General features: G+C 45.6%; 58 protein-coding genes and 1 tRNA gene (1 of these 59 running past the window's edge). 23 read left to right on the top strand and 36 right to left on the bottom strand.

Annotated elements, in window-relative coordinates:
• From tmpB to folK, 17 genes are all read right to left on the bottom strand, one after another.
• Nucleotides 1-156, bottom strand: the beginning of a protein-coding gene (gene tmpB, locus V7723_RS09905; protein WP_335684303.1) for a (R)-1-hydroxy-2-trimethylaminoethylphosphonate oxygenase. The gene continues 426 nt to the left of window position 1, outside the view; 156 of the gene's 582 nt are visible here — the first part of the coding sequence; it begins with the start codon at nucleotides 154-156; the stop codon falls past the left edge of the window.
• A complete protein-coding gene (tmpA, locus tag V7723_RS09900; RefSeq protein ID WP_335684302.1) occupies nucleotides 153-1,310 on the bottom strand; it encodes a 2-trimethylaminoethylphosphonate dioxygenase in 1,158 nt (385 codons plus the stop codon). Before tmpA ends, tmpB begins: the two co-directional genes overlap by 4 nt.
• Before the next feature lie 36 nt (nucleotides 1,311-1,346).
• On the bottom strand, nucleotides 1,347-3,800 hold the full coding sequence (locus V7723_RS09895; protein ID WP_335684301.1) for a GcvT family protein: 2,454 nt from the start codon (nucleotides 3,798-3,800) through the stop codon (nucleotides 1,347-1,349).
• Nucleotides 3,800-4,675, bottom strand: a complete 876-nt coding sequence (locus V7723_RS09890; RefSeq protein ID WP_443024210.1) for a phosphotransferase — start codon at nucleotides 4,673-4,675, stop codon at nucleotides 3,800-3,802. Before V7723_RS09890 ends, V7723_RS09895 begins: the two co-directional genes overlap by 1 nt.
• A gap of 331 nt (nucleotides 4,676-5,006) precedes the next feature.
• The gene (locus tag V7723_RS09885) at nucleotides 5,007-6,374 is read right to left on the bottom strand and encodes a patatin-like phospholipase family protein (RefSeq protein ID WP_335684300.1); all 1,368 of its coding nucleotides are present in this window, start codon (nucleotides 6,372-6,374) and stop codon (nucleotides 5,007-5,009) included.
• A 430-nt stretch (nucleotides 6,375-6,804) separates the two neighbouring features.
• Nucleotides 6,805-6,894: transfer RNA gene (locus tag V7723_RS09880), tRNA-Ser, on the bottom strand.
• Between the two features lie 140 nt (nucleotides 6,895-7,034).
• The gene (locus tag V7723_RS09875) at nucleotides 7,035-7,304 is read right to left on the bottom strand and encodes a hypothetical protein (RefSeq protein ID WP_335684299.1); all 270 of its coding nucleotides are present in this window, start codon (nucleotides 7,302-7,304) and stop codon (nucleotides 7,035-7,037) included.
• A gap of 355 nt (nucleotides 7,305-7,659) precedes the next feature.
• A complete protein-coding gene (gene era, locus V7723_RS09870; protein WP_335684298.1) occupies nucleotides 7,660-8,580 on the bottom strand; it encodes a GTPase Era in 921 nt (306 codons plus the stop codon).
• Nucleotides 8,573-9,328 (bottom strand): ribonuclease III, encoded by a 756-nt coding sequence (gene rnc / locus V7723_RS09865; protein WP_335684297.1) that lies wholly within the window; start codon nucleotides 9,326-9,328, stop codon nucleotides 8,573-8,575. Before rnc ends, era begins: the two co-directional genes overlap by 8 nt.
• Complete coding sequence (gene lepB, locus V7723_RS09860) at nucleotides 9,274-10,023, bottom strand: signal peptidase I (protein WP_335684296.1); 750 nt, start codon at nucleotides 10,021-10,023, stop codon at nucleotides 9,274-9,276. Before lepB ends, rnc begins: the two co-directional genes overlap by 55 nt.
• 97 nt (nucleotides 10,024-10,120) lie before the next feature.
• Nucleotides 10,121-10,522 (bottom strand): holo-ACP synthase, encoded by a 402-nt coding sequence (gene acpS, locus V7723_RS09855; protein ID WP_335684295.1) that lies wholly within the window; start codon nucleotides 10,520-10,522, stop codon nucleotides 10,121-10,123.
• Between the two features lie 30 nt (nucleotides 10,523-10,552).
• Nucleotides 10,553-11,290 carry a pyridoxine 5'-phosphate synthase gene (locus V7723_RS09850; protein WP_335684294.1) on the bottom strand — a complete coding sequence of 246 codons (738 nt, stop codon included), beginning with the start codon at nucleotides 11,288-11,290 and terminating at the stop codon, nucleotides 10,553-10,555.
• A complete protein-coding gene (locus tag V7723_RS09845; RefSeq protein ID WP_335684293.1) occupies nucleotides 11,287-11,907 on the bottom strand; it encodes a DUF2062 domain-containing protein in 621 nt (206 codons plus the stop codon). Before V7723_RS09845 ends, V7723_RS09850 begins: the two co-directional genes overlap by 4 nt.
• 21 nt (nucleotides 11,908-11,928) lie before the next feature.
• Entirely contained in the window at nucleotides 11,929-12,516 is a 588-nt protein-coding gene (gene pyrE, locus V7723_RS09840) for an orotate phosphoribosyltransferase (RefSeq protein WP_335684292.1), read from the bottom strand.
• A gap of 12 nt (nucleotides 12,517-12,528) precedes the next feature.
• Nucleotides 12,529-14,685: a RelA/SpoT family protein gene (locus V7723_RS09835; RefSeq protein ID WP_335684291.1), complete on the bottom strand. Its 2,157-nt coding sequence runs from the start codon at nucleotides 14,683-14,685 to the stop codon at nucleotides 12,529-12,531.
• Nucleotides 14,686-14,836: 151 nt separating this feature from the next.
• Nucleotides 14,837-15,253, bottom strand: coding sequence for a DNA-directed RNA polymerase subunit omega (rpoZ, locus tag V7723_RS09830; protein ID WP_335684290.1), 417 nt, complete (start codon nucleotides 15,251-15,253; stop codon nucleotides 14,837-14,839).
• Nucleotides 15,254-15,443: 190 nt separating this feature from the next.
• A complete protein-coding gene (gene folK / locus V7723_RS09825; RefSeq protein ID WP_335684289.1) occupies nucleotides 15,444-15,950 on the bottom strand; it encodes a 2-amino-4-hydroxy-6-hydroxymethyldihydropteridine diphosphokinase in 507 nt (168 codons plus the stop codon).
• 179 nt (nucleotides 15,951-16,129) lie between these two features.
• Between folK and V7723_RS09820 the strand changes: the two genes are divergently transcribed.
• Entirely contained in the window at nucleotides 16,130-16,735 is a 606-nt protein-coding gene (locus V7723_RS09820) for a LabA-like NYN domain-containing protein (RefSeq protein ID WP_335684288.1), read from the top strand.
• Between the two features lie 222 nt (nucleotides 16,736-16,957).
• The gene (locus V7723_RS09815) at nucleotides 16,958-18,316 is read left to right on the top strand and encodes a DUF2235 domain-containing protein (protein WP_335684287.1); all 1,359 of its coding nucleotides are present in this window, start codon (nucleotides 16,958-16,960) and stop codon (nucleotides 18,314-18,316) included.
• A gap of 2 nt (nucleotides 18,317-18,318) precedes the next feature.
• Here the strand turns inward: V7723_RS09815 and smpB are convergent, their stop codons facing one another.
• Both smpB and dapA read right to left on the bottom strand, forming a co-directional pair.
• The gene (gene smpB, locus V7723_RS09810; protein WP_335684286.1) at nucleotides 18,319-18,774 is read right to left on the bottom strand and encodes an SsrA-binding protein SmpB; all 456 of its coding nucleotides are present in this window, start codon (nucleotides 18,772-18,774) and stop codon (nucleotides 18,319-18,321) included.
• 24 nt (nucleotides 18,775-18,798) lie between these two features.
• Nucleotides 18,799-19,674 carry a 4-hydroxy-tetrahydrodipicolinate synthase gene (gene dapA / locus V7723_RS09805; protein ID WP_335684285.1) on the bottom strand — a complete coding sequence of 292 codons (876 nt, stop codon included), beginning with the start codon at nucleotides 19,672-19,674 and terminating at the stop codon, nucleotides 18,799-18,801.
• Between the two features lie 269 nt (nucleotides 19,675-19,943).
• Between dapA and pepN the strand changes: the two genes are divergently transcribed.
• The 5 genes from pepN to V7723_RS09780 all read left to right on the top strand — a co-directional run bounded on the left by pepN (nucleotide 19,944) and on the right by V7723_RS09780 (nucleotide 27,480).
• Entirely contained in the window at nucleotides 19,944-22,571 is a 2,628-nt protein-coding gene (gene pepN / locus V7723_RS09800) for an aminopeptidase N (protein ID WP_335684284.1), read from the top strand.
• An 88-nt stretch (nucleotides 22,572-22,659) separates the two neighbouring features.
• Nucleotides 22,660-24,843 carry a lytic transglycosylase domain-containing protein gene (locus V7723_RS09795; protein ID WP_335684283.1) on the top strand — a complete coding sequence of 728 codons (2,184 nt, stop codon included), beginning with the start codon at nucleotides 22,660-22,662 and terminating at the stop codon, nucleotides 24,841-24,843.
• A gap of 94 nt (nucleotides 24,844-24,937) precedes the next feature.
• Complete coding sequence (locus V7723_RS09790) at nucleotides 24,938-25,624, top strand: haloacid dehalogenase type II (protein ID WP_335684282.1); 687 nt, start codon at nucleotides 24,938-24,940, stop codon at nucleotides 25,622-25,624.
• A 25-nt stretch (nucleotides 25,625-25,649) separates the two neighbouring features.
• Nucleotides 25,650-26,510, top strand: coding sequence for an alpha/beta fold hydrolase (locus tag V7723_RS09785; protein WP_335684281.1), 861 nt, complete (start codon nucleotides 25,650-25,652; stop codon nucleotides 26,508-26,510).
• Entirely contained in the window at nucleotides 26,494-27,480 is a 987-nt protein-coding gene (locus V7723_RS09780; protein WP_335684280.1) for a threonine ammonia-lyase, read from the top strand. Before V7723_RS09785 ends, V7723_RS09780 begins: the two co-directional genes overlap by 17 nt.
• Here the strand turns inward: V7723_RS09780 and V7723_RS09775 are convergent.
• The 7 genes from V7723_RS09775 to V7723_RS09745 all read right to left on the bottom strand — a co-directional run bounded on the left by V7723_RS09775 (nucleotide 27,477) and on the right by V7723_RS09745 (nucleotide 35,175).
• Entirely contained in the window at nucleotides 27,477-30,746 is a 3,270-nt protein-coding gene (locus V7723_RS09775) for a tetratricopeptide repeat protein (RefSeq protein WP_335684279.1), read from the bottom strand. The genes V7723_RS09780 and V7723_RS09775 overlap by 4 nt on opposite strands.
• A gap of 1 nt (nucleotide 30,747) precedes the next feature.
• Complete coding sequence (locus V7723_RS09770; RefSeq protein WP_335684278.1) at nucleotides 30,748-31,470, bottom strand: OmpA/MotB family protein; 723 nt, start codon at nucleotides 31,468-31,470, stop codon at nucleotides 30,748-30,750.
• Nucleotides 31,467-32,201 carry a hypothetical protein gene (locus V7723_RS09765; protein ID WP_335684277.1) on the bottom strand — a complete coding sequence of 245 codons (735 nt, stop codon included), beginning with the start codon at nucleotides 32,199-32,201 and terminating at the stop codon, nucleotides 31,467-31,469. Before V7723_RS09765 ends, V7723_RS09770 begins: the two co-directional genes overlap by 4 nt.
• Before the next feature lie 113 nt (nucleotides 32,202-32,314).
• Complete coding sequence (locus V7723_RS09760) at nucleotides 32,315-32,998, bottom strand: MotE family protein (RefSeq protein WP_335684276.1); 684 nt, start codon at nucleotides 32,996-32,998, stop codon at nucleotides 32,315-32,317.
• Between the two features lie 14 nt (nucleotides 32,999-33,012).
• Entirely contained in the window at nucleotides 33,013-33,495 is a 483-nt protein-coding gene (locus tag V7723_RS09755; RefSeq protein ID WP_335684275.1) for a DUF6468 domain-containing protein, read from the bottom strand.
• A 4-nt stretch (nucleotides 33,496-33,499) separates the two neighbouring features.
• Nucleotides 33,500-34,630 carry a flagellar motor switch protein FliM gene (gene fliM, locus V7723_RS09750; RefSeq protein ID WP_335684274.1) on the bottom strand — a complete coding sequence of 377 codons (1,131 nt, stop codon included), beginning with the start codon at nucleotides 34,628-34,630 and terminating at the stop codon, nucleotides 33,500-33,502.
• Nucleotides 34,631-34,638: 8 nt separating this feature from the next.
• Nucleotides 34,639-35,175: a flagellar basal body-associated FliL family protein gene (locus V7723_RS09745; protein WP_335684273.1), complete on the bottom strand. Its 537-nt coding sequence runs from the start codon at nucleotides 35,173-35,175 to the stop codon at nucleotides 34,639-34,641.
• A 313-nt stretch (nucleotides 35,176-35,488) separates the two neighbouring features.
• Here V7723_RS09745 and flgF point away from each other — a divergent pair, with 313 nt between their 5' ends.
• From flgF to flgH, 4 genes are read left to right on the top strand one after another with little or no spacing between them, the layout of a single operon-like run.
• Complete coding sequence (gene flgF / locus V7723_RS09740) at nucleotides 35,489-36,211, top strand: flagellar basal-body rod protein FlgF (protein WP_335684272.1); 723 nt, start codon at nucleotides 35,489-35,491, stop codon at nucleotides 36,209-36,211.
• Between the two features lie 15 nt (nucleotides 36,212-36,226).
• Nucleotides 36,227-37,015 (top strand): flagellar basal-body rod protein FlgG, encoded by a 789-nt coding sequence (gene flgG, locus V7723_RS09735; protein ID WP_335684271.1) that lies wholly within the window; start codon nucleotides 36,227-36,229, stop codon nucleotides 37,013-37,015.
• A gap of 26 nt (nucleotides 37,016-37,041) precedes the next feature.
• Complete coding sequence (gene flgA / locus V7723_RS09730; protein ID WP_335684270.1) at nucleotides 37,042-37,998, top strand: flagellar basal body P-ring formation chaperone FlgA; 957 nt, start codon at nucleotides 37,042-37,044, stop codon at nucleotides 37,996-37,998.
• A 22-nt stretch (nucleotides 37,999-38,020) separates the two neighbouring features.
• Complete coding sequence (flgH, locus tag V7723_RS09725) at nucleotides 38,021-38,779, top strand: flagellar basal body L-ring protein FlgH (protein WP_335684269.1); 759 nt, start codon at nucleotides 38,021-38,023, stop codon at nucleotides 38,777-38,779.
• A gap of 54 nt (nucleotides 38,780-38,833) precedes the next feature.
• On the opposite strand, the gene dksA is transcribed toward flgH, so the two are convergent.
• A complete protein-coding gene (gene dksA, locus V7723_RS09720) occupies nucleotides 38,834-39,250 on the bottom strand; it encodes an RNA polymerase-binding protein DksA (protein ID WP_335684268.1) in 417 nt (138 codons plus the stop codon).
• 154 nt (nucleotides 39,251-39,404) lie between these two features.
• Nucleotides 39,405-39,821: a flagellar assembly protein FliX gene (locus V7723_RS09715; protein ID WP_335684267.1), complete on the bottom strand. Its 417-nt coding sequence runs from the start codon at nucleotides 39,819-39,821 to the stop codon at nucleotides 39,405-39,407.
• A gap of 242 nt (nucleotides 39,822-40,063) precedes the next feature.
• Between V7723_RS09715 and V7723_RS09710 the strand changes: the two genes are divergently transcribed.
• From V7723_RS09710 to V7723_RS09700, 3 genes are read left to right on the top strand one after another with little or no spacing between them, the layout of a single operon-like run.
• A complete protein-coding gene (locus V7723_RS09710; protein WP_335684266.1) occupies nucleotides 40,064-41,224 on the top strand; it encodes a flagellar basal body P-ring protein FlgI in 1,161 nt (386 codons plus the stop codon).
• The gene (locus V7723_RS09705; RefSeq protein ID WP_335684265.1) at nucleotides 41,224-41,532 is read left to right on the top strand and encodes a rod-binding protein; all 309 of its coding nucleotides are present in this window, start codon (nucleotides 41,224-41,226) and stop codon (nucleotides 41,530-41,532) included. Before V7723_RS09710 ends, V7723_RS09705 begins: the two co-directional genes overlap by 1 nt.
• A gap of 3 nt (nucleotides 41,533-41,535) precedes the next feature.
• On the top strand, nucleotides 41,536-42,006 hold the full coding sequence (locus V7723_RS09700; RefSeq protein WP_335684264.1) for a hypothetical protein: 471 nt from the start codon (nucleotides 41,536-41,538) through the stop codon (nucleotides 42,004-42,006).
• A 27-nt stretch (nucleotides 42,007-42,033) separates the two neighbouring features.
• Here the strand turns inward: V7723_RS09700 and V7723_RS09695 are convergent, their stop codons facing one another.
• Both V7723_RS09695 and V7723_RS09690 read right to left on the bottom strand, forming a co-directional pair.
• Complete coding sequence (locus V7723_RS09695; protein WP_335684263.1) at nucleotides 42,034-42,399, bottom strand: flagellar protein FlaG; 366 nt, start codon at nucleotides 42,397-42,399, stop codon at nucleotides 42,034-42,036.
• A gap of 192 nt (nucleotides 42,400-42,591) precedes the next feature.
• Nucleotides 42,592-43,083, bottom strand: coding sequence for a MarR family winged helix-turn-helix transcriptional regulator (locus V7723_RS09690; protein WP_335684262.1), 492 nt, complete (start codon nucleotides 43,081-43,083; stop codon nucleotides 42,592-42,594).
• Between the two features lie 446 nt (nucleotides 43,084-43,529).
• On the opposite strand from V7723_RS09690, the gene V7723_RS09685 reads away from it, so the two are divergent.
• From V7723_RS09685 to V7723_RS09645, 9 genes are all read left to right on the top strand, one after another.
• Nucleotides 43,530-44,681: a DUF2336 domain-containing protein gene (locus tag V7723_RS09685; protein ID WP_335684261.1), complete on the top strand. Its 1,152-nt coding sequence runs from the start codon at nucleotides 43,530-43,532 to the stop codon at nucleotides 44,679-44,681.
• Nucleotides 44,682-44,742: 61 nt separating this feature from the next.
• On the top strand, nucleotides 44,743-46,371 hold the full coding sequence (locus V7723_RS09680) for a PAS domain-containing sensor histidine kinase (protein ID WP_335684260.1): 1,629 nt from the start codon (nucleotides 44,743-44,745) through the stop codon (nucleotides 46,369-46,371).
• An 80-nt stretch (nucleotides 46,372-46,451) separates the two neighbouring features.
• Nucleotides 46,452-47,567, top strand: coding sequence for a DUF2336 domain-containing protein (locus V7723_RS09675; RefSeq protein ID WP_335684259.1), 1,116 nt, complete (start codon nucleotides 46,452-46,454; stop codon nucleotides 47,565-47,567).
• Between the two features lie 82 nt (nucleotides 47,568-47,649).
• Entirely contained in the window at nucleotides 47,650-48,648 is a 999-nt protein-coding gene (moaA, locus tag V7723_RS09670; RefSeq protein ID WP_335684258.1) for a GTP 3',8-cyclase MoaA, read from the top strand.
• Between the two features lie 6 nt (nucleotides 48,649-48,654).
• Nucleotides 48,655-49,413, top strand: a complete 759-nt coding sequence (locus V7723_RS09665) for an NAD kinase (protein WP_335684257.1) — start codon at nucleotides 48,655-48,657, stop codon at nucleotides 49,411-49,413.
• Nucleotides 49,414-49,497: 84 nt separating this feature from the next.
• A complete protein-coding gene (locus V7723_RS09660) occupies nucleotides 49,498-50,265 on the top strand; it encodes an enoyl-CoA hydratase (RefSeq protein ID WP_335684256.1) in 768 nt (255 codons plus the stop codon).
• Between the two features lie 282 nt (nucleotides 50,266-50,547).
• Nucleotides 50,548-51,243 (top strand): ParA family protein, encoded by a 696-nt coding sequence (locus V7723_RS09655; protein WP_335684255.1) that lies wholly within the window; start codon nucleotides 50,548-50,550, stop codon nucleotides 51,241-51,243.
• 32 nt (nucleotides 51,244-51,275) lie between these two features.
• A complete protein-coding gene (locus tag V7723_RS09650; RefSeq protein WP_335684254.1) occupies nucleotides 51,276-51,962 on the top strand; it encodes a hypothetical protein in 687 nt (228 codons plus the stop codon).
• A gap of 15 nt (nucleotides 51,963-51,977) precedes the next feature.
• Complete coding sequence (locus V7723_RS09645) at nucleotides 51,978-52,937, top strand: hypothetical protein (RefSeq protein ID WP_335684253.1); 960 nt, start codon at nucleotides 51,978-51,980, stop codon at nucleotides 52,935-52,937.
• A 5-nt stretch (nucleotides 52,938-52,942) separates the two neighbouring features.
• Here the strand turns inward: V7723_RS09645 and V7723_RS09640 are convergent, their stop codons facing one another.
• From V7723_RS09640 to V7723_RS09615, 6 genes are all read right to left on the bottom strand, one after another.
• Entirely contained in the window at nucleotides 52,943-53,302 is a 360-nt protein-coding gene (locus tag V7723_RS09640) for a Spx/MgsR family RNA polymerase-binding regulatory protein (protein ID WP_335684252.1), read from the bottom strand.
• 181 nt (nucleotides 53,303-53,483) lie between these two features.
• Complete coding sequence (gene tgt, locus V7723_RS09635; protein ID WP_335684251.1) at nucleotides 53,484-54,617, bottom strand: tRNA guanosine(34) transglycosylase Tgt; 1,134 nt, start codon at nucleotides 54,615-54,617, stop codon at nucleotides 53,484-53,486.
• Nucleotides 54,614-55,645, bottom strand: a complete 1,032-nt coding sequence (queA, locus tag V7723_RS09630) for a tRNA preQ1(34) S-adenosylmethionine ribosyltransferase-isomerase QueA (protein ID WP_335684250.1) — start codon at nucleotides 55,643-55,645, stop codon at nucleotides 54,614-54,616. Before queA ends, tgt begins: the two co-directional genes overlap by 4 nt.
• 65 nt (nucleotides 55,646-55,710) lie before the next feature.
• On the bottom strand, nucleotides 55,711-56,193 hold the full coding sequence (locus tag V7723_RS09625; protein ID WP_335684249.1) for a peptidylprolyl isomerase: 483 nt from the start codon (nucleotides 56,191-56,193) through the stop codon (nucleotides 55,711-55,713).
• A 45-nt stretch (nucleotides 56,194-56,238) separates the two neighbouring features.
• Nucleotides 56,239-56,748 carry a pantetheine-phosphate adenylyltransferase gene (coaD, locus tag V7723_RS09620; RefSeq protein ID WP_335684248.1) on the bottom strand — a complete coding sequence of 170 codons (510 nt, stop codon included), beginning with the start codon at nucleotides 56,746-56,748 and terminating at the stop codon, nucleotides 56,239-56,241.
• Between the two features lie 35 nt (nucleotides 56,749-56,783).
• Nucleotides 56,784-57,671: DNA gyrase C-terminal beta-propeller domain-containing protein (locus tag V7723_RS09615; RefSeq protein WP_335684247.1), on the bottom strand; the 888-nt coding region annotated here is incomplete at its 5' end.

The following is a 57,671-nucleotide window of genomic DNA, read 5'->3' as shown; positions in this document are numbered from 1 at the left end:
GCCCGCCTCTTCCGCAAGATGGCCAGCTTGATACATGTGTTCGGATATACTGACGTCTTCGCCAAGATATTCCTCAGCGCCACGCCGCGCGAAAATATCTGCGATAAAATCCACAATATTATCCTTATCGAGCTTGGAAAAATCAGGTTTTGTCATAATTGAGTCTCCATAAAAGTATTTTCCATTGCAGCAAGAGTTGAAAGCAATCCATCTTTATCTGGATAACAACCTTGGAGCCAACGGCTTCCCTCCCCAGAATACGCGCTTCGTGAATGTAATACGCGAGTATTATCGACAATAAAGCATTCACCAGGGGACAATTTAAATCGAACAGCCATATCTGGATCGCTGACAATAGCGCTCAGATGCCGGTAAGCTTTGTAATACTCAGCCATCAAATCATATGGAACATCAACAATTGGAGCCGTTGACCTATTATTAAACCTGACCCCGATCAACTCCCCGTCAGGTTGGAGGTCAATCATCGGCTTTCTAGCTTGCAGATTAACGCCGGTTTCCCCAGAATATTCGTACCGAGCACAATAGCGCGAAAGCAGTTCAAATGACTTCGGAGCTTCATCTTGCAGCCGCTTTACAGCTCTAAACCCATCAACGACCATTGAATCACCGCCTTCTGCAGAATTTTCCAGGCAATAGAGGATTTGCATTGTCGGCACGGGATCTCGATAGGGATTATCCGTATGGGCCTGTAGACCTGCGCCTGTATAGGCTAGGTTTGTAGGATTTACTTCCGTACGGACTTCGAACCACTTCCCGTAATTTGTTTCGCGTACAAACCCAAAAAGTTCGGCGATATCAACAAGTGCGCCGCTCTCTACGGGGCACCCAGTCATTTTTGCAAATCCATATTGGCGAATATGAGCGAGCCAGCGTCCAAGCGCTTTTTTATCCTGAATAACAGATTTATATCCTGCCGACGGAACATTTGATGTCAATTTTCCATCCCATGTTTCAATCTTTTTATCTAGCCAACCAGCAGAGGAAACATCGTTTTTGTCATAAGCATGCTGCAACAACCAATCAAGACTGTAGGTAACAGTTTTGTTTTCCGGAGTAAAAGTTAAACTAAGAGAATCAGGGAGGGACAATTCAATCGCGGAGACAAGCGTCTCTTCCGGTATATCAATCAAGGTAATCAGACGTTGGCCATTTTCAGAAGATCGTGTTGCAGGGTCCGGCGCGTTATCTCGCAGCCAAATGGCGTGAAAGCGGTTTTGTGTTCCGTCTAGTAAACTTAACGCAACTACAGTGCCCTGCTCTTCCAATAATGCTGAACGATAATTCGTCATGATTAGACCTCTGTCTGTTTGATCTATTGGTCACGTCTATTCTTTTACTCGCCTGGATGTTGGATCGTAAAGAGCTTTTATGTGAACGTTACATGGCACTCTTTTTTGCGCGACATCAAGCTCATATGATCCGTTCAAAATGAATTCATCATCTACACCGTCGGGATGTCTCACGTATCCTATCCCAATTGATTTTCCGACGGAATGGCCGTATCCACCACTGGATAGCCAACCCACTCTTTCGCCATTGCGGTAAATGGTCTCCCGGCCAAGCAAGACTATATCACCGTCGTCAACAGTGAAGCAGGCCAATTTCTTTTTCAATCCATTTTGTTGTTGGGCTTTCAGAGCCTTACGCCCCTTAAAATCGATATTACCCTTTAACTTCACTGCCCAACCTAGTCCCGCTTCAAATGGCGTATGATCAGGGCCAATGTCGCTTCCCCAAGCCCTATATCCTTTCTCCAGACGACAGGTTTCTATGGCGCGATAGCCTGCATTCAGCAAGCCCCATTTTTCTCCGGCGCTCATCAAAGCATCATAAACCTGAGAGGCGGCCTCAATCGGTATATGCAATTCCCATCCTAATTCTCCCACATAAGTGATCCGCAGTGCCCGTACCTTTACGCTGCCTATCTCAATTTCCTGACAGGTTCCGAACTTGAAAGTCACGTCAGATACATCCGACGACGAAACTGATTGCAGAATATTACGCGCATTAGGCCCCATCAGCGACAGCACCGCGTAGGACGCTGAAACGTCTTCAAGAACCGCAGCGCAATCAGCCGGTATATTTCGGCGGATCCAATCAAAATCATGCGTAACAAATCCGGTTCCCGTGACAATGTAAAATTCATTTTCCGCGATCCGCGCGCAGGTTAGATCACATTCGATCCCACCCCGGTCATTGAGCATCTGCGTATAGATAAGTGACCCCACCGGTCTGGCGACGTTATTTGCCGCAATCCAGCTTAAAGCAACTTCTGCATCTGGTCCCTTCAAGGAGAACTTGGCGAAGGATGTTTGATCGAAGAGTGCAGCAGAATTCCGAACTGCTGTATGTTCTCGTGCAACCGCGCCAAACCAGTTTTGACGACCGAAACTATAAGCATCTTCAGGCACCTCACCCGCGGAAAGGTCTGCGAACCAGTTAGGCCGTTCCCATCCCATTTTTTCACCGAAACATGCCCCCTGCTCTTTCAATCTTCCGTATAGCGGTGACATTTGATTGGGTCGGCCTGTGCTATGCTCTTCGTTTGGCCAAGCCATTGTATAATGTTTTCCATAAGCTTCTACAGTACGTGTTCTTACCCAATCAGCGTCAAAATGTGTGCGACCAAAACGGCGAATATCGGCGCCCCAGAGATCATACGGTGGTTCGCCGCGATGAATCCATTCTGCAAGTGCCATACCGGCACCGCCGCCAGCTGCAATACCGAAAGCATTAAATCCGGCACCAACAAAGAAATTTGCGAGTTCCGGGGCTTCACCGATAATAAAATTTCCGTCTGGAGTAAAACTTTCAGGCCCATTGACGAGCTCTTTAATACCTGCTGTTTGTAGCGCAGGAACACGGCCCAATGCCAGCTCCATCATTGGTTCGAAATGATCATAATCTGAATCGAGCAAGGAAAAATGAAAGTCTTTTGGAATGCCGTCAACTGCCCAGGGGATCGGATTGGGTTCATACCCGCCCATCACCAATCCACCGACTTCCTCTTTATAATATGTAAGACGGTCTGGATCTCTCAAGGTCGGCAGGTTCCGCGGAATTTCATCAATTGTCTCCGTAATCAAATATTGATGTTGCATGGAAACCAGCGGCACGTTTACGCCAAATCGCTGCGCAAATTCCCGGGTCCATTGACCCGCGCAACAAACCACAACTTCACAGTCAATAGTACCTCTGTCGGTTTTTACGGATTTTATCTTTCCATTTTCAACAACCAAATCTGTAACTGCAGTGTCTTCAAAAATCCTCGCGCCCGCCATACGAGCCCCTTTGGCAAGGGCTTGCGTAATATCGGATGGATTGGCTTGACCGTCTGTTGGCAAAAAAGCTGCACCGACCACGTCTTCAACTGTCATTATTGGCCACAGATCTTGGGCTTCACTGGGTGTTAGAAGGTGCATATCCAGGCCAAAGGAATGCGCTGTTGTCGCTTGCCGCTTAACTTCCTCCCAGCGTTCGTCATTGCAGGCAAGCCGCAGGCCGCCATTCATTTTCCAACCTGTGGCCAGGCCTGTTTCTTCTTCCAGACGATTGTATAAATCTACGGAGTATCCAAGCATCTCAGTGATATTGGCACTTGACCGCAATTGTCCAACCAGGCCAGCCGCGTGAAAGGTGGTCCCTGACGTAAGTTTTTTTTGCTCCAACAACACGGTATCCGTCCAACCAAGTTTCGCCAAATGATAGGCTGTCGAACAGCCGACGATACCACCCCCAACGATGACGGCTTTCGCCGTTTTGGGAAATTCAGCGACCATTATTTAAACGTCCTTACAAATTCGGTATAAGCAGTTTCAAAAGCATTCAGACTATCCCGTGTATACCCACGATAATCAAATTCCAGTGTCGAATAACTCTCCGAGACCATACTCCACATTACTTCACGCAACAGCGATGCTATTTTCATTGCTTCGTATCGTTTCCAGAGATCCTCTGTAACCGCGAAGTCAAAATAAGTTTCCAGAACAAATCTCTGCTGTGTTTCTGAAAGTTGGCTGTTAGCAGCCATACCTCCTAGATCGAAAAGCGGCGTGTTAAATCCAGCATAATCCCAATCGATAAGCCAAAGGCGATCACCATCATCTAGAAAATTCGCCGGTAACAAATCATTATGCCCAAAGACGATATCGTACGGACCAGACAACCCTTCTAGCTCTGACGTTATCCGCAAAAATTCTGGTAGATTGGCTGCACACGGACTGTCTGCTTCATGGATGGATCGAGCATAATCCCGAAGCACATGGAACACCCAGAAAATCTGCGCGGGTCCTTTCAAATGTTCTGGAATGAGTTGATGGCAGCTCTTGATTAAAGGAATTATTTTTTCAAGCATTACCGGATCTCTAATATCCGCGGCGTTCAGAGTTTTGCTTTCAATATAGTCTAGGACCAGAATTCCAGGCTCATGATAGCGAACAGCCGGGGAAATACCCGCAGATTGCGCGGCCTTACTAGCTGAAAGCTCATTTGCCCGCAATACATGGTGTACCGGAATATCATCACCGAGGCGCACGACAAATCGATTACCGCCATCTGTTACGAGGAAATTTTCATTGGTCATACCACCTGATAGCGGCGTTACAGTGACTTTATCTGACCAAAAAGAAAGTTTCTGAATTTTTTCTTCAATGATGACGCACTACTCCGCCCTCTATTGCAATAAGATAGAGCGCTTACACACTAATCATAAGCAAATCTAAATTCAACATAAACCAACATAAAATCAACATAAATCAACTGAAATGGTCGCATAAACTCTTGAAGACCGCAAACTAAGTAACCATAAACAGAAAATGTTTCACCTGCCCATAACAAGCTCGACATACTTGCTTCGCAAAAAATAGGGCGGAGCAAAGAAAGTCCCAAAATTTAAAAGCAACCCTGAGGCTACAATCGTACAGACGGCTTTTCATAGCCAACACACCAAATCAATCTTCGTTCTATTTGCAACTTGGTCGAAGATATTAGGAAAACTTATCGGCGCGATCTTCCAAGAAACGCTTAAATTCTGGATTTTCCAACAACAATTCTCGACCTGTCTGTATAAGCTTCTCTACTTGGTCTTCAGTCAGTGAAAAATTTGTAGGTATCCTGTTAATTTTTAGGAATTTCGGAATTCCACTTATATTCTTTTGCAGTGATTTGAATTCAACTTTTACGAAATATGGCGTTACTTGGTTTTGCGGTGTTGAAATTTCCTTCGCCCATTTATCCAACCCCGTCTCCATTAGGTCATATGTCGCACGATTATACAGTAGAAGCTGCACGTCCGTTGCGACGGAAATTACTTCGCCCACTGAGGGTTGTATACGCTTATCGTTCATGTTCTCGACACTTTTGGTCGATGCATCGACTGAAATGACCATAATCTGCCGCGCTGCTTTTCCTAGCAAATTCAGTTGGGCCGATTTTGCTCCGCCACTTGCTTCGATAATCTCAAGCCCCGCACGCAGGCCCAAATTATCCGTAATTCCACCATCAACAAAATGGACATATTGTGTTTCAGATTTCTTATCGATATAGATCTGAAGCTCTTTAAGAGCTTCCACAACCTGATCATTCGCACGGTCTCTGTACTTCAGTATTTCAAGAAAAGCAGGGTCATTTTGCTTGCAACTTTCTGGGTACGTTTCGACGACGATCGGATTAAACAGAACCGGTACAGCCGAAGAAGCCGCCACAGCACGAGCGACAGGAAAGGTTGAAAGATCGGAACAAAGTAGATTAAAATATTCCTGGAGAAATGAGAAACGAATACCATTACCAAGATCGGTCGCATTTATTATAATCAACGGTGCATCCGGCCTGTTCATATCTGCGAAGGTCTTGCCATGAAAAATATACTTTTCATAGATATCAACTGCTAATTCGGTTCGACCAGTAGATCCAAACCAGAATAGCGGGTTCATTGCATTAAAAATAATTTCACTATCAATATCTCTGAGTAGAAAGTCGGTTTTAAAATCCTCAAAAATACGATTCCCGTACAAGCCATAATAAGCAGATGTAAAACTGCCGCCAGACACCGACGAAATAACTTGCACTTCATCTAGCAAACTGCGGGCGGAGGGCTCATCTTGATCAACTGAAATTTCATGCAAAGCCTCCATAACACCATAAGCTAACGCAGCGGCCCTTGTTCCTCCGCCCGAGAAGGCAAGGATTATTTTGACGTCTGTTTCATCGTTTCTTATTTTTTTGATAGAATAAGATTGGTGGGACGCATTCTGGTTTAATGGCTCATTCTCAATTACACCGTAGGAAGCGCAGCTTGAGACGAATAGGGCGACAATGATAAAACCGCTGAATTTTAACATATACCTTATTAGCATTTTGGGTTCCATTTTTGTCGAACCTTCATATCTGAGCACCAAACACATCATAACAAAAAATAAGCGTATCACATCAAAAACTCTTCTTTGTTTGGAAAGTCGATATATTCGATCTCGAATTCAAGATAGTGCAATACCTACCTTAAAACAGGTAAGTCCTTTGTTGCCATCACAATTAGAGCATTTTCCAAATACTGCGATCACACTTTTTGACTTAAGGGAAATGCTTGGCGACTCAGTTCCCGTGGATGGGCAACGACATGACGTGAACACCAACCTGATCTGCAAATAGGTTCGAAATCCTGCCGGCGGTGATAGGGTGTTTTAAAAATGGCCTATCTAAAATACTGCTTAAGTTTAATTTTACCATAGGCCTTAATGGTGGCCATCTTATCAGCGGCAAAACATGGTGTGTTCTGCGAAAGGTAACTGGCGGTGAGGGTGGGATTCGAACCCACGATAGAGTTACCCCTATTCATCCTTAGCAGGGATGCGCCTTAAGCCACTCGGCCACCTCACCGGAGGCGGCAATATGGCAGATTTTGTAGCCCTGTCAAAGAGTTTTATCGGATGGCAATGTAAATTCCGAAAAGCATGGCGTCAGTTGGAGCAAAGCGTATTTCAGTACAGGTTTAAAAGCAAAACCGGCGATTAAACGGATTACCGTCCGGTGACCCATTCGCGTGCAAGACGCTGTGCTTTGGCGATTTCCTGAGACGACATATCCATGGATATTTCGGCACGGCTTTCACGAGCTTCATCGACGCCGTTCATTGCAGCAAGATTAAACCATTTATGAGCAGTAATCAGATCCTGTTGCACGCCGTCACCAGTTGAGTAGCATAGCCCTGCCCGATACTGGTCGTCAGCAATTCCGTTGTCAGCACTTTGTATAAAATTCTCAATGTACTTTACATCTAATTTAGCCATTTTCTTATCCCCAGTTATTCTCAAAAATGCGCTCACAATTCTTTAAGCTATGTGCGCATTGCCTGTATTACGGAGACATGATGGAAGGGAATTAGTTAATTTTTTGTTTCAAACATTCGTTGAAAACTACATTAAGAGAAAAAAATACAATTTAGCGCGCATTTTATCCAATACGCTTACTTTACATAGTTACCCTACGTTACTGAAATATATTAGGTTTTGATAAATCTAATAGAATCGATGGCAGTAATGACTCTGGATAGAAATTTTCGCCATTTTTCGACAAAGATTTATTTTTACGGATGAGAAATTCAGCACCATACTGATTCATGCAATTAATATTAGTGCAAAAACTTCAATCTTTCGGGAATTCTAAGCCCATTTCTCTATATCGCTCAGGATCATCAAGCCATTTTTCACGGACTTTAACAAAAAGAAAAAGATGAACACGCCGTTCCAGCATTTCCTCGAGGTCCTCACGCGCCATTGCACCTATCTTTTTGATAGTTTGACCGCCTTTTCCCAACACCATTGGTTTATAATTGGTCCTGGAAACATAAATGACCTGCTGTATTTTCACAGAACCATCTTTTCGCTCTTCCCAGCTTTCCGTCTCAACGGTTAAGGCATAGGGTAATTCCTGGTTCATCCGAAGGAACAGCTTTTCCCTCGTTATTTCAGCAGCTAATTGGCGCATGGGTGCGAGCGCAAGCTGGTCTTCCGGATAAAGCCACGGGCCATCAGGCATTTGGACTGCCAAAGCAGCACGTAAATCGTCAACGCCGTCGCCTTTCAATGCTGAAATCATAAACACTTCATCAAAGACGTCTTCTTCTGATAATTTCTGAGCAAGGCCCAGCAAAGTATCTCGCTTCAAAGCATCTATTTTATTCAAGATTACATGAGCACGTCGGCCGGATTTTTTGAGGCCGGCGATAATGCGTTCCACATCCGAAGAGATACCTTTTATCGCATCGACAATCAAAACAATCTTATCAGCATCCTGCGCCCCGCCCCACGCGGCATCCACCATTGCTTTTTCAAGGCGACGCGTTGGTTTGAAAATGCCCGGCGTGTCGACAAAAATAAGCTGACTTTGGCCTTCAATTGCAATTGCAGTAACGCGCGCACGTGTCGTCTGGACTTTCGGCGTAACAATGGCGATTTTCGCACCAACCAATTGATTGAGCAGAGTTGACTTGCCGGCATTGGGAGCCCCGACAAGGGCAACGTAACCGCATTTCGTCAGTACTTCGTCACTTTGTTGATTAGTCACTTTGTAAATCCTTAAGCATTCGTTCAGCCGCTTGTTGTTCCGCAATCCTTTTTGAAGGACCCTGTCCTTCATAAGGATCAAGCCCTTCCAGCCGAACATCGACTTTAAACATTGGTGCGTGGTCAGGTCCCGTTTCTTCGACAACAGTATATTTTGGCGGCGGTTTACCAATTTTTGCCGCCAATTCTTGTAAAAACGACTTCGGGTCTTTTTTTGACGCGCCTTCTCGGTCCAGGCGTTTCCACCATTTGCTTTTAATAAATTCCCGCGCGGCATCATAACCACCGTCGAGATAAATGGCAGCGATCGTTGCTTCCATAACATCTTCAAGAATAGCCGGGTTTTTGTGGCCACCGGAAGCTGCTAAATCATCGGCCATAAAAACATATTTATCGAGGCCGATTTCCGAGCATATTTCGGCCAATGTCTCCCGGCGCACTTGCGTATTATAACGGCGTGAAAGAATTCCTGCATCTGCTTCCCCGAAACGGCGGAAAAGCTCTTCACTAACAATCAGGCCCAGCACTCTATCGCCCAAAAATTCCAATCTTTCATAATCCTGTTGCGCCGCATTGTGACGGCGACCTTTGGTCAGCGACGAATGGGTTAGTGCCGCCTGCAGTAAAGACAAATCTCCAAATTCGTGTCCGAGAAGACCCATCACCTCGTTGAGTTTTTTGTCTCTGCCACGCATCAATTCAGGGAGGTCAAGATCCGATTCCAACGGATCGCAAAAGGATAATTCCAAACTTCATACCATTCGGCAGCGCCATTCAATGACATAAAGATGATTTCAGCGCGGCCGACAAGATTCTCCATTGGAATATAGCCGACATGGGCTAAAAATCGACTGTCTGTCGAATTGTCTCTATTGTCGCCCATTCCGAATACATGGCCTTCCGGCACATTATAAACATCAGTATTGTCCATCAAACCCTGAATTGTGGTATCCAATGTCAAATAAGTCCGGCCGCCAGGAAGCGTTTCACGATATTGCGCAATTTGTCGCGCATTGCCATACCGGTCATGATCCACATAATCTTCTACCCGCTCTCTCTTGACAGCTGTACCATTAATAAAAAGAACACCATTGATCATCTGCAATTTATCGCCGGGCAACCCCATAATTCGTTTGATATAATCAACTGGTTCCCCAATTGGTTTTTTAAAAACTGCGACATCACCGCGTTCAGGAATATCTTCAAAAATGCGGCCTGAAATTGGCGCGAGGCTAAACGGAAACGAATGACGGCTATAGCCATAGGAAAATTTGGACACAAATAAATAATCGCCGATCATCAGTGTAGGCAGCATCGATTCCGAAGGAATTTTAAACGGTTCATAAGCGAATGTTCGAATAACGACAGCGATCAGGACCGCATAAATTATCGTACGGATTGTCTCACCAATTCCGCCTTTCGCGTTGATAGCGTCTTCTTTCATAAAACTTTTCCAAATAAATCTAATAATTGTCTCTCAATCGCATGAACACCTCGCTCAAGCAACCGAATTAACGAATGTCAGTCCGGAAGAAAACGACTTAATCCAGCGGCACCGCTGATATAAGGACAAATGCTTGTGCCTGTGGTGGTTCATCCGTGATTGTTAAATGTATCTCTGCTTTCATACCCGGCGGGGTAATCTTCATCAATTGCTCTAATGCGCCGCCGGTCAGGCTCATAGTAGGCTTACCGGAAGGCAAATTTATGACCCCCATATCCTTCCAAAAAACGCCTTTGCGAAACCCTGTTCCAAGGGCTTTTGAGCAAGCTTCTTTGGCCGCATAACGTTTTGCGTAGGATTCAACACGATTGAGGCGTCGCTCAGATTTCTTAACTTCAATTTCCGTGTAAATACGCGCTACGAACCGCTCACCAAATCGGTCGAGCGTTTTCTCAATACGCCGAATATCGATAATGTCGTTTCCAATACCTAAAATCAACGGATGTCCTCTCTCGGCATTACGTGGTTGTTAATGAGGATTACGTGCCTGATCCATAAGGTTACGCATCTTCATGATCGCTGTATCAAGTCCGATGAAAATTGCGTCCCCTATTAAAAAATGGCCAATATTAAGTTCAACAATAGTTGAAATAGATGCGACAGGCGCCACCGTATCGTAAGTCAAGCCATGCCCGGCATGACATTCCAGGCCCAGCTCTTCGGCCAGGGCCGCCGCTGCAACGATCCGTTCCAGTTCGCTTTTGCGTTTTATACTATCTGTCGCATCGCAATAAGTCCCGGTATGAAGCTCAACAATATCCGCGGAAAGACGAGCGGCAGCTTCCAATTGCCGCGGATCCGGCTCGATAAAAAGGGAGACACGTATATTGTTATCAAGTAGGCTGCTGACATAACTTTGCAGCATATTATGCCCGCCTGCCACATCCAGTCCCCCTTCTGTCGTCCTCTCCTCACGTTTCTCCGGCACCAGGCAACTTGCATGAGGTTTGTGGGACAGTGCAATTTCCAACATCTCATCCGTTGCAGCCATTTCAAAGTTCAGCGGGATCGACAAGCTTTCAGTCAATCTCCTCATATCACTGTCACTAATATGGCGACGGTCCTCTCGTAAATGCGCGGTAATTCCGTCTGCGCCAGCCTCTTCAGCCATCTGTGCCGCACGAAGAGGGTCAGGATGAACACCACCGCGGGCATTGCGGATTGTTGCAACATGATCAATATTAACGCCTAACCGCAATTGTCTCATACCTGATTTTCCCCCGAGTTATTATTCTTGTCCGGTTCATCCGCGCCATTTGACGGCCGCGCCAAACCAATAAGTGTCGCTCGCTTAGCATGAAATCTACGTATTAGTTCCTTCAAAGGATAGAAAAAAATCACCCAGACAATCAGTGAAACGGGAATGCAACCAATGAGCATGGGGTGAATGACATCAAAGAAAATACCGGATACTTCGTGCCAGTTTCCCTCCCAGAGACCATCGAAAAAGAGTCGCATATTGGCCTCATTAAAACTGCCTTGAGATTCATCATGGCCCAACATCCACTGCCCGATAGAATAAATGAGTGTCCAGATAAAGGGAAACGTCCACGGATTACCAACAACCGTTCCAAGCGCCGACGCTATTATATTTGCTCTAAAAATCCACGCGAGAATGGCGCTGATAATGAAATGAAGCCCAATGAAAGGCGTGAAAGAGACAGCCGCCCCAAAGGCAAAACCTGCCGCAAGTGAATAAGAAGTGCCTGGAAGCCGCGCAAGACGATATCCAACATATTTGGACGACCTTTTAAAGCCAATTGATGGCCAGAAAAATTCACCAAATTGCTTAGTTTTCGTCGGCTTGTTACGACGTCGAAACATTTACTACCACTTTTCTAGTTATTACTTTATGTCTCGACTACCCGGCTTAATGGCCTTTGTTCCTTGCAATTCTGCCGGCAGATTATGCGGTTCAAACGTCTGTACGTCCATTTGCATCAGAGACACAAGCGGCACGCCTACATCAGCCGTTCCGTTCGAACGGTCAATCAGACATGTCGCGGCAACAACATGGCCTCCAGCGGCTGTAATAGCTGCGATGCATTCACGGCTGGACTTTCCTGTTGTCACAATATCTTCTGACATAACGACACGAGCGCCTGGAGTAAGACTAAATCCGCGACGAAAGGCGAATTCTCCGTTCTCGCGTTCCGTAAACATTCCCGGCACATTTAATTGGCGGGCCATTTCGTATCCAACTATGACACCACCCATTGCTGGTGCAACGACAATATCGACAGCATTCACGCCAAGCGCTGCTTCAACTTTATTGGCAAGAGCTCGGCACAATAGGGCTGCCCGGTCCGGATACATAAGAACCTTCGCACATTGTAGATAGCGATTTGAATGCAAGCCAGAGCTCAATAAAAAATGGCCTTCCAGCAGTGCATCAGTTTCCCGGAAATGGGAGAGAATTTCTTCGTCAGTCATTGTCAGCTTTCTTTATCCTGAGGAACGCTCAACAGAACTTATTACGGGGTCCGCCCGCAAGGCGGCGATTATATTCGTCAGATGTCGCACATCTTGTACCTGTATATCAATCAACATTTCAAAGAAATCCTGACTCCGATTGGCAATACGTAAATTATTAATATTACCGTTGTTAGACGCAATAGTGGAGGTGATACTGGAAAGCGCTCCTGGTTCATTGGCGACGATTACCTGAATACGGCCAACAGGCATCGCAGCTTCCTGATTTTCCTGATCCCAGGAAACATCAAGCCATCTCTCTGGCACTTCCGCAAACTGCTCTAATGTTTCGCAGTCAATAGTATGGATTGTGACCCCCCTGCCCGTGCTCACGATGCCTACAATCCGATCGCCAGGCAATGGATGACAACAACCAGCAAGATGCATCGCCATACCAGGAATAAGTCCACGGATCGGAATTGCATGATCTTTGTTCTTCGCGCTGGTTTTATCTTTGGTCTTTATTGATGGCGTCGTATTCTCCGCATCATCCTTCTTCTTTTCCCCCGGAAAGATGACATCGATGAGTTGCCGGCTTGTCCGTGTTCCGTCGCCAAGCAAACAATAAATATCACCGACATTTTCTTGATCCCAAACTTTTACAGCCGTTTGCAGGGCCTTCTCCGCAAACCGTTTTCCGTCGACGCGAAATGCTTTTTCAGCAATTGCCCGTCCCAATTCTATGTATTGGTCCCGTTGTTTCATCCGGGTGAAACGTCGAATAGCAGAGCGGGCCTTTCCGCTAACGACAAAGCTTTCCCAAGTTGGCGACGGTGTCTGGTTTTTTGACCGAAGTATTTCGACCTGATCACCATTCCTCAACACAGTGCGAAGTGGCACTAACCGCCCATTAATTTTTGATCCCACACAAGTGTTGCCGACATCCGTATGGACGGCATAGGCAAAATCAACTGGACTACTGCCAGCAGGGAGCGAGATTAGATCGCCTTTTGGTGAGAAACAGAACACTTGGTCCTGGAACATACTCAATTTTGTATTTTCCAGAAACTCATCGGGATCTTGAGTGTTTTCAAGTATCTCCAGCAATTCCCGCAGCCAACGGTATTGTGTGCCCTCTTGTACACTTTTTGTCTGACTGTCCTTATATTGCCAATGGGCCGCCACTCCATACTCATTAATTTCGTGCATCTCACGGGTCCGGATCTGTACTTCAATCCGCTGCCGTTCGGGACCAATTAGAGTCGTATGGATAGATTGATAATTGTTGCGTTTCGGGATCGATATGTAGTCTTTGAACCGTCCAGGTACCATAGAGTATTTGGCATGCAGAATACCGAGAACATGATAACATTCTGCCACATCATCCACGACTACACGAAAAGCGATGATATCAGACAATTGTTCGAAGGAGACATTGTTGCGCTCCATTTTTCGCCAGATGGAGTAAAATCTCTTTTCCCGGCCAGCCACTTCCGCTTCGATACCAGCTTCTTTTAAGTCCGCTCGTAGTCGCTCGATAATCACATCAACGACGTTGCCCTCTTCCGCCCGGAGGAATTCCAACCGGCGCTTGATAGATTTCCGTGCTTCGCTGTTAAGTTCTTCAAAAGCAAGATCTTCCAGATCGTCACGAAAATGCTGCATGCCGATCCGCTCGGCAAGGGGTGCATAGATCTCTCGTGTTTCGGTCGCTATTCGTTTTCGCTTTTCCGGGTTTTTAATGAAATGCAAGGTTCGCATGTTGTGTAAACGGTCGGCGAGCTTTACCAGTAGAACCCGGATGTCATTGGACATGGCCAACAAAAGTTTTCGAAAATTTTCGCCCTGTTTTGTTCTGTCTGACTGCAACTCTAACTGCGATAATTTAGTAACACCATCAACCAGTACGGCGATCTCTGTACCAAAGATTTTCTCAATTTCTTCCTGTGTTGCTACTGTATCTTCAATAGTGTCGTGAAGGAGCGCTGTAATAATCGTTGCTGTATCTAATTTCAACTCGGTCAGAATACCGGCAACTTCAATGGGATGGGAGAAATACGGGTCACCAGATGCTCGGACCTGACTGCCATGAGTTTTGACCGTAAAAATATATGCCCGGTTGAGTAAATCCTCATCCGCCTGTGGATCATAACTTAAGACACGTTCGACTAATTCAACTTGACGTAACATCAGAATAAGACAGCTCTGCGAAAACCATAATTACTGGGCAAATTGCCAGAACCATGACTATACAGGCGGTCGGAAATAATATGCAATCGTAGTCGGGAAGAAAATGCTCCTAAGGCAGAATAAATTCGTACCTTAGGGCAAAAAAGGGTGCTCAGACTTCTGGCTGGGTATCGTCGGCTTCCGTGGTTCCGGCCGGGTCGGCAGCAGGCGTTTCTTCAACCATCGCGCCAACTTCATCAGCAGAAAAAGTCTCAGCTGCTGTGTTTTCCTGAATAACACCGGCCCATTCGTTACTTGAGCTCATCAAAGCTGCCATATTGTCTTCTTCAGGCTCATCTACTTCTACGCGGCGCTGCAAAGAATGAATAAGATTGGATTTCAGTTCAACAAGATCAATGGTGCCATCGCCAATTTCACGTAAGGAAACGACAGGGTTCTTATCGTCGTCGCGATCAACGGTAAGCATTGATCCGGCGGCAATAGCGCGTGCACGACGTGCCGACAATAAAACGATGTCAAATCGATTAGGAATTCGTTCAACACAATCTTCAACAGTGACGCGGGCCATATACAATTACTCCAGATGTCTATGAATTAACGTACTACATATTCGTTTGTGCATGGGATAGCAAGGCAAAGTGATCCGAAAAAGCCATGTTTTTAGACTTTTCATACAAAAATCGTTCCTCGATACGAAAAACGACCCGCCATATTTTCGAAATAGCCTCCAACCTTCAGTCCCATCGCTTCAAAATCGACTAATTGATTTTCAATTTTTCAAGTTTTTGACCATCGGGAAGAAACGCCAACATCTCCGCTGCAGTGAGTTTTAATACAGGATGTTTCCAGGCCGGTGCTATTTCCAATATTGGCACGAGCACAAATCTGCGTTCTGCCATAAATGGATGAGGTACGACGGGCCCAATCCGCTGATCCTTATTCTCGGTAATTTCTTCATAAAAGGTCAATAAATCTAGATCCAGCACACGTGCTTCCCACGCTAATTTACGTACACGGCCAAACTCTTTCTCTATATTATGCAATATATTAAGAGTTTCTTTTAAGGTAATACTTGTGGAAACACCGATAACTGCGTTGATGAACCATGGTTGATCGGAAATCGGAACAGGGGCTGATTGATACAAACTTGATTGCATTTGAATATCAAATAAGCCGTTCAGGGCCTGAATTGCAGCTTTTATAGTCTCCGCCGGCGATCCATAAATTGGATGATGAAGATTAGCGCCGAGGCCAATTAATATCACGTGCCAGTCCTCAAAGTATCTTTGTTTTCAGCTAAATACAAAACTTTCTTCGCAATTCCGTAAAATTTATTTCAAATGATACCTAGTGAAAAGAAACGAAAATATGCTATGAAGTAAGTATGGGGGGATTGCTAAATCCCGATTAAAGAATATTTTATAGATTAACACCGGAAAATAAAATGACTTTTTATTCGGAAGAGAGAACTGCACTTTTTATAGATGGATCAAATTTATACGCGTCTGCACGATCGCTTGGATTTGATATAGATTATAAGAAATTGCTGAGTGAATTTTCATCGCAAGTACGCTTGGTTCGCGCCTTTTATTATACGGCACTCATTGAAGATCAGGAATATTCGCCAATTCGCCCTTTAGTGGACTGGTTAGATTACAATGGTTATACAATGGTCACAAAGCCGACGAAAGAATTTACGGACGCGACAGGGCGCCGCAAGTACAAAGGCAATATGGATATCGAGCTTGCGATCGATATGATCGATTTAGCGGAACATATTGATCATGCTGTTCTTTTTTCCGGCGATGGCGATTTTCGACGGTTGATCGAAGCCGTTCAAAAACGCGGGGTTCGGGTAACAGTTGTTAGCACCGTAAAATCTCAACCGCCGATGATTGCAGATGAGTTACGCCGGCAAGCCGATTTCTTCCTTGAACTCAAGGACATGGAAAAAAATGTAGGCCGAGCTGTGAGCCAGAGACAGGATAGAGACGTCGAAGACTACCCCGTCGAATATGAGATGTACGATGAAGCAGAAAAACTCGCGTAGTCCTCTTTATCTCACTAATTCTGTTTTTTGAAAATTGATTTTCCTGCACGATTAAAACTTGAAAGCTTTACTTTTAAATATTCTGATCGGCAAACGAGTTTGCCCCTTGGAGATCCAATTTTACACACCAAGTAAAAGTATGATGTTACCTGGGTATCATTTAAAAGCTTGATGACCATATGTAGCAGCTCTGGTACAATACACCGTCCAGGAGGGGACCTCATGGGGCGAAATCTTGTTATATTCAGTGATTGTTGCTGGCAACGTACAGAGTATCGAAGCAAGAAACGGCGAGTTCCAAGCAATATCGCTTTGGCACAAATAAGCCTTGCCCCACTGTGCCAGAATGGCCGCGAACAAATAAGTTTTCCGGATCTTTCCAATAGCCCCTCGCCCAAATACAAGCAACTTACGAGGCGGTTATTTGGGGCTGGCTTGAAGACCGAAATCTTCGACGCCTATTCCTTCTTGATACATACTTATCAACCGGGAGATCATATTTACATGTTTGGTGCCGGTCTGGGTGCCTTTAACCTGCGACGATTGGTGGATATGATTGATCGGGTCGGATTGCTGCGCCCAGATGATATTGACAAGATAGCGGATGCTTTTGAATATAGCCAAATTCCCATTGAGGCCCTCGACACACCTGCTGCCAGAGATATTGCCGGTAAGTTGAACGGGCGCGAAGTTACCATTAAATTTTTGGGATGCTGGGATACGATCGGTAGTTATGGATTGCCGACCCCTGGACTAAACAAAATTTCACAAAGTTGGATGCTGTTACACGATCACAAAATCAGCAACAATGTAGAAGCAGCATACCAAGCTCTTGCTCTGGATGAGAAACGCAGCCGATTCCGCCCCGGGCTATGGAACGGCGTACAATCTCCGGCTATTCAGGCCGTGGAACAGGTTTGGTTCGCGGGATCTCACGAGAATACTGTAGGTGGATGTCGCGATAGCGGCCTGTCGGATATTGCTCTTAATTGGCTACTGGGTCGCGCTGAAGAACATGGATTGCAAATGGATCATGAAATTCTTGAAGAAAATAGCGCCCCCGACCCCAACGGTAAAATAAGCAATAACACCTGGTCGCTATTGGCCGCGCCCTTTTCTCTTCGCAAGGCTCGGTACCGCCCAGTCGGGCAATCATCTTTCGGTTTTGCTGACATCACCGGTGCGGAGCCTGAAAAACTGCATGAAGCAGTTTTGATCAGAAAGAAGAATGTCAAAAAATATAAGCCTCACCAACTTGCCAGTTTGCAAGCTGGTGCCATTCCAGTGTTTTCAGATTCCAATGAGCCGATGCGAAATCGTCGTCAGCATGAAAGGCATTCGGGAAACTGGCCCGCCGTCCTGATTGAAAATGATATGAAAACCAGCGTTAGCCTTGTCGATTACAGTCAAACAGGCGCAAGAATTTGGGTAGCAGGCAATCCCCCTGCCGGCACAGCCTTTTTGCTGAAGTCTTCGCTGATTTTCGTGGACGGCACCAAAAGCCGGATCATTTGGGCTAAAGACGGCTTCTTCGGACTGCAATTCAATGTTCCTCTAACTTTAGAACAAATTGCTATTTGACCCTACTGGTTGTCTTTCAAGAGCCTTAGTTTCTCGCGGTTCCAGTCACGCTCTTTTTCCGTCGCCCTTTTATCATGCTGCTTCTTGCCTGAAGCAAGGCCTACTTTAACTTTCGCAATGCCACGATCATTAAAATAAACTGAAAGCGGGATAAGCGTTTTCCCGGCTCGTTGCAACTGCGCCGCAATCTTGCTGAGTTCTTTTTTGTGCAAGAGCAATTGACGAGGTCGCATTGGATCGTGATTATTACGGTTGCCGTGGCCATATTCTGCGATATGGGCATTCACCAAATACAAGCCATCGTTCTCGAATGACGCATAGGATTCCTGGATGTTTGCCCGCCCTTCACGAAGGCTCTTTACCTCCGTGCCGAGCAGCATCATACCCGCTTCAAATTCCTCATTTATGAAGTAATTATAGCGAGCCTTTCGGTTTTCGGCGACAGTTCTTCCGGCCATAGTTTTACGGAACCAATCCGCTCCCTAATCCAAAATTCCCGCATGCTTCATAGCTGCTTCTATTATGCGTTTAGAGGCCTCCTGAAGAGGAATAATAGGAAGACGAACATCCTCCTTGCATTTTCCAAGCAAAGACAACGCATATTTAGTCGGCGCAGGGCTTGATTCCACAAACAATGCCTTATGCAAAGGCATTAAGCGGTCCTGCATTTCAATGGCAATGGCTCGCTCGCCGTGCAGGCTTGCATTCTGCATGATCGCTGTAAGATCTGGCGCCACATTTGAGGTTACAGAAATGCAGCCATTTCCACCATGGGCGTTAAAACCGATGGCGGTCGTATCTTCGCCGGATAACTGGTTAAAATCGTTCCCACAGAATTCGCGTTGCGACGTAACACGCCCCACATCACCGGTGGCATCTTTGACGCCGACAATATTTTTCAATTTTGATAATTTTCCCATAGTTTCAGGCGTCATATCTACGATTGAGCGACCGGGAATATTATAGATATAAATCGGAATATCGACGGCATTATGAATTGCCGTGTAATGCGCCACCATACCGTCTTGCGTCGGCTTGTTATAATAAGGCATTGCGATCAAAGCAGCATCTGCACCGGCGTCCTTCGCGGACTGGGTCAGACGAATAGCTTCTGCTGTATTATTAGACCCAGTTCCGGCCATTACAGGCACACGCCCGGCCGCGGCCTCAATACAAAGCTCAACAACACGATCATGCTCTGGGTGACTAAGGGTCGGCGACTCGCCAGTGGTTCCGGTTGGAACCAGCGCCTTGGTTCCGGATTTTATCTGCCAGTCACAAAAGGATTGAAACGATTTTTCGTCCACGCGCTCTCCATCAAAGGGAGTAATAAGCGCGGTGATCGATCCTCTAAACATGACAATGTCCTCAATAGTTAATTTCAATTTTCCAAGAACGGCAAATTCCTGCGATTACGTCACAAATATACAATTTTTCATGCCGAACGCCTGATTTATAGGCATGATCCCGGACTTGGCAAGTGGTAAGTGCATCTTAGTACGTCCAAAAGTTGAAATTCGTGGTTTTTTTATTTGCATAGCTAAATGAAGAATATACGGCTCAAGCCTTGATCGATGCTGCAATCTGTCTATCTTGAACCTGTATCATTCCAATAAAGGTCAGTGCATTGTTAGAAACCCAAGTTCAACCTGCCACCATTTACCTAAAAGACTACAAACAGCCAGATTTCTCAATTCGCAGCATTGATCTTGTCGTTGAACTCGGAGAAGAGGAGACAACTGTGTCCTCGACAATGCATTTGAAACGTGTGAATACTCAGACTTCCACTTTGAGTTTAAATGGCGAAAATCTAGAGTTATGTTCTGTAAGCCGAAACGATTTGAGACTTGATACAACGGCCTATGAGTTCTCTGACGACTACTTGCATATCCCAATCCCAGCATCAGAGAAAGAATTCACGCTTGCCGTCGTGACTAAAATCAAGCCGCAAGAGAATACGGCCCTCGAAGGCCTCTATAAATCGAGTGGAAATTTTTGCACGCAATGCGAGGCTGAAGGTTTCCGTAAAATTACCTATTTTCTCGATCGTCCAGATGTAATGTCGGTGTTTACGACGACAATCATCGGCAACGCAAAATTGTATCCGGTTATGTTGTCCAATGGAAACAAAGTAGAAGAAAAACAATTGGATGACGGCCGCACATTTGTCAAATGGGAAGATCCACATCCAAAGCCGGCGTATCTTTTTGCCCTCGTGGCCGGTGATCTTGCCTGTGTCGAAGATCAATTTATTACGGCTTCAGGGCGCAATGTCACGCTTCAAATATTCGTTGAAAAAGGCAACCAGGACAAATGTGAACACGCCATGACGTCGCTCAAGAAATCGATGAAATGGGATGAAGATGAATTTGGACGGGAATATGACCTGGATATATTCATGATCGTGGCGGTGAGCGATTTCAATATGGGTGCGATGGAGAATAAAGGGCTCAATGTCTTTAACTCTAAATATGTTCTCGCCTCCCCACAAAGCGCAACAGATGCGGATTATGACGGGATTGAAAGCGTGATAGCCCATGAATATTTCCACAACTGGACTGGAAATCGTATTACCTGTCGCGACTGGTTTCAACTGACTCTAAAAGAAGGCCTAACTGTTTTCCGGGATCAACAATTCTCTGCTGACATGAATTCTGCTGCTGTCTTTCGAATTAATGATGTTCAACGACTCCGCGCGGCTCAATTTCCAGAAGATGCAGGTCCCCTCTCCCATCCAATTCAGCCGCAAAGTTATGTGGAGATAAATAATTTCTACACTGCCACAGTGTACGAAAAAGGCGCGGAAGTCATTCGGATGATCCACACCATTTTGGGTAAAAAGAACTTCCGTAAAGGCATGGATATTTACTTTGACCGACATGATGGCCAAGCTGTAACAACGGAGGAATTTCTCTGCGCTATGGAAGACGGCTCTGGCATGGACTTAACTCAGTTTCGCAGATGGTATAATCAAGCCGGAACACCGGTCATCAAAGTGACGGAAAATTATGACCCATTGGGCCAGCAATATTCCCTGACATTGGAACAGGAAAATCCCATACTTGCGGAAAATTTCCTGCCCTATCATATTCCCGTCGATATGAGCTTGCTGGACGGTGCCGGCAAGGAATTACTTTTCACGATAGAGTCGGATACCAATACCACCAGTCAAGTCCTTAATCTGACTGAGAAAAAGCAAACCTTCTTCTTTGAGCATATTACAACTGAGCCAACAGCGTCTTTATTTCGCGGCTTTTCAGCGCCAATTAAGCTGGACCAAAAACTTGATAATGAGAAATTACTATTCCTCTTTTCAAACGAAACAGATTTATTTAATCGCTGGGACGCCGGACAGCGATTATCTTCCAACATACTGCTCGGCCAAGTAAATCGCCATCACGTCGGTACATTGCAAGAACTCCCTAAAATGTATTTGTCGGCTATCAAGAATATTCTGACCGATAAAGATCTGGATCCGGCATTTGCGGCTATTGCTCTTTCCTTACCCAGCGAACAGGATATCGCTCAGAAAATGCCAATAGTGGACGTGGAAGCTATTCATTCTATTCGCAACAATGCCATGGAAGAAATTGGCTGGGAACTAGAAGAGAATTTTTCGCAAATTTATAAGGACTGTAAAGCCCTTGAAACTCAATCTGGTGCTAGCAATCGAAAACTCAAAAATACTGCTCTACGGTTTTTGACCGCAACCGCGAAAGAAAAGTATTTCGAGCTGGCTGCAGAACAGTACCGCACCGCTGAAAATATGACTGACGCCATGGCATCTCTTGTTTATTTAGGAGAATCCCATGGGCTTTTACGAGACGAGGTCTTTGCAGATTTTTATCGAAAATGGGAATCTGACCCACTTGTTGTCGACAAGTGGTTTACGGTTCAGGCGATGTCATCACGACCGACAGCTTTGGAGGATGTAACAAAACTATTGTCTCATCCAGCGTTTACAATGCGGAACCCAAATCGCGTCCGATCGCTTATTGCCGCCTTTGTATCGGGAAACCCGGTGCATTTTCACGAGAAAACCGGCAAAGGGTACCAATTCTTGTTTAATGCTATCAAACAACTAAATGGCACAAATCCTCAAATCGCCGCCCGGCTTGTTGCTCCTTTGGGACAATGGCGCCGATATGATGCAGATCGTCAGAAGCTGATGACCGGAAAATTAGAAGAAATTTTGGATATTACTGATTTATCCAATGATGTTTACGAAATGGCAAACAAAAGTCTGCATAATTGAGATAAATTATCTGATAATGTATTCTTTCATATGTTTTTAGGTACAGGAGCGAGCAAGATCAACATTTTTTGAGTATTGGGTATCGACGATGAACAAGACCATAGTTACTAGTATTTTTATGGCCAGCTTAATGTATGCACCGTCCATAGGTGGGGCAACGGGAAAACCTGTGCCGCTTCAGGAAGATACTCAAATTGATCGCACACAGTCGGCAATGGCAACGGATGCAGGCCGAAATAATTTCGTTCCCACTCCACGTCAAAAACCGGAAATAGGCGATCTAGCTCTTTTGAACGTCTCGACCGCGCCCGTACCAAAAAAACGCCCCGTCGGTATTGCTCTGCCACCGCATCCACTTTCCACTGGATTACTCAGCAAAAAAGATCGGGTTATTTACAAGCAAGCCTTTGCTTTGGCCACTGATCGTCAATGGAAGAAAGCGCGGTCAATGGCGCGACGTGCTGAATATAAGTTACCGGCGAAAATTATCGACTGGCGTTGGATGACCGCTTATCGCAACAAAGCAAGCTTCGAACGAATTTCCAAATTCATTGAAAATAATCCCAATTGGCCACGGCAATCAACATTGCAAAGACGAGCTGAAGAAGCCCTAGTCGACCCCATTTCAGCAGATAAGACCATTTCTTGGTTCAATTCGCGAGAACCGCTCACTGGCACAGGCATGCTTCGTTATGGAGAAGCTCTCATCGAAACAGGGCAACCGGCACTTGGTGAAGATTTTGTAAGACGAGCTTGGCGGAAAGGTAACTTCCCAAAAGATCTCGAGCGAGCCACCTTAAAGAACTTTCAGCAGCTCCTCACCGTTGAAGATCATGATAGTCGTCTCGAACATCTATTGTGGGAGAGAAAAGCGACAGCGGCGACACGTATGCTTCCTTATGCAAGTAAAGGAAAAAGCAAACTTGCGATGGCTCGCATCCAGCTGATGATGAAAAAAGGCAATGTTGATAATGCGGTCCGAAGTGTACCTAGTGAATTACAGAATGATCCAGGTTTGATTTTTGAACGCGCTAAATGGCGTAGACAGAAATCCTTGCATGAAGAAAGCCAGGATCTTCTTTTGCAAATGGATGAAACCGTACCGCGGGCTGAAAAATGGTGGCGAGAACGGCATTTGCAAGCACGCAAATTGCTGGCCAAAGGCCACATTACAGACGCCTATAAACTTGTAAGCCGGCATGGATTGACGAAAGGTGGCGATTTTGCCACCGCAGAATGGTTATCAGGATGGATTTCACTACAGTTTCTCGGTGATCCGGCCATCGCACGCCAACATTTCGTTAAAATGTATGAAAATGTCGGCTACCCCATCAGTCGCGCCCGCGCGGCATATTGGATAGGGCGTGCGGATACGACCGCTCGTGAAGACGCACTTGCAAAATATTGGTATGAAGTCGCGGCGCAGCATTACACTACGTATTATGGACAAATGGCGCATTTCGAATTAGGGAAAAGCCAATTACCTATGATACCCAGACTTGCTGAAATCAGCCCGCAGACTGAGAAAGCGTATGATGCAGATGAACGCACATTAATTATTCGCCATCTTGCTGAGTTGAATAAGCCAAAATGGACAAGATATTTCCTGCTGGAGATGGCAGAGACTGCTGAAACAACGGACGATTTTAAATACCTGGCAAAATTAGCCAGTGATATCGGTCGACCTGACTATGCCATTTCTGTGGCAAAGCGGGCTTCCCAAAGAGGGACAGAGTTGACGGAAATCAATTGGCCGACAAATGGCGCTGAAGCAGACAATCCATCCATCGAAAAGGCCCTTGTTTTTGCTATTATGCGTCAGGAAAGTGCCTTCGCCTCTGATGCTATTTCGAGCGCAGGTGCCCGAGGCTTAATGCAGCTAATGCCGGCGACGGCAAAATACGTTTCGCGATCCTTGAAAGTAAGCTATTCGAAATATCAGTTGACCGAGGATCCTAATTACAACGCTTTGCTTGGCAGTTCCTACCTTTCCGGTCTCGTCGACGAATTTAATGGATCCTATGTTTTGGCCATCGCTTCGTATAATGCCGGTCCAAACAATGTTCGTAAATGGATCAAAACTTGGGGTGATCCGCGCACTGGTGAAATCGATATGATTGATTGGATTGAGTTTATTCCCTTTACGGAAACACGGAATTACGTGCAACGGGTTATAGAGAATTTACAGGTTTATCGCCAACGACTTGCCGTAACTCAGGACGTGAAGCTAACCATTTATCAGGATCTTAACCGGGGTCTTGCGACTCACTAATTTGCCGACACAGTGTTTTGCACATTCTTCACTTGCATTATAAAGATAAACGTCCAACATTTGAATTGGGCGCCTATAAAAATGAGTGCAAAAAATGACAACCTTGAAACTAAACAATATTAAAGCCTGTGTCTTTGATGCCTACGGCACATTGTTCGATGTAAACGCCGCTGCCCGCGAAGAGCAGGCCGCCTTAGGCGATAAATGGGAAGAGGTTGCCAATAACTGGCGTATGAAGCAGTTGCAATACACCTGGCTTCGCAGCTTACAAAAACGTCATGCAGATTTCTGGCAAGTTACTGGCGACGCTCTAGATTTCGCGCTTGCGACCTCTAGTATAGATGATACTGAGTTACGAGACCGCCTGATGAATTTGTATCTCAAACTATCGGCTTACTCAGAAGTCAAACCCATGCTGGAAACATTGAAGGCCGCCAATATTAGAACCGCCATTTTATCCAATGGTACACAGAAAATGCTCGACGCTGCCGTCGAAAATGCAGACATTGGACATCTCCTGGACGGCTCATATTCCATCGAGGACGTCGGCATTTACAAACCAGATCCCTCTGTTTATCAAATGGCGGTGGATCGGCTTAATGTATTACCATCAGAAATTTCGTTCCAGTCGTCGAACGCCTGGGATGCATATGCAGCGAAAGCTTTTGGTTTCAACGTCGTCTGGTGCAATAGATTTGGCCAAGCCGATGAACACCTTCCTGGCAAGCCAGACGCTCAGATAACGGACTTGAGTGCACTTCCTCCAATCGTTGGCGCCTAACATTTTACTAGAAGATTGTCTAAACATGTCCTTTACAGAACACTTCTACCGGTCGACGGACGGCCTTAACCTGTATTATCGGGAATATGGAACGAATGAAGATCGCTCGCCCCTTCTCTGTCTTTCTGGATTAACACGAAATTCAAAGGATTTTCACGAATTTGCGGAGCGTTATTGTGATGGCAGAAAAGTATATGCCCTAGATTATCGGGGCCGCGGAAAATCCGATTATGATACCAACTATGAAAATTATAACCCGCAAATCTATGCCGGGGACATCTATAATTTCCTATCTTCAAAGAATATTCCGAAAGCAGTGTTTGTCGGCACATCTCTCGGCGGACTTCTTACCATGGGTATGGCGGGTTTCGCCAAACGACTAATTGCTGGAGCCATTCTCAACGATGTCGGTCCAGAAATTGATACGTCAGGTGGAAACCGTATATTGGATTATGTTGGACAGGATATCAGATACGCAACTATTGAAGATGTTTCAGAAGCTCAAAAACAACAATATTTGAACGCCTATCCTGATTTGACAGATGCCGATTGGTTAGAACAATCAAAGAAGACATTTGTTTTTGATAAGTCCGCTGGCAACTTCCGCTTCAATTACGATATGAACCTCGGTCCTGCTTTGGCCAAGCAATTCGAAAATGCGGCGCCAATTGATCTTTGGCCCTTTTTCGCCGAGCTTAAAGACATCCCTACCCTGGCCATTCGCGGCGCTCGATCTGATATTTTAAGCCAAGAAGTTTTTGATAAAATGCAAACTGAAAACCCAAAGATGCATGCCTTACTTCTTGAAAATCGCGGCCATGTCCCGCTCCTCGACGAAGCCCCTCTTCTAGAAGAAATGGATCAATTCATTGCTGGAATTCAATAAAGCTCCTACCTATCAATCAATTTTGGAAGCGGCTCAAAACCTGCGCGGCATTGCCCGTAAGACCCCGCTATTAGAATCCCATGCGCTAAACAAAGAAATCGGCGCTCGGCTTTTGTTAAAATGCGAAACTTTGCAACATACTGGATCGTTCAAATTCAGGGGAGCCTATAACACCTTAAGTCGATTGTCCCCAGATCAGAAAAAAAACGGCGTTTTCGCGTATTCAAGCGGTAATCACGCACAAGGCGTCGCTTTATCTGCACAGATGCTCGGAATTCGCGCGACGATCCTGATGCCCGAAGACACACCGCAGATCAAGATGGACAATACCCGGGGATATGGCGCAAAGGTGATTACCTATGATCGTTATACGGAATCACGGGAAGAGATCGGGCGTAAAATTGCGGATGAGAACGGTTTGACGTTGGTGAAACCTTATGACAATCATTTTGTAATTTCAGGACAAGGAACAACGGGTATTGAAATCGCCGAGCAGCTTATTGAACAAAACGCATCGGCAGATATTTGCGTTTGTCCTGCGGGCGGTGGTGGTTTAATTGCTGGAGCCTCTCTGGCTCTTCAAGAGCTAAGCCCATCAACTAAGGTATATTCAGCAGAGCCAGAGTATTTTGATGATACGAAAATCTCATTGGAGCGCGGCACACGCGTTGCGAACGCCAGTGGAAATAAAAGCATTTGTGATGCTATCGTCACCCCGATGCCCGGTGAAATTACATTTCCGGTAAACAAAAAAACGTTATCCGGTGGCTTGATGGTGACCGATAGCGAAGCTAAATCGGCTATCCGGGCGGCTTTTCATCATTTCAAATGCGTGGTCGAACCTGGCGGTGCCGTTGCCCTTGCAGCACTTTTGACTAACAAAGTTGATATCAAAGGGAAGACAGTTGTTGCGGTCGCTTCGGGTGGAAATGTCGATCCGGGTCTTTATCGAGAAATACTGGCCGGCTAATAAGTCGCCCAAAATTCCCCGTTTTCCAATTTTTCCCGGTAACCAGACATAAAGGATTCTAATTGACTCACCTTCGCGATGACGGTTGCCCGCTCACGAAATTCTGAGGCAGATGGATCTGTCTGTTCGGTGATCAGATCAAAAGCCGATAAATCAGATGTTCCGTCCATCCGTCCACGATATTTTGCTCTCATCGTTTTTATACCAGAGGTATCCGCATGCAGGCTCCTGGCGACAGCAAGTTGCATAATCCGTTGCCGATCCAACTTTTTCTTTTCTGGGTTAGCTGCATCAGCTTTACGCAGGATCAACTTTTCAAGCGCGGGAATGACAGCAGCCCAATTCTTTGACTTCCAGTAAATATCTGCGCGTAGCATATCCGCTTCTTCACTGGTATCACGAGAGATTAAATCCAAAGCGACGGGATAAGCTTGAAGATCCGCTTGTGCACGAGCTTCAATATAAAGTCTTTCCCTGTGGGCTTCTGAAGATTGCTGGCGCCATCTAGTTTTATAGAGCACTTTCAGACTTTCAGCCGGTTTTTCATTCCATAAATGAATGACCGCGAGTTTTGCCCCTGCGTTGGCTTTGTCGAGACCTTTAAGGCGGAAATTTACTTGATGCTCCAACAATTGAGCCGATTGCTCTAATAAGTCTACGCGCGCCAGCCGATCCGCAAGAATACGGATCATATCGTCACCTTTTTTCCCGACGGGCGTCAGTTCACGATATTGATAGTAAATCGCCAACGCCTTGATTGGCGACAATTTATCAGCACCACCTTCCAGAAAGAGTTCGGCAAAAATGGCATTCATCTTCCGCCCTAAGTCACGGGAATACGGTGATTTGGGAAAATAATGCACAATGCGCTTGTAAGTATCCAACCCCTTTCCGATACTCCCCGTCGCCACATACAAGTCTCCCAGCCGCTTCTGAATATTGACTTCCAGATCATCCCCTCTCCAGCCGAAGTCGAGCTTTTCAAGAGCGGCAATGGCTTCTTTGGGTGCAATTTTATTACCGACAAGATCATTGTTCACTTTTTCAAATCGAGACCGTTCGGCGACCGGCCGATAGCCAAGATCAATAGCTTTACTAAAATTCATTGTTGCGGCAGGTAAGTCACTAAGTTGAAAAGCCATTATACCTTCAAGCAAAGCCTTCTCAGCTTGATGTTTCAACAGAGATGGGCTTTTCACGCGAGATAAAGCCTTTTTCGCCAGATTGACATCGAAATCTTCCAACGCGGCACGGGCCCAGAGCAAATTGAAGTGATCCTGATAAGAAGGTTCATAGATGCCGAAAGCACCAGATCCATAATTCAAGCTCTCAACCGCTTTTTGCCAATTGCTTTGAGCTGCAGAAAGAACACCTCGCCATGGTGCGACTTCTACATCGCCATCAAAATCCGCATGGTACAGATTTGCTTCAGCTTCTTCCAAATGATGTAAACCCAGATCTGATAAACCAACCACCAAGCGAAAATCCTGATCTTTCTCCATTTTTGGATATTCCGCTTCAATCCGCGATAATACGCCACGCGCGTCAGCGAAGAAAGAGTGCCCAACATAGTATTTTGCGAGGCTCATCAAGGCCTTCAATTTTTCATTTTTTGGTGCCGTAACGATCTGTTTTTGTAGCGCCTGCTTACGAGATGTAAACAGCAAGGGCGGCACTTGGCGCCATTCTTGTAATTTAACAGTTTGCGCCGTTTGGAATATTGGTGTTGGCTTTGTAAGTTTACGAATTTTTTCAGCCTGTTTTTTCATTTCGGCTGTATGAGCAAGTTGTTGAGCAGGTTGTACAGCAACGGATACACCATTTTCTTCACGGGCTATTTCAACGTTAGCAATTATTCGCTTAATTACCGCACCTTGGATTGTTTGTGGCAACGTCACATGTTCAAACTCTCGTAACGACGCCATGGCCCAACCGGCAGTATTCAACGGAACCGCAGCCCAAAGGGTATCTGTTGCCGTATCTTCAAATTCGATGGTCTTACCATTTGTAACGGCTGGAATAAACAATCGTGGCCCAGACAAGGATGCATTTTGTGTTTGCACATCCATCGGATTTTCAACAACCATCGTTGCACCCAACTGAAAATCCACATGCCAATCGTCATTTACTTTACTGACTTTAGGTGTATAGCCCTCACGAAAGGAAAACCGCAACAAAGTGGCTTCCCGATGTGTTTGCTGTTCGGATTTTGATACCAGGAATTTGTAAGGCCCACTTAGATTGCTGAAGTCAGCCCGCGCATATCGATCGAAAACAACCCAATATTCACCCTCTGATTCAAACATCGACATAGCCACCGACGCCTTCCAGGGGAAAATCAGGCGAAAGCCATCTTTCAAATTGGCAATCTCAACTGCGATCGTTTCATCCGTCTTCGGCATTTCACGTGGCTTGGAAGCCACCGCAGATCTGGGCATGGGCCCCTTTTCAATTTTCGCATTTTTCAGTGGCGGCAAATCGTCCATTATAATAACCGGACCGATTGCTGCTATTGCGGATCCAGATGCTGGTGCAATTTGCTCAAGGTCTGGGGCTTCGACGAGATCCATCGTAGCCGTTTCTTTCAGGCTAGGTTCCGCAATTGGATTTGCTTTCGTTGTTAACTCAACAGCTGGTACATCGCTCACAGAAAGAGATTTCGTCCCTGCAGGAATTTCTTTTCTAATTGGAGGAACTGTCTTTGGCATATCCATTTGTGACGAAATTTCTACACGCGTCGTTTCCTCAAGAGGCTCTGCTATCTCCCCTACTTTAACATCTTTTGTCGTAGAGGAGATTTTGCCTTTAGCTGTTTCAGCAAGCTTTTGATCTAACTTCGTTGTAGCGGGTTGTGCAGTATTAGAAGCTATCTTCTTGCTCGGCCGAATATCGAATACAACACTGTTTTCATTGAGGAAGCTGCTAATACCCAATTCTGATGTCAAGGTGACCGTAATTTCTGTTCTTCCGGACACTGTTTTTGCTGCCACTGAAACGATCAGATCTGGGGGGCGTTTGTTGATCTTTACTGCGTCAACAGATGCTGTTGCATCAAAACTGATTGTCAGAACATTGCCTTTTAAATTAGTTTTGTAGTTGGCAGGTTTTTCAGGCCAATCGAAAACCAAACGAGTAAAGTCCTTATGCTCCCCTGCGCGCAGCTGAACAAATGCTCCTTCAGCCGCAACTGACACCACAGGTAAGGTCGAGAGTAATCCCAGTGACAAAAAAGTAATCATGAAAAATTTAAAAAATACGCGTGTCATTTTAACGTCCCTGACCTACTGCTTCTTGAATCACTATATCCACGCGCCTCGCAAGTGAATATTTCTGATCCTTATCGGTAATTTCTGAAAGTTCGTTAAACCGTGAATCCGCCATACCAAACACCCGGATGGAGTATTCATATCCGGAATTTTTAAGAGCATTTGCAACGGAAAGTGCCCGAGCGACAGAAAGCGCCCAGTTTGTTTTGTATTTTGCTGTCGGTGACGTGATTGGATCAGGATCCGTATGTCCGTATACTTCAACGCGATTCTCAATATGCCGAAGTGTGTTGCCAAGCAAATAGACCGCTTCGATCATGTTACCGGATTCAATTTCTGTTCCCGGCCTAAAAAATTCTGATCCAGAGAGAGAAATGACCAGTCTTTCTTCAGCCTTGAAAATTTCGATATTGGTCAGAAGCGGACTTTGTTGTTTCTTGCCGTTCAATATATGTTCCAGGTAAGCCAAATCAATCGCTTTGGGTTCCCTTATCATTGCCATGTTTTTCTCGGCTGATCCGGTTTTCGTTACGAGATCATTGTCATCGCTGATTTTGTTTCCGAGGGTTTCAGTGATTGTTTGCCACCGGTCAACCTTGATTTCACTCATGGAGAACATCAAAACAAAAAACGCAAGAAGAAGTGCCAAAAGATCCGCCAGTGACGTCATCCAAATTGTGCTCGGCTTATTTGTTTCATTATTATTTGTCAGATAAGGTGTCATTGTAGACCCCCATCAGGTCGGAACTGATAGGTCAATGTGGGCCGCAGGAAGAAGCTAAAATGTACGAGACCAGCATCCCCTTCTTCCAGACCAATCGAAATATTACGAGACGGGACACCTTGAGATCGCAGGTGTTGTGCAAGCTTATCAACACGATTGCTCGCAAGGTCGCTGGCACTGTTCGTACTTGAAGGCAAACGAGGCCCAGAGCCGATCAGAATTTCAACATCTGTCGCAACATTTGAATTACGACGAATAAGAGCTGCCCCGACATCTGTCAGAAATTCATCTTTGAGATCGCGAAGTTCAAGGCCGCCGCTTTTAAATAATTTTCCAAGCGGAACGCTGAATTGAAGCCGCGTGCCGCCGTCCGTCACTCTTGAATCGACAAGAGGCACTGCGGTTTCAAAAACGTTACGAAGCTTTGCATGGAATTGTTGGGTGCCTTGCTCTTCGCCAGACAAGGTTTTTTGCTTCTCTGCCGGTATATCCTTCGAAAGTCCTTTAAAAGCAATATTGACGCTTCCAAGAACGGAACGGACCCGTTCCTCTTGCGGTACTGAAATCGAATGCAGGAAAATAAAGAAAGCCAAAAGCAATAGATAAAGTGAAACAAAAATCACGGCAGTGCCACTACCAGCTTGTGGGGTGTCTTGAGGCGGCACATAGCTGCCTAGTTCCAATTCATTATTTTGCTCGAAAACAGACACGTTGTAAAATCTCTCACCCATATTTGATTCAGAAATTCTTTTCTCAATCACAGCTGGGCAAATTTTACCGGCTAATGGTTAATCAGCCGTAAATTTTTAAAATACAAAGGATTTTTCTTGTGGCTCGTATATTGTCAGCTTTTCTTACCAGAAACGCTGGGCAATTGACGTCGTGTCGCGAGTTCAACTGTCAGTTTATTGGCGCGCTGACTATTCATAGACGCTAGTATTGTCGCCATTTTTGCTTCTTTTATCCGGCTCGCGACGTTAATGAGAATTTCCATTTCGAGACTATTAAAAATACGTGCGGCGTCTTTCGGTTTCATTTTCTCGTAGATTTTAACAAGGCTAGCAAGCTGGGTCTTTTCTTGATCATCGTGAAGCTGCAATAATTTGTTAAGAGTAGCTTCCATATCTTTGAGTTTACTGATTTTATCGTCAATTCGGGCTTCTGTAGCTTTCAACAGATTATCACGCATATCAAGCTCTTGATTACGGCGATTCAACTCCGACCGTCGCTCTACGAGACGTTCCAGAACTTCAATTTCACTATCGGAATACTGCGTCTCCTGGACTGCAGGAGCCGGCATAACGGGTTTTACTTCCGCGACGATAGCTTCAGGCTCAAGTGCATTTTCCGCGGAGGTTTCACTATCATCGGTGACGGCGGGTTCTAGGGCAGCTTTGTTTTGTTCTTCGGCGACGGCATTATTAACAAGAAATACCTGAGCATCTGTCCAGACAGTACTCAACTTTAATCCAAAAATCAGGACAAGTGCGAAGACCATCACTGGGAGAATGCGAATGTTTTTAGTCATATCTGTGAGGTGCCCTATGTCGCTTTTGTCAGCATTTCAAAAAGTTCTTTTTCCGCTTCTGTGCGAAATTTCTTTGGTTTTTCTGGCTCTATCGTAGCGATCTCATCATTCTCCGCGTAGAGGCCAGCAGGATCATTGTCGTACACGCCGCTAATGGAAGGTTTTGCAATTATTTCAACGTTTTGTTGTAACCGGTCTGCTATCCGTGTGCTTGAGGCGTTTATTAGCTGAAGTTCCTCAATCAATTCTTTAGCCTGAGTTATTTCCGCCTGAAATTCCTTGCTTGCCTTTTGGGCAACAGTTTTAAGCTCTTCAACACCAAGCTTTGATTTTTCGATGGTTTTATCGAACTCAATTGACAGCTGTCTTAAATCGTCCTGGGCATCTCGCATGGTCGAAAGACGCCTATTTAGAACAGCGCAGTACCCGATCGTCGCCATGAGCAGGCCAACTAGAAAAACATCCAACAAAAAATCCAGCGAAATAAAATCCAGCATTGATTTACCCCATTACTCGAAGAGATTTATCGACGCGTACAGCGATGTTATGTCCTGATCTGCCCATTTTTCCGGAAGCCATTGAAATACCTCCGCATTTTAAGGTCGTCGGACTATCTGGGGAGGCATTGAACATTATCGTATCGCCCACATCCATTGCCAAAACTTCGTTTAATGACATCTCTTTTTGATCCAAGACGGCTTGTATATCCACATCTGTCGACCAAAGTTCTGTCGCCAAATGGTTTTCCCAAATACTATCGCGACCAAATTTTTCACCCATGAACATCTGCAGTAAAAGTTCACGAACGGGCTCTAATGTTGCATACGGTAATAACAACTCAATGCGACCACCGCGGTCTTCCATATCAATTCGCAGCTTAATTAAAATCGCTGCATTGGCGGGGCGCGCAATTGTCGCGAACCGGGGATTAGTTTCAATGCGTTCATGCATGAAATTGACTGGGCTGAGAGGTTCAAACGCCGCTGACATGTCACTTAGAACAACAGATACCATCCGTTCAACCAGATTGCGTTCAATGGTCGTGTAAGGACGCCCTTCAATGCGCATTGCTGCCGTACCACGTCGGCCACCGAGCAAAACGTCAACAATGGAGTAGATCAGCGAACTTTCCACCATGATGAGACCATAATTGTCCCATTCGTCCGCCCGAAAGACACTGAGTATAGCGGGTAACGGTATAGAATTGAGATAATCGCCAAATCGAATTGATGTAATCGTATCAAGACTGACTTCGACATTATCGGAGGTGAAATTACGAAGCGATGTTGTCATCATCCGGACCAGACGATCAAAGACAACTTCGAGCATGGGAAGTCGTTCATAATTGACCAAAGCAGAATTGATGATGGCTTTTATGCCCGAATTTTCGCCGCTGCCATCATTATCCATGTCGAAGCCAAGGAGACTATCAATCTCGTCCTGGTTAAGAACGCGGGTCGACTGACTACTGGTGGCTTCTGCTATGCTTGCTCCTTCCGGTTCATCACCGTCCGGATCCATTGCCGCTGCCATGTCCATTTCATCGTCGGCTTCCATTGCCGCCGCCATATCCATTTCATCGTCGGCTTCCATTGCAGCCGCCATATCCATTTCGTCGTCTTGATCAGCCATCGAGCTTCCTATTGCACTAGCATTTCTTTGAATAAAACGTCATTGACCTTGATGGGGCCCACTGAAGCATTGATCCGCATCAGGAGCTCTTCTTTCAGCCGGTAAATTCCAGCAGATCCACTCAAATCCTCTTTACGAAGTTCTCGCAGGTACACCTGGAAATTATCCATGACCCGTGGGATGAGCAATTCAAGATCTGCGACGGCAGTTTCATCTTCAAGTTCCAGAGAAACACCAAGTTTCAAGAAACTGTTCGCGGCAGTACCTGTATTCAGATTGACCAACATTTCGGGTAAATCGTAAAAGACGACCTGCTTGTTCTTTTCTGCAGCTTCCGCCGCTATTTCTTCTTCCGTCGGACCGGGGCTATCAAACAAGCCTGCAAAATATGCCCCGCCTGCGCCGCCTCCAATTACTAAGATTGGCAAAAGAATAAACAGAACCAGAACTTTTCCGCTTAATTTCTTTTTCTTTTTTTGACCCGACTCGCCATCTTCTTCTTCAAGATCCGCGTCGAGTTCACCATCTTCTGTTTCATCTACCATTGAACGCCTCACCCTTTCGACGGTCGTATCGTTCCATTTCTTATGAAACAGATTAGGAGAACTTGGTTAACAAGAAGTTGACAACGGCCCTATCTCTTTAAATAAGCTGATTTTTTTACGAATAGTTTCAGGGCCACCTCGATTTCCTGTCTTGAAATAGGAAATTTTTGCCGACTATTTCTGGCAATCGCCCTCATTTCGGCCGCCTAGAATTTCCTAAAATTTCGTAACCGATTGTTTTTAAACGATATTATTTTTGGCACGGGATCTGCAGCTATGAGGTCAGTTCAATTTGTGCCAGAAGGGCAGAAAAATGGAAAATGCAGTTTTTATAGGTTTATCACAGCAAATGGCGCTGAAACGGCAGTTAGATATTACCGCCAACAACCTCGCCAATGTGAATACAACGGCGTTCAAAAGCGAACATCCGTTGTTTGAAGAGTTTCTTGTCGATAATTTTGACAACCCAGATATGTCTTTCGTACATGATTACGGAAGTTATCGTAACTTACGTGATGGCGAGATGACTCATACAGGACGGCCACTTGATGTCGCCATCGCTGGCGAAGGTTATTTCACCATTGAAAGTGAACAAGGCGTACGGTTTACAAGAAACGGCAGCTTCCGGCTCGATTCTGATGGGAATATTGTCACTATCAATGGCGAGCAGCTCCTGGATGAAACAGGCCGCAGCATTACTGTCAGCCTACAATTTCAAGATGTCTCCTTTGCACCGGATGGTACGGTAACAACCGGCGAAGGCCAGACGCAAAAAATTGAGTTAGTTCGATTTGCCAACCCTCAGGTACTCAAACAAGTCGGTGACGGCTTGTATGACGCTGACGGCGCTGATCCTGAACCTGCCGTCGATGCGAAAGCCATGCACAAGATGCTGGAAAAATCAAACGTTCAACCCATTCTTGAGATGACTGCAATGATTGACATCATGCGCGCCTATCAATCCGCACAGAAGCTGATTGACTCCGAGCATGATATGCAAATGCAAGCCATCCAAGACATGCCAACAGTACAATAAAGAAGGAATAGAATAATGCGTGCACTCGGAATTGCCGCCACTGGAATGTTGGCTCAGCAACTCAATGTCGATGTTATCTCAAACAACATCGCCAATATGACGACCACTGGTTTTAAGCGCCAACGCGCTGAATTTCAGGACTTACTTTATCAGGACATGGAACGCGCAGGCGCGGCGTCCTCTGATGCGGGTACAATTGTACCGGCAGGTATCCAAATCGGTGTTGGTGTGAAAACGGCTTCGGTTTACCGGATTACGGATCAGGGCGGCTTAGAAGCAACCGGAAATACATATGATATGGCCATACAGGGCAAAGGTTACTTCCGGGTCCTTCTGCCGAGCGGCGACGAGGCTTACAGCCGGGCTGGCTCTTTCCAACTTAGCCCTGATGGTGAATTGGTAACTCAAGATGGCTTTTCCGTGATCCCCACTGTCACCATCCCGCAAGACGCCGTTAGTGTCACAATCAATGCCAGCGGTGAAGTTGAAGTTCAGATCGACGGCCAAACGAACCTACAGACAGTTGGACAGCTGGATCTCGCGATTTTCTTCAATGAAGGCGGCCTGCAGCCCTTGGGCGACAGTCTGTATAAAGAAAGTACCGCTTCTGGCGCGCCAACAATAGGTGTCGCCGGCTCTATCGGTTTTGGAACATTGCGCCAAGGTTACCTGGAAATGTCGAACGTCAATGCCGTTCAGGAAATCACTTCATTGATTAGCGCCCAACGGGCTTATGAAATGAACTCAAAAACAATTACTGCAGCGGATGAAATGATGTCCGTCACTAACCAGCTCGGTGGTTAATCCTTTCTAGAATAGAAGAGACTGATATGAAATATTTTTTAACAACGATAACTTTGGTTTTTGCACTCTTTGCGCCGATATCGGCACAAAGCGCGGATATCACCTTGCGCCCACAAATCACTGTCGAAGGCGATACCATCACTTTTGGTGATCTGTTTGACGGCGCAGGAGACAAGGCCGACCAAACTGTCGCACCGGCCCCTGCCCCCGGAAAATCGAAAGTCTTCAAGGCTATGTCAGTGGCAAATTTTGCCCGCTCGCATGGGTTGACCTGGCGTCCATCAACACCGATCCGGAGAATTAAAGTTCGCCGCCTCGGCGTAACCATTCGTCACGAGAATATTTCAGACGAAATCCGCACTGCTATTGAGTATGAACTTGGTGCGGAGCTTTTTGAAATGGATTTGGCCTCGCAACATACAAGTATCAAGGTTGGCACCGATCAAGATCCATCTGTTTCTGTTGAGAACCTGTATTTCAACAAGCAAAGTGGTCAATTTACAGCTGAGTTACTGGCCCCTGCGCACGATCAAAATGGACATCGGTTTAAACTCGGCGGTAAAGTTCATAAGCAGATGATGATACCGGTACTGAAGCAATTTATACCCAGTGGCCGTGAAATTTTTGAAGACGACATAGAATTCAAAGCCGAACGTTTATCAAAAGTGGGCCGGAACATCATCACGGACGCCGCCTTACTGATCGGGAAAAGCCCTCGCCGCTCCATTCGACCTGGTATGGCCGTAAGCCAGAACAATCTTGGGGATCCGGTTACAGTTGAAAAAGGAAAACTCGTTGCCGTAATATTGGAAAGCAACGGTATGTATCTCTCTATCTCTGGACGGACAATGGAAGCTGGCGGTACCGGTGATGTAATCCGCGTCGAAAACATCAACAGCCGAAAAATCATACAGGCTGAAGTGGTCTCTTCGCAAAAAGTCCGAATTGTCGGAAACCCTGACCAACTCGCTTCTTTACGCTAGCAGAAAAATCAAGGATCAGAAAATGACCCATATTATCGATATCACAACCCGCGTTTCACTTATTCTTCTGCTTGCAACTGTTCTTGCAGGGTGCAACTTCTTTGATCGTCTCGCTAATGTCGGAAGTGAACCCCCATTGACGGAAATCGTCAATCCTGTAATACAAAAAGGATATCAACCTGTCTCCATGCCGATGCCACGGCCACAACCCGTTATTCAGCAAGCTAACTCACTGTGGCGTCCGGGGTCGAAAGCTTTCTTCAAAGATCAACGGGCCAGTCAGGTAGGTGACATTGTCACCGTCCTAGTCGAAATTGATGACGATGCTTCCCTCAATAATTCAACAGATACTTCACGCGTCTCCAATGAAGAAGCAGGTTTTACCGGATTTTTAGGACTTGAATCACAAATAACAAAGGTGCTGCCGGAAGGAACAACATCTGATGGCCTGATCGATCTTGGTAGTGATAGTTCCGTTAGTGGTTCTGGCACGGTCGATCGGAACGAAAAAATCAATATGGAAATTGCCGCCATCGTCACACAGATCTTACCAAATGGGAATCTGGTTATTATTGGCCGGCAGGAAGTGCGGGTAAATTTTGAAAGCCGCGATTTATCAGTGACTGGTGTTGTTCGGCCAGAAGACATTACGTCTTCGAATACAATTGAATCTGCAAAAATTGCAGAAGCGCGCATCGCTTATGGTGGCCGCGGTCATCTAACGGATGTCCAGCAAGGTCGCTATGGACAGCAACTGTTCGACATTATCTTCCCTTGGTAGGGAACGACAGTCAAAGAAAAAGCCGGTCTCCGAAAGGGCCGGCTTTTTTTTCGCTTAATCGTCGCGATATACTTTTTCCCGTCGCTCGTGGCGCTCTTGTGCTTCCAGGCTCAACGTGGCTACTGGGCGCGCTTCCAACCTTTTCAGAGCTATAGGTTCGCCAGTTTCATCACAATAGCCATACAAGCCATCATCAATACGCCGCAAAGCAGCATCAATCTTGCCAATGAGTTTCCGTTGCCGGTCGCGCGTCCTTAATTCCAGAGCCCGTTCGGATTCGGTGGAGGCACGATCAGCAATATCGGGCTCCTTAATAGTTTCTTCTTGAAGGTTAGCAATGGTCTGGCTGGCATCCGCCAATATTTCATTTCGCCACCTCAGGAGTTTTTCACGGAAATACTCCTGCTGCCTGGTGTTCATAAATGGCTCGTCTTCAGACGGTCTATACTCATCGGGAATTTGAACGTTCATTACGCAACTCCGGCTCCTAAACATCAAAAATAGCTCAAGTTAGCGGCCATAATTATAAGATTGCTCTTCCATTAGCAACATCCTATTCAATGAAATTTATGTTATTTATGAGAAATAGGCAGGATTAAAGGCCCAGAAGTAAGATAATTGAGTATTAGTAACCGAATTTTGCCAATTCAACGGCTGCGCGTACTTCAATATCTTTAACGATTTCCGCCAATTTCGGGTCAGATTCCGAAATATTGTAGGAGGCCAACGTGTCTTTCAGCTGCATCAATTTTTCCGGCGAAACTTTTCCCATCAACAAACCGTGACGAATTTCGTCTAGTTTTTCGAGCAAGTTCTCTCCTTTTTCGAGAGTTTTCTCGTTCTGTTCAGTCGAATCACTTATACCCTGAAGCGCCATAATGGCGTCAATTGACCCGATTGGAGACGCCGAAGGAACACCGGAAGCTGTTGCCGATTCTACTTCTTCTTCAGGCACTGAAAATTTAGCACCGGATTTGGAGGCTGATTTGCCGCCTTTGGCACCAGCCGTCGAATTCGTTTTCCCTGGTCCGCCAACTCTCATAGTTCAATCCAAATAGCCGGAACCGACAATGTCAACAATACAGAGTATTCTGCACCCCTACTATAATTAAAGGTCATTCTTTCCGGGTCAAGCGGAACAATTTGCCGCCCGCAGGGCCAAACACCTCTGAATAGATATTTTTCTATTTATTTTCAATGGGTTATGGGACAATTTTTTTGGCACACTTTTCGCATCTAAAAAGACAGAATATAATATTTTATGGTCTTTAGACGGAAAAGAGTATGACTTTGAAATTGGTCCAACAAATTGCGAAGCAATTAATTCCCACAAAACGTGTGGTATCCTCGTTTATTATGGCGATGGCTCTCCTCGTTTGGACTGTTGAAACCGCGCAAACCGCCTCTCGGGTCAAGGATATCGCAGAATTCGAGGGTATTCGCGACAATATACTTGTCGGATATGGATTGGTTGTTGGTCTCAACGGGACAGGAGACTCGTTATCTAACTCACCGTTTACAGAGCAAAGCTTAGAATCAATGCTGGAACGCCTCGGTGTGAATACCAGCGGTGAAACTCTCAACACAGATAATGTCGCCGCCGTCATTGTGACTGCGACCCTGCCTCCCTTTCAACGCCAAGGTACAAAAATTGATATCGTCGTCAGTTCTCTTGGCGATGCAGAAGATCTCACAGGCGGTATGTTGATTGTCACGCCGTTATTGGCCGCAGATGGTGAAGTTTATGCCGTTGCACAAGGAACGGTAACTGTTGCGGGTTACACAGCCGGCGGCGAAGCAGAAACAATTACAAAAGGTGTCCCCACGACAGCTCGAATTGCCAATGGTGCGATTGTTGAGCGGGAACTTGGATTCGATCTAGCAGCGCTTACTAGTCTCCGTATCTCCCTACGTAATCCTGATTTGACGACTTCCCGCCGGATCGCTCAGGCCGTAAATAAATATATCGGAAATTCTATTGCAGAATCTGCAGACCCATCGACGGTTGTTCTTAATCTTGAAGGTAGCAATCGCGATAACATGGTAGATTTGTTGACGGATATCGAACAGTTGATGGTTGATCCAGATCAGATCGCGCGTGTCGTGATCGATGAACAATCTGGTATCATCGTCATCGGCAAGGAAGTTAAAGTTGACACGGTCGCAATCGCACAAGGGAACCTGACGGTCCGCATTACGGAAACGCCACAAGTCTCCCAACCTGGCCCCTTCTCTGAAAATGGTGAAACCGTTGTCGTTGACCGAACAGATATCGAAGTTTCTGAAGACGATGATAAGAAGCTTACAGTCTTGAACAAGGGTGTCAGTCTTCAAGACCTGGTAGATGGATTAAACGCACTTGGTATCGGTCCCAGGGATATGATTTCCATTTTGCAGGCCATAAAGGCCGCTGGTGCTCTCCAAGCAGAAATCGAGTTAATGTAATGATGAATATACAATCGACACTACCAAATATCCTGTCTCAACAGGAAGCCCCTTCTCTCAGTGGTGCCGGTAAAAATGAAGAGCGTGCACGCGAAGCGGCGCAGGAATTTGAGGCCTTTTTTCTCAGCCAGTTTCTTAACAGCATGACCGCTGGTATAGAAACCGACGAGACATTTGGCGGCGGAGAAGCCGAGAAAATGTTCAAGTCAATGCTGAATGACGAGTACTCCAAATCCATGAGCCGTCAGAATGGCGTTGGAATCGCGGATGCCGTTTATAGAGAAATCCTCGCAATGCAGGAGATTTAATAGATGGATCATATAAATACATCCGGACCAAGATTATTGACACCCAGCGAACTGCTTAAAGTGATCATGCGACTTCGCGAGATTCTAGAGGAAGAAAATATTCTTCTCGAGGAAAATAAGCCTGAAGCCTTCTCAGAAAATCTTGGAGAAAAGACCCGGCTTGTGGGGCAATATAATCAACAAATGACGCTAATTAAAAATGATCCAGCGCTGTATCGTGCATTTCCAAAAGCAGAGATTGATTTACTAAAAGTAGCTAGTGAAGCGTTCTATCAAGTTCTTGACGCACATTTTCGGAAACTTTCAACTGTCAAAACAGTCACAGAAGGACTTGTCAAATCAGTAGCCGATGAAGTCGCTAAAAAGAAATCCCCACAAAAGGGGTATACTGCCCATGCCGCGTTCGCCACATCATCTGCGCAGAAAAACTCGCAAATCCGTAATGGCGCAATAGCCATCAATCAAGTGATTTAATAGATGGGCTGGTTGGTAGTGTCGCTACTAGGCTTCGCTATTAACAGCCAGCCCTTGTAATTCCCGATAGTACGCGACACGGCGTAAAACATAATCTCCGGGAAATTGTTTCAATACTTCCTGAGTCTCAAAATCGACAAGGCGATAGACATAGCGACCGCTGGTCGCATCCATATCTATTGAAAACCGTCCTTTTGGAAAATTTGCATCCTCAAAAAACGGACCAATGGTTTGTTCCGCGCGCTTGACCGGGTCGACGACCTGGACGGACGCATTGGGAATACTGGTCATTTCACTAGAAGTGGTTTTTCCACCTTTGGGTTTTGGCAGATTAATTTCTGACTTTACCAACGTGGCGTTCAATTGTGTTTTCGAAATTGGGGTCACGTCCATAGCGCAACTCCTTACTTAAATAGTCTTGTTACAAATATGTAAATTGCTCAATTTAATGCGATGAGCCTAATTCAGATTGATTAACAAATACTTAAGAAAGGCAGGTTCAGATAGCGCCAACCGGAGATCAGTTCAGGACAAAAAAACGGGCTTCCAAAAAAGGAAACCCGTTATCTTCATATGTATGAAAGGTTATTGAGCGCCGTATTGAATATAATCTGTCCAGATACGTTCTATCTGACGCAATGACTTCCGTGTCGCTTCAATATCAGGCGATGGGTTCGAACGATTCAACAATTCAGACTGCTTCACTTCTGATTCAGCCATCTTGGACACCAATTCCAATCCTTTTTCTGAAAGACGGATCATGGTAGCTCGACGATCACGTTCAGATTTTTCCTGGACCAGATATCCCATCTCAACCAGCTTCTTCAAATTATAAGATGCGTTGGATCCTTGATAATACCCACGTGACATTAGTTCGCGGACGTTGATTTCCTCGTCGCCAATATTGGCAAGCAACAGGGCTTGAACGGCATTGATGTCCGTTATGTCCATTAAATTCAATTCGGTTCTTAATACGTCAAGAAAACGACGATGCAACCGTTCAATCAATCTGGTGAGTTCATGATAGTCTTCAGTCGCAGTTTTTTCATCAATTGCCAACATTGCTGTGTCTCGCATAATTGAAATCCTTAAAAATTCAGGCTCCAGAATGCCTGTACAATATTAAGGAACTGTAAATCTTCTAAAATTCTTTCAATAAAAAAACAATTTTATCCATATTTTAAAAAAAATCTTGGCTTCAAATCAAAATAACAAGGTTAAAGCTCGTACATTTGGATTTGATTAACCATATCTACAAATTCCCAGTGGTTAGAAAAGTATCAAATTTGGTCCAAATTATGTCTTCATTCAGACATATATGTGACAATAAAGCAAACAATTAACAGGAATTTAAGGACAATATGGGAAGTTTCGAGGATTGCTATGCCTTTTAGTCCGTAAATGATTCTATACTCAGCCGAATGGAGTTACTTTGGCCTAATATATTGTACATCTATTTGAATTATATGATTTTTGTCGTTAAGAAGATTCTAACAAGAGCCGCAAGAGGTGTCAGATAACACATGTCACAAGATGAAAATAAAGAGCTGAGTGCGCTAATTGCCCTGTCAAAAGATAGCTCTGCACGTGGCCGCCGCCAGCTTTTCAGCAACATTAGTGATTTGTTCCTCACAGACGACAATCGGTTGAGCGAACGCGAGCATGCACTGGTCACCAGTATCCTCACAAAACTTCTTGCAGAGATTGAAACAACACTCCGGCAAAATCTCGCAGAAGGATTGGCGGAGCTTTCTGACGCCCCTCATGATTTGATCAGTCTTCTGGCGAATGATGAGATAGACGTGGCGCGGCCCATTTTGTTCAAAAGCCATTTGTTAGAAGAACCAGATCTCATTGAAATCATTCAAAACCGGAGCAAAGAACATCTTCTTGTTATCGCCGAACGCGACGACATTAGCCCGACGATTAGCGAATTGTTGATAAACTTTGGCGACGAAGACGTCGTTTCTCATTTAATCGAAAACGGTGATGCGCAGATTTCGCGCGAGAGCATGGAATATCTGGTTGAAGAATCCAAAAGGATCGACCGGTTCCAAGAACCGCTCATCGCCCGCCATGATATCCCAACAGATTTGGCCCATAAAATGTTCTGGTGGGTATCCGCTGCCTTACGTCGTCATATTCTCCAGAATTTTGAAATTGACGAACTTGAACTCAATGAGAAAATTATCGCGGCCGCAAAAGTGGAATATCATTACGATGTTTCCGCCAACAGCAGTCACGCCGACAAACTGGTTGCTGAATTGGTGGCCCGCAACGAACTGACAGATCGATTTCTCGTTCAAACACTTCGCAGTAAACAGATACGTCTTTTCATAACGGGGCTCGCATATAAAGCATCTCTTTCCTATTTGACCATCAGTCGGTTTATCTACGATCCTAATGCTGAAGCGTTAGCGGTAGTTCTCCGCGCATTGGAATTTGATCGCAATGCCTTTTCAGCGGTTTTTCTGCTCACCCGGAATATTTCGGACTCTGGTATGACGAAAAAGATGACTCGCCCGGAAGAAGTTGGGATTATGATGAAATTTTATGATAAACTTTCCGAGAAGAATGCTAAATCAACATTGCGCTCGTGGCAATTGGAAAAAGATTTTGTCGATATTGTCGAGGAACTAGATGAAAATTTAGACGATCAGCGGATCTATTTATGAGCCGCCGGGGGATTGTGGGGATTAGGAAAGGGAACATGCCAATCGCATGTTGAAAACGTAAATGACTGAACTGAGGCAAGGAAGTGTTGTATCGCTTCACTCTGATGTTAAAAACACCAGCGGCTCAGGAATTCCAGCGATGCAAAGCATCGTAAGTCGAGAATTTTTTGATGCAGTTTTCGAACAGGTCCAACCCATGTATATGGCGCGGCCTGACGGAACCGTTATTTATGCGAACACAGGATACAAGGAATATTTCCGTCCTGGCACACATGTCCAACCCGAAGAAGGAAAAGTCACTACCCTTTCCCTCGACCACCTTGAAATTGTTCGACAAATCGCAGAAACAAAAGAAATCGAAACAAGAGTTGTTTCCGTGCGTACCAGCAAGGAAGTAGAACATTTTGTTTCCCGGCATTTTCCCATCTTTGATGAATCTGAACATCTTATCGCTATCTGCGGAAGTTTCTCTAACTCGACAAAACAAGTCAATGCGGAAGCTAAACTTCGACTTGAGAAAAGACGCTTTCTCGATATCACACGGGCTGCGTCAGACTGGATTTGGGAAACCGATGCCGACGGCCGACTGAATTTTGTTTCCGACCGGGTCGTTCAAGCAGTTGGTCTTCCACCTCTGCTGATCAAAGGAAAATATCTATCCGAATTAGGTATTTTCAAACCTGAGGAAAATGGAGGAAACAAGGCGGAGCAAGCCATCGCCAAACATGTGCCCTTTCGCTCCGTACCGCTAGAAATTCAGGACGTAAATGGTGATATTAAAATATTCAATATCTCTGGCGTACCTGTTTTTAGCGAAAAAGGGCGTTTCACGGGATATCGTGGTACAAGTGACGACATAACGGCAAGATTGCTTGCAGAAGATGAGGCTATATCGTCAAAAGCGGACTTGGAGCAGGCAATTAACGAAATCACGAACAAGAATATTCAGCTGGAAGTAACGGCACGAAAAGCTGTTGAATCCGCTAGGGCAAAAAATACATTCTTGGCGAACATGAGCCACGAATTGCGGACACCCCTTAACGCAATTATTGGCTTTGCCGAAGTTATCGGATTGGAAACTTTCGGCCCCATCAGTGACAAATATCGGGAATATGTGGGCGACATCTTGAATTCGGGCAAACATTTGCTGAGCCTGATTGAAGACATTCTTGATATTGCACGGATTGAAAGTGACAAAATTCCGATCGAAATTGTCACAACCCCTCTTGGTGGGATGGTCAGGGATGCGTTGGTTTTAGTGCAAACCCACGCCGAAGAAAAAAACCTGGATCTAACGGAAATCAAGATCGGCAAAAATGTCAACTTGGCTGTAGATCCAACAAGATGTTTGCAAATCCTTGTTAACATAATTGGTAATGCCGTGAAATTCACGCCGCAACGCGGTAAAATTGGCATGGAATGCCGAATTGTTGATGATACTTATGCAGATATTACAATTTGGGATACCGGGCCCGGTATTCCTGAAGAAGATCAGGAAAAAATATTCGAAGCTTTCAAGCAAGCGCATGAAGGCGTTTACAGCCGCGGAACAGACGGTGTAGGCCTAGGTTTAACCTTATCTCTCAAGCTGGCTCAATTGATGGGTGGCAACATCTCCGTTGAAAGCAGTTTATCGACGGGCAGTAGATTTACGGTTCGGCTCCGCCTAGCTGAAGAAATAGCCGATTAAAAGGTTAGCATTAAGGTTTTGGTAACCCTGATTTGACACAATGATGCAAACCTCTTTTAATGCTTGCGGAGCCACCTTAATTGTCAGCGCAAAATCAAGATAATCTGAGCGAAATCAGCAATTTAGTTATACTGGCAAGCGACAAGTCAGTTGAAAAACGCGAATTCCTCTATGAGAAAATAGGCACCTTCCTCGTCAATGAAGGGCAATCCTTCTCCATGTCGGAGAAAAAACTGATGGCAGAAATTATCTGCCAAATCACCGGCGATGTCGAAAAATCTATCCGGTCGCATTTCGCGAAGCAACTATCCCTGAAAGAGGATGTTCCCGTAGAATTAATGTTTTTTCTGGCTAATGACGATATAGAGGTCGCAATACCAATTCTACGAGACTCTGGTTTGTTATCTGAACCAGATTTGCTTAAAATTATCAAACATCGTTCGACACAACACCAGCTGGCTGTGGCGGCGCGCGATAGCATCACCCCAAATGTCTGCCAGGCGATTTATGATATCGGCAAAAATGATGTCACAGTCAAACTTCTCGAAAATCCGACGGCGCAAATAACTCCGGAGTTATTAGTTCACCTTGGAGATCAATCAGAATTTATCCCGGAGTATCAGGCGCCACTTATTAAAAGACCGTTCTTGCCGCAACCTATTGCTGAGAAAATGTATCGCTGGGTTTCCATGGCACTTCGCGAATATATCTCTGAGAATTTTGACGTCGACGCAAAGGTCTTGCAAATTGACGTCGCAGATCGCTTACAAACAATTAATTCTATCTCAACTGAAAGCGACCCATCCGCTAAATTGGTGTCAAAATTACACACTGCTGGTGACTTAACAACGGGCTTCATGATCAAATCTCTACGGCACGGAGAAATAGACTTATTTGAATTGGCGTTCGCTAAATTGCTTGATGTCGATCTCGAAGTATTTCGTGAAATTCTGTATGCCGATAATTCAGAAATCCTGGCTGTTGCTTGCCGCTCTCTTAATCTCGACCGCATTATCTTCAAGACAATCTTTGATCTAACGCTTTCTGTCCGGCGCGAGAAAGATTCTATTTTAACGCCCGGCACTCTAAATGCCCCAATGGATTTTTACGATTTACTTTCTGAAGATGCAGCAAAAAAGGCGTTGATTAACGCCGAATTCATGCAAGGAACACTGAAGTACGCCAGCACCATTTAGGCGACACCCCATCGTGACTTGCAAATCCCCCTGAAAAATATATTCTTTACTTGAGTATCTGACCCTCCATTTATATTGGAATATGGCCGTGATTGACCCTTTCGGGAGAGAAGTAAATTATTTACGAGTGTCTGTAACAGACAGGTGTGATTTTCGGTGCAAATACTGCATGTCTGAAAATATGACCTTTTTGCCGAAGAAAGAGGTTCTGAGCCTAGAAGAACTCGAATTAATTTCTGCCGCGTTTATTCGCAAAGGTGCGCGCAAGATCCGCATCACCGGAGGTGAGCCGTTAGTCAGAAAAGGAATTATGGAACTTTTCAGAAACCTCGGCCTCTACATAAAGAGCGGCGAGCTGGATGAATTGACGCTGACAACCAACGGTAGCCAGTTAAGCAAGTATGCAGACGAGCTGTATGAAGCGGGCGTTCGACGCCTCAATGTATCCCTTGATACGCTGGATCCTTATCAATTTCAGGACATTACCCGCTGGGGCAACTTCGAAAAGGTGATGGCCGGAATTAAGGCAGCGCAAAAAGCAGGCTTGAAAATCAAAATCAATACGGTTGCGGTTAAAGGATTTAACGATCATGAATGTAATGATCTGATCAAATGGGTCGGCGATGAAGGTATGGACATCACTTTTATTGAAACCATGCCCATGGGCGCCATTGATGAACAGCGGTCCGATCAATTCTTGCCGCTATCTGAATTGAAAAAGCAGCTCGCCGAAACCTGGACAATGACACCGTCTGAATATCGGACCGGCGGTCCGTCTGATTACTTTGATGTTGCTGAAACCGGGGGACGCATCGGATTTATAACGCCCCTCACCCATAATTTCTGCGAAAGCTGCAATCGCGTGCGTTTGACCTGCACCGGCATGCTTTATATGTGCCTGGGGCAGAATGACAATGCTGATTTAAAAGCCGTCATTCGCGGCGAGAATGGTTTTTCCGCTTTGGATTCAGCGATTGATGAAGCCATTGGTCGCAAACCCAAAGGTCATGACTTTATTATTGACCGTAATTCGGATGACAAACCTGCTGTAGCCCGACATATGAGCGTCACAGGCGGTTAACGGCGCATGAATATTCACTTTACGGCTAGCGACACTTCGGATGCGCAAGCCGCCTTAAAACGACTAATCCATCTTTATGGGCATTGCCCAATTGACCAGGCTGAAATTATCGTCGCGCTTGGCGGGGACGGATTTATGCTGGAAAGTATGCATACTTTCATGTCCAGAGAACTGCCTATATATGGCATGAACAAGGGCACGATTGGATTTCTACTCAACAACTACAAAGAGGAAGGACTGATCGAACGGCTACAAGCCGGAGAGATCACAAACCTTCATCCGCTCAAAATGACTGCCGTTGATATGCATGGCAAAAAATTCGAAGCGCTTGCCATCAATGAAGTCTCGTTACTGCGGGAAAGCAGGCAGACCGCGAAAATTCAAATATCGATAGACGGCCATGTGAAAGTTGAAGAACTGACCTGTGACGGCGTCCTCGTCGCCACGCCCGCCGGCAGTACTGCTTATAATTATTCTGCCCATGGCCCGATATTACCCGTCAATGCGGGTGCTTTGGCCCTCACACCAATAAGTGCGTTTAGACCTCGGCGATGGCGCGGAGCCATCTTGCCACGAGAAGCGAAAATTGAATTGCGCGTGTTAGAATCAAAAAAACGTCCAGTCAGCGCTGTGGCCGATGCCGTTGAAATTAGAGACGTGTCGACGGTGGTCATCGAAGAGCAACGAAAGACAACCCTACATCTTCTCTTCGATCCAGAGCACAATCTGGAAAGACGCATTCTTGATGAACAGTTTATTCTTTGATCTTCGCCATCAAGGCCGATACAAAATTACCCATAAAATGCGAAGGCTGACATTCAGCGATAGCACCAAGGAGGAAAAACAAACATGACCAATGCTATTGTCGTAACGATTGAGGACGGGATCCAAAAACTAAAAATCAACCGGCCCGAAAAGAAAAATGCGCTAACGCAAGATATGTATGCTGTGCTGGCCAAGTCTTTGCGCGAAGCGGAACAAAACCCTGAGATTCGCGTAAGCCTTATTACAGGAACCGAGGACAGCTATACAAGTGGCAACGATATTATGGATTTTATCCAAAATCCGGCATCAGGAGGTGATGCGCCGGTCGTTCAATTTCTCTATGCCCTCGCTGAAATTCAAAAACCATTAATTGCAGCCGTGAACGGTTTGGCGATTGGAATTGGAACAACGATGCTTTTACATTGTGATCTTGTATATGCGTCGGAAAATGCCAGTTTTGCACTTCCCTTTGTCAATCTGGCCCTCGTGCCTGAAGCCGCTTCAAGCTTTTTGTTGCCGCGAATGCTGGGCCACCAACGGGCGGCAGAGTTACTCTTACTGGGAGAGAATTTTTCGGCGACTGCGGCATTGGACGCCGGTATCGTAAATGCTGTTACGGCATCAGGCCAAGTAGAAGAAACGGCGATGGCAGCTGCACGAAAACTTTCAAAGAAAGCACCGGAAGCGGTTCGGCTGACGAAATCCCTAATGAAAGGCAATGTGGATCAAGTGAAAGCGTCCATGGAAACAGAACTGCAGGCTTTTGGTTCGCGCCTGACATCTCCTGAGGCAATGGAAGCCATGCAAGCTTTTATGGAGCGTCGTTCACCAGATTTCTCAAAATTTTCCTGATTTGTAAACATATAAAGAATGAGCGCATCAAAAATGCTCATTCTTTATACTTTTTCGACTAAGGATCAGCTTCCTTACCCGGCCTAATATACTGAAAAGTAACAGGTTTTCATTTCCTTACAATTTTCTTAATTTTTGATACTGATTGGCGCTAATTCGTAAGCCTCTTTTAATTTTTAATCGGTAATTTTGTTCCAATAGTTAAATCTGGAAAAAGTTGATCGGCTTAGAATTTAGAACGGCAACTTCTCCAGCTAATAAGAACCGTGCAGGAGAGTTGTAATGAAAGTTATCGCCGTCGCATCGCAAAAAGGTGGCTCAGGTAAAACGACACTTGCGGGGCATTTGGCTGTTCAGGCTGAAATGGCTGGACAAGGGCCGGTAGCCCTTGTCGATACAGATCCACAAGGCAGCCTTTCTGAGTGGTGGAACGAGCGCGAGGCGGAAACCCCGTTATTTGCACGGACGACAGTGGAAAGATTAAGTGCTGACATTGGTCGTATGGAACAAATGGGCATTGGTCTTTTGATTGTTGATACGCCACCAGCGATCACCTCTACAATTGCCAACGTCATAGGACTTGCGGATCTCCTGATTATTCCAACTCGCCCCAGCCCTCATGACTTGAGAGCCGTTGGCGCAACTGTTGAACTGGCTGAAGGACTAAATACGCCGCTGATTTTCGTGGTCAATGGGGCAACACCTCGTGCCCGTATTACCAGCGAGGCCGCTATAGCTCTGTCCCAACATGGGACACTCGCTCCTTCTGTCATTCACCAACGTGTTGATTTCGCATCCAGTATGATCGACGGCAGAACAACCATGGAACTCAACCCCTCTTCCAAGTCCAGCGAAGAAATAAGTAAGCTTTGGTCGTACGTCCAGGAACGCATAGCACGTTTATCGCCGACCTACTCGGCGTCCCCGAACCACGGAATGACAGCAACTGCCAGTAATAACGGTGCGATTTACAACTGAGTGTCGGTTTATTCAGGAAAAGAAGAAATACTATGAAAGCAGCATTTTTAACAAGTTCACTTATTGCGCCCAAAGGGAAAGCCTTACCAGCATCTCGTGCGGCGACACCTACGAAGCTGTTAGATGACGAGTCAAATCGCCAGTCAGGTGTTTCCCGAATATATGAGCGGGTCCGAGAATATGCAGATCCCCATGAAGAAAATGGATCAGCGGAAGCTCATGGAAATCTGTCATCGGAAGACGCCATTGTTCTCCATGAGAATGAAACCGTCTCAATCGCCGCGGAAGACGATATTTATGATTTTTCAAAACCTGAAGATGAACCACTATCAGTCTTTACTCGAATTCGGGAACAAGAAGATGATGCAAACGCTTCCGAAGCAATCTCTCCTTTGTTACAAAAGCATACAAGCAGGGCGCCAGTTAGTAGCGATTACAAAGCGCTTTCCAGCCGGAAGCCCGTTGAGCCTTTACCGGTGGAGCAATACACGGAAATTGCCACTGAAGTTTCTAAGCTCACCAAAGACAAACTCGGCCGCATTAGAATATCTGTACGTATGGCACCTAAAGACCATTTGCAGCTGAAACTCATTGCCGCTCATACGCAAATGTCTGCGCAGGCAATTTTCGAAACCGCGTTAGAAGAATATGTATCAAAACACGGATCCAGCATACTTCCGGAATCTTGCGCTTGTGTTTTGGATAAATCGTCTCTTTGATGGAAGTGATAGTCTATGCGTGAAAATATAGCAAAAAAAGAACTAGAAATAGCGGATAACGCGGCTTCTTTGTCAAAAATCAAAGTAAGACGGCCGAAGGATTCTACTAACTCTTCCAAAAAGAAAGCAAAATCCGGGGACATAACTGATCGGCTACAGGTTCTCGCTGAAGAATTGGAAGCCAGCAAACCAGAGATACCAGTGGCGGAGCCGGTTTTTGAGGCTACCGGTTCAGATCTTTTTGAAGCTCCTTCTAATAAAGCGCCGACATCTCCTGCACAGAAAAAACAGGCGAAATCGAAACCGGCCGCCGAAAAGCCTGTTCCAGCCCCGATTTCAAAAGAAACACGTAATGTAGCGCCTAAACCAAAAACGCCTAAGCCTGCAGTAGGGAAAAAGGAAGTAGCTCTATCCCAACCAAAACCGATTATCGGGACAAAGAAACCCGCGACGACGCCACCGAAAAAGCAAGCGCCTCCTGCTGCGTCCGCTGTTCCGCCACGCCGAGCGAACTGGGCGCGGCCAGCATCGGCCCCTGGTTGGCAGAAAAAAGTGCAAACACCGGATATTCTGAGTTATTGGATGGAAATTCGAAACGGGAACCGTTATCCAACCTGGCAAAGTCTCGATACCCAGAAAATTGGGAAATTTTGGCCCAATTGTGTTTTGGTTCACGGTAATCATTCGTCAGGACGGTTACAGTTAGAATCTAGTTTTTCCAATGAGCTACGGCAATCGGCAAAAAGAGCCAACCCTCTGCGTGATTTCACCACGGATATTGATTTCTCGCCAATGGTTGTTGATTGGGTTTTGAGTTTGGCACGCGATGTCGCAAATACCGGAAAACCGGCCCACGGGACCGAGTATTTTCCGTCAGTTTTCGATGAAATACCATTGCGGGTAATTGCCCTGCCGCTCAGCGAAAATCAGATCGATGTCGACCATGTTCTTTGCTATGTGCAAAAACTCAGCTAAAAACTCTAGAGTTTTGTTTTTGCATAATCAGCTATCCTTGCCTTTTGGTCATCTTTAAAACCCACCAGATAGTCATCTGCAAGTTTGAATATCGGCCTTTTCATCAAGGTCGGTAATTCAGCGAGCAATGGTGATTGATCACCAGATTCCAATATCTCTTTTTGAGAATTTTCGAGGTTGCGGTATGTCGTACCACGTTTGTTGATTAGTATGTCAGCATCAATCTTCGATAACCACGCTTTTGCCGTTTCTTGATCAAATCCGTCTTTTCGCAAATCATGGAAATGATGTTGGATACCTTCTTGGCTCAGCCATTTAAGAGCTTTCTTGCACGTATCACAATTTCCAATACCGTAGATTATCATTGCTCTTTTTCCCAATCACTTTTCGGGGCTCAATCATGTACAGCCGCACGTATTAACGGGATCTTAATACTCTCAATGAAAGATAGGAAGGTCCAAGGTTGATCGAAGCTGTTTTTGTCCATTCCACCCTCCCCTCGACGGCAAGAATGGCTTCGATTACTTTCTTCCTTTTACACATCCCCTAAAGAGCCTCGATGTCCCCGCTCTCCTGTGCCGCAAAAAAATCTAGGGCGAAGGAGGCCAACGCTCCTTCCTCAATAGCGGCGCGCATGCCCTTCATTAAATCTTGGTAATATTGCAAATTATGCCATGTCAGGAGTGTTGCACCTAAAATTTCCTTAGCTTTGAAAAGATGGTGCAAGTAAGCGCGAGAATAGCTCTGGCAAGCCGGGCATCCGCATTGCTCATCCAAAGGTCGATCATCATCCGCATGGCGTGCATTTCGTATGTTGACTGTCCCGAACCGGGTAAAGGCCTGTGCATTGCGGCCTGAACGCGTAGGTAGAACACAATCGAACATGTCGATACCACGCATAACAGCGCCTACTAGGTCATCAGGCTTGCCAACTCCCATGAGATAACGCGGCTTGTCAGCTGGCATCTCTGGTGTGGTAAATTCAAGAGTGCTAAACATTGCGGCCTGACCTTCACCGACGGCAAGACCGCCGATAGCATATCCCTCAAACCCGATATCGGTCAAAGCATTCACAGATTCCAATCGCAAATCTTCATAAGTTGAACCCTGCACAATTCCAAAAAGACCATAGCCTTGTCTCGCTTCAAAAGCCTCCGATGACCTCTTCGCCCATCGCATGGATCGCCGCATAGAGGTTGCCGCCGTTTTATGGTCAGCGGGGTATGGCGTACATTCGTCGAACACCATCGTTATGGTTGCATCTAGGTGATTCTGAATTTCCATAGATCGTTCTGGTGTTAGCTCAAAACGTTTGCCGTCGATATGTGATTTAAAGATGACACCGTTCTCGTCTATCTTGCGAAGCTCGTTTAAAGACATCACCTGAAAGCCACCAGAATCAGTTAGGATCGGCCGCTCCCAATTCATGAATTTATGCAATCCACCAAGCCGTCCAACGCGCTCAGCACCGGGCCGGAGCATCAAGTGATAAGTATTGCCAAGAAGTATATCGGCACCGGTTTGCCGCACGGCTTCCGGCGTCATGCCTTTTACGGTGGCAGCGGTCCCAACCGGCATAAATGCAGGCGTTCGGATTTCGCCATGTGCCGTTGATATAGTGCCGCGACGTGCAGCCCCATCTGTCGCACTAATTGTAAAATTAAATTTCTTTTCAGTCATGATCCTGGATACAGCAATGAGCAGTCCCCATAAGAGTAAAATCGGTACTCACCCTCAATGGCATGCTGATAGGCATCATGCATTTTCTCCAAGCCAGAAAATGCTGATACCAGCATAAACAGGGTAGATTTAGGTAAGTGGAAATTGGTAATAAGAAGATCAACAGCTTTGAAACGATAGCCTGGAGTAATAAAAATATCAGTTTCACCATCGAAAGGATGTATGCAACCGTCGTTATCACAGGCACTTTCCAGGAGACGAAGGCTCGTCGTGCCGACTGAAACGATCCGTCCGCCAGCAGATTTGCACTTGTTAATCTTCTCAGCAGCCTCGGGGCTAATAATACCTATCTCAGAATGCATCTTATGATCCAATGTATCCTCTACTTTAACAGGTAAGAAAGTACCGGCGCCTACATGTAGGGTCAACGTTACGGTATCTATTCCTTTCGACATAAACTTTGACATCAAATCATCGGTAAAATGCAAGCCAGCTGTGGGTGCGGCGACCGCCCCTTCATCTTTAGCGAAGATTGTCTGGTAATCCGTCAAATCCCGGTCATCAACTGCCCGCAAACTACTGATATAGGGAGGCAACGGTATTTCACCATACACCAACAGTTTCTCCATCAGTTCGGGACCGGAAACCGAAAAGGCTAAAGCCACTTCCCCGCCCCCTCGCTTTTCCGTAACCAATGCGGTAAAATCATCTGAGAAAGTAATAATATCACTGGGTTTCAGCTTTTTTGCAGGTTTAGCGAATGCGTGCCAACTGTCGGCTGAAACATTCTTATGCAGGGTCACTTCAACTTTTGCCCCGCGCCGCATACCGCGCAAGCGTGCCGGAATAACCTTGGTATCGTTAAATACAAGGAGATCCCCAGCCTTCAACAGGTCAGGTAAGTCTGATACCAGATTATCGGTGATACTATCTTCGACGCATAAAAGTTTCGCTGTCTCCCGTGGAATTGCGGGTCGGTCCGCAATCCGCTCAGGTGGCAGATCAAAATCAAAATCATCAACCTTCATGTCTCAAACGCAAACGAACGGCATGCTCGCGCAGACCGTTCGCTCCTTCCAAGGATAAAATTTCCTTACGCGACGTCAGCCGCGACTTTCAAGCTTACAATGTTCTCAGGATCTGCGACGGATCCATTGGACATGCTGTCGCCTTTCTTAATGGCATGGACATGCTCCATTCCTTCAACCACCTGACCCCAAACAGAATATTGATTATCCAGATGAGGTGAGCGGGCCAACATAAGGAAGAACTGGCTATCCGCGCTATCAGGATGACCTGCGCGCGCCATGGAACAAGTACCTTCGACATGGGGCTCTTCTGTAAATTCGGAAGCTAGATTTTGTCCTGAGCCGCCCATTCCGTTTCCGTCAGGACATCCCGTCTGGGCCATAAAACCATCAATTACCCGGTGGAAAACTATTCCATCATAAAATCCAGTACGTGCGAGTTCCTTTATCCGGGCTACATGATTTGGTGCAAGGTCCGGTCGCATTTCGATGACAACACGGCCATTTTTCAATTCAAGGTATAAGGTATTTTCAAGATCACCGGCCATTCTGCCACTCCTGTTTTGCTTGGGTCTGCCCCAATTTTCGTATAATTAAGATCTATTATGTATTTCGGCAACACGTTCTACGATATTTTTCGCAGTTGTTGCTGAAACAAATTTTGTTATATCGCCGTTCAATAAAGCAATTTCTTTCACCAGGCTTGAAGCAATAAATTGATGCTGATCTGAAGCCATCAGAAAAACGGTTTCAATTTCAGAATTCAGTCGTCTATTCATACCAACCATTTGGAATTCATACTCAAAATCCGATACAGCGCGAAGTCCACGGATAATAATTGCGGCCCCAACTTCTTCTGCGAAATGCATAAGCAAATTGTTGAAAGGCTTAACCACAAAATTGGTTCCGGGAAACTCTTCGGTCATTTTTGAGACCATGCTGACCCGTTCTTCTACTGTAAATAACGGGTTCTTCCCTGGATTCATTGCAACGCCAATAACAAGTGTATCAACGAGTTTTGAAGCCCGTTTGATAATATCATAATGGCCCAATGTTATGGGATCAAAAGTGCCGGGGTACAACCCGACCCGATTCTTTGACATGGTCTTTCCTTCTCTGTATTTGCTAATTCTTGATGTTAGCTTTCATCTGTGTCGGGAATAGAATTATTTTCTGATGGTGAAATAGTCGTTTCATCTTCGTCATTACCTTCAACATCATCAGCGCTGTCTTCTTCTGACTTTGCATCCGCCAAAGCCGTTACAGAAACAACTTTCTCACCCTTAGCCGTTTTAAACAACGTCACCCCTTGGGTATTACGTCCAGCAATGCGGATATCAGTAACAGGAGTTCTTATAAGTTTACCACCGTTAGTAACCAGCATAATCTGCTCATCTACCGTGATTGGGAAAGTCGAAATAACATCCCCGTTTCTGCTAGATGTTTCGATATTGATAATTCCCTGCCCACCGCGATTGGTCACACGATATTCATAAGCGTTTGTCCGTTTACCATAGCCATTCACAGTGATAGCCAATAAGACTTCTTCCTGTACAGACAGTTCGGCATAAAGCTCCGGTAATATGTTACCATATTCCTGAACAACACCGTCTTCATTCGCAGAACGGCGTGCTTTCAAATACGCGTCGCGCTGTTCTATCTCAATATCAACGTGATTTAAAATCGACATGCCAATAACACTATCATCTTTGGCAAGTCTCATACCGCGAACGCCGCTGGAATCTCGCCCTTTAAATAAACGAACGTCTGTAGCTCTAAAGCGAATACATTTACCCTGACGTGCGACAAGCAGAACATCGGAAGCTTCTGTACAGATTTTAACACCAATAAGCTGATCATCTTCATCAAGCTTCATCGCGATTTTGCCGTTTGATTTCACGTTCGAGAAATCACTGAGGCGGTTCCGGCGAACATTTCCTTTTGCCGTCGAGAACATGACTTCCAGCTCCGCCCAGCTTTCCTCTTCTTCAGGAAGCGGCATCAAAGTATAAATCACTTCCCCTTC

It is taken from the genome of Sneathiella sp. (assembly GCF_036960985.1).
Classification (GTDB): Bacteria; Pseudomonadota; Alphaproteobacteria; order Sneathiellales; family Sneathiellaceae; genus Sneathiella.
This window is presented reverse-complemented; position numbering and strand designations above follow the sequence as displayed.

What these genes read in the sequence shown, in the direction of transcription:
- V7723_RS09685 (WP_335684261.1), top strand. Translation starts at nt 43,530, where the DNA reads ATGTCACAAGATGAAAATAAAGAGCTGAGTGCGCTAATTGCCCTGTCA.
- flgG (WP_335684271.1), top strand. Translation starts at nt 36,227, where the DNA reads ATGCGTGCACTCGGAATTGCCGCCACTGGAATGTTGGCTCAGCAACTC.
- V7723_RS09775 (WP_335684279.1), bottom strand. Translation starts at nt 30,746, where the DNA reads ATGACACGCGTATTTTTTAAATTTTTCATGATTACTTTTTTGTCACTG.
- V7723_RS09660 (WP_335684256.1), top strand. Translation starts at nt 49,498, where the DNA reads ATGACCAATGCTATTGTCGTAACGATTGAGGACGGGATCCAAAAACTA.
- V7723_RS09770 (WP_335684278.1), bottom strand. Translation starts at nt 31,470, where the DNA reads ATGACACCTTATCTGACAAATAATAATGAAACAAATAAGCCGAGCACA.
- V7723_RS09690 (WP_335684262.1), bottom strand. Translation starts at nt 43,083, where the DNA reads ATGCGAGACACAGCAATGTTGGCAATTGATGAAAAAACTGCGACTGAA.
- V7723_RS09645 (WP_335684253.1), top strand. Translation starts at nt 51,978, where the DNA reads ATGCGTGAAAATATAGCAAAAAAAGAACTAGAAATAGCGGATAACGCG.
- fliM (WP_335684274.1), bottom strand. Translation starts at nt 34,630, where the DNA reads ATGGCTGATCAAGACGACGAAATGGATATGGCGGCTGCAATGGAAGCC.
- V7723_RS09745 (WP_335684273.1), bottom strand. Translation starts at nt 35,175, where the DNA reads ATGGTAGATGAAACAGAAGATGGTGAACTCGACGCGGATCTTGAAGAA.
- V7723_RS09835 (WP_335684291.1), bottom strand. Translation starts at nt 14,685, where the DNA reads ATGTTACGTCAAGTTGAATTAGTCGAACGTGTCTTAAGTTATGATCCA.
- queA (WP_335684250.1), bottom strand. Translation starts at nt 55,645, where the DNA reads ATGAAGGTTGATGATTTTGATTTTGATCTGCCACCTGAGCGGATTGCG.
- V7723_RS09640 (WP_335684252.1), bottom strand. Translation starts at nt 53,302, where the DNA reads ATGATAATCTACGGTATTGGAAATTGTGATACGTGCAAGAAAGCTCTT.
- V7723_RS09655 (WP_335684255.1), top strand. Translation starts at nt 50,548, where the DNA reads ATGAAAGTTATCGCCGTCGCATCGCAAAAAGGTGGCTCAGGTAAAACG.
- V7723_RS09625 (WP_335684249.1), bottom strand. Translation starts at nt 56,193, where the DNA reads ATGGCCGGTGATCTTGAAAATACCTTATACCTTGAATTGAAAAATGGC.
- tgt (WP_335684251.1), bottom strand. Translation starts at nt 54,617, where the DNA reads ATGACTGAAAAGAAATTTAATTTTACAATTAGTGCGACAGATGGGGCT.
- dksA (WP_335684268.1), bottom strand. Translation starts at nt 39,250, where the DNA reads ATGAACGTTCAAATTCCCGATGAGTATAGACCGTCTGAAGACGAGCCA.
- V7723_RS09850 (WP_335684294.1), bottom strand. Translation starts at nt 11,290, where the DNA reads ATGAGACAATTGCGGTTAGGCGTTAATATTGATCATGTTGCAACAATC.
- V7723_RS09785 (WP_335684281.1), top strand. Translation starts at nt 25,650, where the DNA reads ATGTCCTTTACAGAACACTTCTACCGGTCGACGGACGGCCTTAACCTG.
- flgA (WP_335684270.1), top strand. Translation starts at nt 37,042, where the DNA reads ATGAAATATTTTTTAACAACGATAACTTTGGTTTTTGCACTCTTTGCG.
- V7723_RS09875 (WP_335684299.1), bottom strand. Translation starts at nt 7,304, where the DNA reads ATGGCTAAATTAGATGTAAAGTACATTGAGAATTTTATACAAAGTGCT.
- dapA (WP_335684285.1), bottom strand. Translation starts at nt 19,674, where the DNA reads ATGTTTAGAGGATCGATCACCGCGCTTATTACTCCCTTTGATGGAGAG.
- V7723_RS09790 (WP_335684282.1), top strand. Translation starts at nt 24,938, where the DNA reads ATGACAACCTTGAAACTAAACAATATTAAAGCCTGTGTCTTTGATGCC.
- flgH (WP_335684269.1), top strand. Translation starts at nt 38,021, where the DNA reads ATGACCCATATTATCGATATCACAACCCGCGTTTCACTTATTCTTCTG.
- V7723_RS09820 (WP_335684288.1), top strand. Translation starts at nt 16,130, where the DNA reads ATGACTTTTTATTCGGAAGAGAGAACTGCACTTTTTATAGATGGATCA.
- V7723_RS09895 (WP_335684301.1), bottom strand. Translation starts at nt 3,800, where the DNA reads ATGGTCGCTGAATTTCCCAAAACGGCGAAAGCCGTCATCGTTGGGGGT.
- tmpA (WP_335684302.1), bottom strand. Translation starts at nt 1,310, where the DNA reads ATGACGAATTATCGTTCAGCATTATTGGAAGAGCAGGGCACTGTAGTT.
- rpoZ (WP_335684290.1), bottom strand. Translation starts at nt 15,253, where the DNA reads ATGGCCCGCGTCACTGTTGAAGATTGTGTTGAACGAATTCCTAATCGA.
- V7723_RS09715 (WP_335684267.1), bottom strand. Translation starts at nt 39,821, where the DNA reads ATGAGAGTTGGCGGACCAGGGAAAACGAATTCGACGGCTGGTGCCAAA.
- V7723_RS09765 (WP_335684277.1), bottom strand. Translation starts at nt 32,201, where the DNA reads ATGGGTGAGAGATTTTACAACGTGTCTGTTTTCGAGCAAAATAATGAA.
- V7723_RS09650 (WP_335684254.1), top strand. Translation starts at nt 51,276, where the DNA reads ATGAAAGCAGCATTTTTAACAAGTTCACTTATTGCGCCCAAAGGGAAA.
- V7723_RS09885 (WP_335684300.1), bottom strand. Translation starts at nt 6,374, where the DNA reads ATGCTAATAAGGTATATGTTAAAATTCAGCGGTTTTATCATTGTCGCC.
- coaD (WP_335684248.1), bottom strand. Translation starts at nt 56,748, where the DNA reads ATGTCAAAGAATCGGGTCGGGTTGTACCCCGGCACTTTTGATCCCATA.
- V7723_RS09700 (WP_335684264.1), top strand. Translation starts at nt 41,536, where the DNA reads ATGGATCATATAAATACATCCGGACCAAGATTATTGACACCCAGCGAA.
- V7723_RS09695 (WP_335684263.1), bottom strand. Translation starts at nt 42,399, where the DNA reads ATGGACGTGACCCCAATTTCGAAAACACAATTGAACGCCACGTTGGTA.
- V7723_RS09845 (WP_335684293.1), bottom strand. Translation starts at nt 11,907, where the DNA reads ATGTTTCGACGTCGTAACAAGCCGACGAAAACTAAGCAATTTGGTGAA.
- lepB (WP_335684296.1), bottom strand. Translation starts at nt 10,023, where the DNA reads ATGAAAGAAGACGCTATCAACGCGAAAGGCGGAATTGGTGAGACAATC.
- V7723_RS09760 (WP_335684276.1), bottom strand. Translation starts at nt 32,998, where the DNA reads ATGACTAAAAACATTCGCATTCTCCCAGTGATGGTCTTCGCACTTGTC.
- V7723_RS09665 (WP_335684257.1), top strand. Translation starts at nt 48,655, where the DNA reads ATGAATATTCACTTTACGGCTAGCGACACTTCGGATGCGCAAGCCGCC.
- V7723_RS09710 (WP_335684266.1), top strand. Translation starts at nt 40,064, where the DNA reads ATGACTTTGAAATTGGTCCAACAAATTGCGAAGCAATTAATTCCCACA.
- smpB (WP_335684286.1), bottom strand. Translation starts at nt 18,774, where the DNA reads ATGGCCGGAAGAACTGTCGCCGAAAACCGAAAGGCTCGCTATAATTAC.
- flgF (WP_335684272.1), top strand. Translation starts at nt 35,489, where the DNA reads ATGGAAAATGCAGTTTTTATAGGTTTATCACAGCAAATGGCGCTGAAA.
- moaA (WP_335684258.1), top strand. Translation starts at nt 47,650, where the DNA reads ATGGCCGTGATTGACCCTTTCGGGAGAGAAGTAAATTATTTACGAGTG.
- pyrE (WP_335684292.1), bottom strand. Translation starts at nt 12,516, where the DNA reads ATGACTGACGAAGAAATTCTCTCCCATTTCCGGGAAACTGATGCACTG.
- V7723_RS09795 (WP_335684283.1), top strand. Translation starts at nt 22,660, where the DNA reads ATGAACAAGACCATAGTTACTAGTATTTTTATGGCCAGCTTAATGTAT.
- V7723_RS09680 (WP_335684260.1), top strand. Translation starts at nt 44,743, where the DNA reads ATGACTGAACTGAGGCAAGGAAGTGTTGTATCGCTTCACTCTGATGTT.
- V7723_RS09705 (WP_335684265.1), top strand. Translation starts at nt 41,224, where the DNA reads ATGATGAATATACAATCGACACTACCAAATATCCTGTCTCAACAGGAA.
- V7723_RS09755 (WP_335684275.1), bottom strand. Translation starts at nt 33,495, where the DNA reads ATGCTGGATTTTATTTCGCTGGATTTTTTGTTGGATGTTTTTCTAGTT.
- V7723_RS09815 (WP_335684287.1), top strand. Translation starts at nt 16,958, where the DNA reads ATGGGGCGAAATCTTGTTATATTCAGTGATTGTTGCTGGCAACGTACA.